We start from the raw sequence: 55157 nt of genomic DNA, 5'->3' as shown, positions 1-55157 counted from the left end.
ATGGAGCGAGCGGCTTTGCCTACTTTGGCCAAGACCAAAGTAGGCCGCCGTAAGGGCGGAAAGGTGAATAAGCGTCGACATAGCAAATGAATGCGCATACAACTATCAAAACAATCACCCCAAACTCAAGAACGAAAAACCGTGACACACTAACCCATCTCCCCCAGCAAGGCCCCACCCACCATGTTCCACCGCCTGGCCGCCGACACCCTGGTCCTGTTCCACCTCTCGTTCATCCTGCTCGTCCTGTTCGGCGGCCTGCTGGTGCTCTGGCGCCGCCGCGCCCTGCTGATCCACCTCCCCGCCCTAGCCTGGGGCCTGGCCGTGGAAGGCCTGCACCTGGAATGCCCCCTGACCGACTGGGAAAACCACCTGCGTAAAGCCGCCGGCGACGCCGGCTACCACGGCGGTTTCGTCGAACACTACATCTGGCCCGTGATCTACCCCGCCGGCCTGACCCCACAGATCCAGCTGTGGCTGGGCACCATCGTGCTGGCGCTCAACCTCGGCATCTACACCTATGTGCTCTGGCGCCTAACGCGTGGCCACCACAAATAGCCGCGGGAACGGCAACAACACCCGGCCGTCGCTGGCCGCCGGGTAGTCATGCTGCATGGCCTGCAGATACAACTGCAGAAAATCCGCCTGCTCCTGCTCATCCAGCCGCGCCAGGTAAGGCCGCAACGCAGAGCCCTTGAACCACTCCACCACCGCCTCGGCGCCACCGATCAAGGGGTGGTGATAGGTGGTGCGCCACACATCCACCCGCGCGCACAAAGGGCTGAGCAAATCGTAGTAGAAACCCGCGTTGTGCCGCGGCGGCAGGCTGAAGTCAGCGAACCTGTCGGCCCAAGGCCCCTGGCTGGCAATCTCGCGCAAGCGGCGATGGGCCGGCTCGTCGAGGTTGTCCGGCGTCTGCACCGCCAGGCTCGCACCCTCGTTCAACTGCCGCACCAGATGCGGATAGAGGCTGGCATGGTCCGGCACCCACTGCAGCGAAGCGTTGGCGAGAATCAGGTCCTGGGGCACCTGGGCCGCCCAGCCGGCGATCTCGCCAATCTCGCAACGCACCCGTGGAATGCTCAAGCGTGGCCGCTGCCGGGCCTTGTCGACCATGTCCGGATCGCTGTCCAGGGCGACGACCTGCGCATCGGGGCAACGTTGCAGCAACACTTCGGTGGAGTTGCCCGGACCGCAGCCAAGGTCGGTGGCGTGGCGCACCGGGCGCGTCGGCACGGCGGCAAGCAGGTCACGTACGGCGCGGGTGCGTTCGTCTTCGAACAGCGAATACTGGGTGGCGGACCAGGACATGGGACGACTCCTTGTAGGGCAATTGCGTGCAGCATAAGCCATGTCGGCACCGCACAACGTAGGGATGATCCGATTGGCGAAAACGAAAACGGCCGGCCCCTTGACGGAGACCGGCCGTTGCGCGAGGCGCTACCGTATTCAGTGACGCTTGGCGGTACGCATCTGGTGCACCACGCCCATGGCCACCACGATGGCTGCGGCGATGCCGGTGGAGATCACCAGGATCTGGTAGTCCGGCATGAAAGCCATGGTCACCAGCGCCGCCACGATGAACACGATCACCAGGTAGGTCAGCCACGGGAACAGCCACATCTTCAAGCGCACTTCCTTGCCCTCGGCCACCAGCTTGCGACGCATGCGCAGCTGCGAGAAGGCGATCACCAGGTACACCAGCAAGGCGATCATGCCGGTGGTGTTCATCAGGGTTTCCAATACGTCCTTCGGGCGCAGGGTGTCGCTGAAGTTGATCAGCGCGCAGAACACCGCCACCAGGCACGAGCCGATGATCGCGTTCACCGGTACGCCAGTGCCGGTACGGGTGAACTTGAACAGGCGCGGCGCATCGCCACGCTGGGCCAGGGAGAACAGCATGCGCGAGGCGGTGTAGTGGCCGGAGATCAGGCAGCTGCTCACCGAGGTCAGCACCACGAAGTTCATCAGCACTTCGGCATAGGGCACACCCAGCAGTTCCAGGGTGCGACGGTAGGCGCCATAACCGGAGACGCCCAGGTGCGGGTCGTTCCACGGCACCAGGCAGACGATCAGGAAGATCGAGCCGACATAGAACAGGCACACCCGCCAGACCACCGAGTTGGTCGCCTTGACGATCTGGGTGGCCGGGTCCTTCGCTTCAGAGGCGGCGATGGTGACGATCTCGGCGCCGAGGAAGGCGAACATCACCCCCAGCAAGGCGCCGATTACCGTGGTGATGCCGTTGGGCATGAAGCCTTCGGCGGTCAGGTGGCTGATGCCGCGTACCTCGCCGAACTGCCAGACGTTCATCACCGCGGCGGTGCACACCACCAGGAAGCAGACGATCGCCACCACCTTGATCAGCGCGAACCAGAACTCGAACTCGCCGTAGTGCTTGACGTTGAAGAAGTTGACGGTGATCAGCAGCAGGGTCGTGGCCAGCACGAACACGTTGACGCTCACGTCGGGGAAGAAGCCGTGCAGGATCTTGCCCGCCACGTAGGCCTCCCAGGCCATGAGGATCACCCAGTACCACCAGTACAGCCAACCGATGGTGAAACCGGCCCAGCGGCCGATGGCGCGGTCGGCGTAGGTGGAGAACGAGCCGGTGTCCGGCGAGGAAGTCGCCATTTCACCCAGCATGCGCATGATCAGCACCACCAGGATGCCGCCGGCCAGGTAAGCCAGGACAGCGGCCGGGCCGGCGCTGTGGATCACGCTGCCGGAACCGACGAACAAGGCGCCGCCGATCACCCCGGCGATGGACATCATCGTCAGGTGGCGCGACTTGAGCGAGGCACTGAGCTTGCTCTCGTGCCCATCCTTCGCGGTGGTGGATGTGGATGTAGCGTCCATCAGTTATTTACCCCGTGCTTCTTTTTATCCAAGGAAAAACTGTGAAACCCCGATGGTTATCGGTCTCACCTGTACATCAGTGCTACTGCGGGCAGGGAGGTGTGCGCGAGCACACGCAGGCCATCCGTGGCGGCCTGCTTACGCGGCCAGAGGCGACCCTCTGGACGAACTGAACCATGCTGGGAACGGACGAGCAGCGTCCGGCCACGCGGGAAGAAGGTGCGAGGCGGACCTCGACGGTAAAGCAGCGATGTTGTGATTATTCATGGCGCTGTCATGTGCTGTGTTGGCTATATCTGACACGTAATGTAAAAATGTCGAACACATTGAGCCATGCACAGCGGCATGAAAAACGCACTGCACTGTACAGGCCGCCGATGCAATACACCCGCTGTGCCCCGCAGGCGCCTGGCGTCGCGCACACCTGAAGGCCCCCGAATGCTCCAGCTACACCCGGACTCCTCCACCCCGCTGGTCAACCAGATCATCGACGGCTTGCGCGCGCTGATCGACGACCAGACCCTCAAGCCCGGGGCGAAGGTCCCGTCGATCCGGGCGTTCGCCTCGACCTACTCGGTGAGCACCTTCACCGTGGTCGAGGCCTACGACCGCCTGGTGGCCCAGGGGTTGCTGGTGAGCAAGGGCAATGCGGGCTTCTTCGTCAATCGTGCGGCGAACGAGCTGCTGGACAAGCACAGCGTCGAGGCCGATACCAGCCGCCCCACCTTCAACTCGGAGTGGTACCTGCAGCAGATCTTCGAGATCCGCCAGCTGCCGTTCAAACCGGGTTGTGGCTGGCTGCCCAACGATTGGATGTACGAGGAAGGCTTGCGCCGCGGCCTGCGCCAGGTCGCCGGTAGCCCGCTGGAGCTGTCCGGCTACGGCGACCCCATGGGCCTGCCGGAATTGCGCGCATTGACTGCGCAGAACCTGCAGCAGGAACTGTCGATCGTCGCCAACCCGGCGCAACTCATGCTCACCCACGGTGCCAGCCAGGCCCTGGACCTGGCCGTGCGCACCTTGGTGCGCCCCGGCGACGTGGTGCTGGTGGACGACCCCGGCTACCCCAACCTGATGAGCATCCTGCGCACCCAGGGCGCCACCCTGGTGGGCGTGCCGCGCACCCCGGCCGGCTATGACCTCGACCAGCTCGAGCGCCTGCTGGCCCACCACCGCCCCACGACCTTCTTCACCCAGCCACACCTGCACAGCCCGACCTGCTCGCGCACCCCGCTGGCGCAGCTGCACCGCCTACTGCAGTTGGCCAGCCAGCATGGCTTCCGCCTGGTGGAGAACAACCTCTACGCCGACATGATCGCCGACCCGCTGCCCTGCCTGGCGAGCCTCGACCACCTGCAGCAGGTGGTGTACGTGGGCAGCTATTCGAAAAGCATCTCGCCCAACGTGCGCGTCGGCTACCTGCTGGCCAACCCCGAGCTGACCCAGCAACTGCTGCACCTGAAGATGCGCTCGGGCCTGACCACCTCGCAGGTGATGGAGCGCGTGGTGTACGCCGCGATCATCGACGGCCGCTGGCGCAAGCACCTCAAGCGCCTGCGCCAGCGCCTGGCCGAGGCGCACCAGGAAGTGGGCCGGCACCTGCATCGGCTGGGTTTCGAGCTGTTCATCGAGTCGGACGAAGGGATGTACATCTGGACCCGGCATCCGGCCATCCCCGACAGCGCCGCCCTGCTCGACGATGCGCTGGAGAAAGGCATCATGCTCGGGCCCGGGCAGTTGTTCATGGTCGATGCCAAGGCCACTGGGTGGATGCGCTTCAACGTGGCGTTCAGTACCGACCCGGCGATGTGGGAGTTGCTGGAGAAGGTGTTGGTGAAGCATGTGCGCCGGGGCGGCGTGTAGGGCCAACGCAGAACCTGCCCGAGCACGTGGGGAGGCCGGATTTGGGCGGCGGGATGTTAAAAACTAGCGGGTTTGCTCCTCGAACACAGGCACAATCGTTACCAAGCCACTACCATGCCCCGAGCGCCGCCTTACCCATCGCTTCCTCGACTGTAACCTGCCGCCCCCCCATCGCAACATAGACCAAGAACTGTCGATCAGTGGCACCGTCTTCCGCCTGGACTTCACCGGACCGATCGTGAACCAGCCGCTTAAGCGCATGCACTTAAATATCGCATCAGCAAAGAAAATTAGACAACTGATAATTCTGTCAGTAGAAGCGAACTGCCAAAGCACCGTAGACTTTTCAATCATAAATCGCTGATAAAGACGGAAATGTATGCTCCTTACACCGCCGGTAAACATTGGTCCTTCGCTGCTGACCTTAGGGAGGGGTAAAACATGCCCAAATGGAGAGCACTGATCGCGGCGGACCTGAGCAAATCTTCCTTGGCGATGCTGCAACCCAATGGCTGGAGCGGTACCACCTATACCCCGTATGGCGACGCGCCCAAATCTTCATTGGGGCAAGTGAAGTTCAAAGGCGAGCGACTGGAGCGAGCGACTGGACACTACCTGCTCGGTAATGGTTACCGAGCATTCACCCCCTTCTTGCAACGCTTCAACAGCCCGGACAGCCTGAGCCCCTTTGAAGATGGAGGGCTCAACACCTACGTATTCGCCTTGAATGATCCAATCAACCGCGTTGACCCAACCGGTCATGTCAGTGGCAAACCCTTGCTGCATCTCGACGGAGTAATTGCAATTGCCAATCGTACATGGAGAGGGAAGCGCCTGACGCTGCAAGCCCATGGGCTAGAGGGGGTAGTTAAAGTAAAGGAACAAATACTAAGCGCAGAACAGTTCTATAACTATCTAAATTTGCGAGGTATCGCCCTAGATTCCTACAGTAAAATTCATCTTGTCATCTGCCATTCCGCATCCAGCAGTACACTGCCACACGCCTCATTCGCCCAACAGCTCGCAGACTATAGCCAAACATCTATCACGGCTTATGATGGCCAACCAACCTATGTAACAACCTACTCGCCAAACAGCGAAGAAATGTCTTTAAAAGTACTTAAAACAGATACCCGCGATAGATACCGAAAAACCCATGATATGAAAAATGAAGGCCGATTTTCCTATGAGCCCCGTAATTTCAAACCCTCGACAGCAGCTCACCAAGTTCGCCAATCTTAGTATCGCCAGACAGGCCAGACCTAGCGCCAGCTACCGCTTCACATCGACATTTACGAGACACTCAGTGTGGTGATAAAGTATGGAATCCTCAGGACGTAATGCTGTTCCTGATCGCCAACAATCGCAGTAACTAACGCCCTCGGATTGGCAGGCTCTACACCTTTGGCGACTGGCCACATATCGGTGACATTTAAGGCTTATGAAGTTATTGATGGCATGTATGACCGAGGTGGTCAGCCGAAGCAAGCAGGGTTTCATAACCGACTCCGAACTGACCCAACCTTGGAGCGCGTGCTGTACGCTCCACGGACACTTAATCACTAGCTCCGCCCCCACAATCGAGGAAGCGGGCTTGCCCCTCGACAGGCTTAACGCCAATCGCGCTCTTCGCCGAAGAATGCCCGAGCATTCGCCTCCAGGCTCTCCAGGTGGTACCCGCCCTCCTGCACGATCAGACACGGCAAACGCAACCCACGAATCTGTTCACCCAGCCGGGCGAACCCTTCGGTAGTCACCGCCACCTTGCTCTGCGGGTCCAGCTCGTAGATATCGAAGCCCAGCGAAAGCACCAGCACCTCGGCGCCGAAGTCCTTCACCGCTTGCAACGCAACCTCCAACTGAGCCATGAACTCCGCTTCACTCGCCCCGTGGGCCATCGGCAGGTTGAGATTGCAGCCCTCTCCTGCTCCGCTGCCGCGCTCGTCGGCAAAGCCCGCTACTCCAGGATAGAAATTGATCGGGTCGCCATGCACCGAGACGTACAGCACGTCGTCCCGCTCGTAGAAAATCTCCTGGATGCCCTGCCCATGGTGCATGTCGGTATCCAGGATCGCCACGCGCTGGTAGCGGCCGCGCAACACCTGGGCCGCGACGGCGGCGTTGTTGAGGTAGCAGAAGCCACCGGCGGCATCGTGCCGGGCATGGTGCCCCGGCGGACGGCACAGGGCATAGGCGGCGGGTTCGCCGTCAAGGATGGCCTGGGCCGCGGCGACGGCGCTCTGTGCCGACCAGTAGGCGGAGCGCCAGGTATGCTCACCCACCGGGCAACTGCCATCGGCCAGGTAACGTCCGGCCTGCGCAAGAATGCCGCGCAGGGCGTTGGGTTCGCGAACGAAGATGTTGGACATCACCTCGTCGCCCCAGTCCTCGGGCACCTCCTTCCAGCGCGCATGAGCTTCTTCGAGGAACGCCAGGTAGGCTTCGCCATGCACCGCCTTGAGCGGAGCCAGGCCGGCATCTTCGGGCTTGCGGATTTCGAAGCCAAGGTCCTTGGCGGCCTGCAGCAGGCGCTGGGCGCGCTCGGGGACTTCCTGCGGGGTGCGCATGGCGCCGCGCGAATAGTAGCTGCGCGGGTGGTGTAGCAATTGTTCCGGGTGGAAATAGCAGCGCATCAGGCTTCTCCTTCGACAACCTGGCCGGCACGGGCCAGCACGGCGTTGAGCAATACATCGGCGCCCTGGCGGGCATCCTCGGGCAGCACATCCTCGGCCTCGTTGTGGCTCAGCCCACCGACGCAGGGGATGAACACCATCGCCGTGGGGCAGTAGCGCGCCAGCAGGATCGCGTCATGGCCGGCGCCGCTGACGATGGACTGCTGGCTGTAGCCCAGGCCATCCACCGCCTGCTGCACGGCCGCCACGCAGTCGGCGTCGAACGGGGTGGCCGGGCTGACCCAGTGGCGCTCGATGCGCACCGCCAGGCCACGCTGGCTGGCGATGGCCTGCAACTGCAGGCTGATATCGCGCTCCATGGCGTCGATGGCCTCGTCGCGGTGATGGCGCAGGTCGAGGGTGAAGCGCACCAGGCCGGGAATGGTGTTGCGCGACGACTTGGCGATGCTCAGCTCACCCACCGTGGTCAGGCCCTTGGGGGCGAAGTCGCTGGCCAGTTGTTCGATGGCCTGGATCATCCGTGCCACGCCGTACAAGGCGTCCTTGCGCAGCTTCATCGGCGTGGTGCCGGCATGCGCGGCCATGCCCTCGACGGTGACATCGAGCCAGCGGATCGCCTGGCCGCCGCTGACCACACCGATGCTCCTGGCGTTGTCCTCGAGGATCGGGCCCTGCTCGATATGCGCCTCGAAATAGGCGTCAACCTTGCCGCCCAGCGGGCGTTGGCCGGCATAACCGGTGCGCGCCAGTTCATCGGCGACGCTGATGCCGTCGGCATCGCGGATCGCCAGGGCCTGGGCCAGCGGCAAAGTGCCGGTGAACACCGCCGAGCCGAACATGGCCGGGGTGAAGCGGGCGCCCTCCTCGTTGGTCCATACCGCGATCTCCAGCGGCTTGCGGGTACGGATACCCAGGTCGTTCAGGCGGCGCACCACTTCCAAACCGGCCAGCACGCCATAGACGCCATCGAAACGCCCGCCCTCGGGCTGGGTGTCCAGGTGGCTGCCCATCATCACCGGCGCGGCATGCGGGTCGCTGCCCTCACGGCGGGCGAACAGGTTGCCAATGGCATCCACGCTCAGGCTCAGACCTGCCTCGCGGCACCAGCGGCCGAACAGTTCACGCCCGGCCTTGTCCTCGTCGCTCAGGGCCAGGCGGCAGCTGCCGCCACGGGCGGTGGCGCCGATTTCGGCCATGGCCATCAGGCTCGCCCACAGGCGATCGCCATTGCTTTTCAACATTGCGGATACTCCAGATTCAGGCCAGCTCGAGCTGCCGGCCAAGGGCGTAGCGGCGCGCCAGCGCCAGCACGCAGACCAGGGAAGTGCAGGCGATCAGGCTGTAGAAGACCGCCATCGGCCACCATTAGCCGCTGAAACTGTGGGCCAGCCAGGTACCGATCAGCGGGGTCAGGCCACCGGCGATGGCGCCGCACACCTGATAGGCCAGGGAGATGGCGGTGTAGCGCACGCGGGTGGCGAACATGCCGCTGACGTAGCCTGCGATCACTGCATAGAACGACGCCATGCACGCCGCCGCCAGGGCGATGCCGAGCACGATCAGCGGGCCTTCGCCGCTGCTCACCAGCACGAACATCGGGTACGGCGAGGCCATCGCCAGCAGCGCCATCAGGGCCAGGAAGCGCGTGGCACCAAGCCGCTCCGACAGCCACGCCGCCAACGGCTGCACGCAGAACTGGATGATCGCCACGAAGAACAGGCATTCGAGGATCAGCGAACGCTCCAGGTGCAACTGCTGGGTGGTGTAGCTGATCATGAAGGTATTGGTGAAATAGACCCCGGCGATGCCCAGGGTGTTGGCGCCTATGCACAGCAGCAACGGCCGCCAGGCGCTGCGCAGCACTTCCAGCACCGGTGCCTGCTCCTTGCGCCGGGTCTGTTCGGCCTGCTCACGGCTGGCGAGGAACTCGGGCGACTCGTTGACCCCCAGGCGGATTGCCAGGCCCACCAGCAGCAACAGCGCGCTGGCCAGGAACGGCAGGCGCCAGCCCCAGCTCATCAGGTCGTCTTCCGGCAGGCGGGTGACCGCGCTGAAAGCCAGTAGCGACAGGATCAGGCCTGCCGGGCTACCCAGCTGGGCGAACGAGGCGAAGAAGTTGCGCCGGCCCTTGGGCGCATGCTCCCCGGCCATCAGCACCGCCCCTCCCCACTCGCCACCGACGGCTATGCCCTGGACCACGCGCAACAGGACCAGCAGAACCGGCGCGCTGGCGCCGATCTGCGCGTAGGTCGGCAGCAGGCCGATGGCGACGGTGACCACGCCCATCATCAGCAAGGTGATGATCAGCGATTTCTTGCGCCCGATACGGTCGCCGATATGGCCGAAGAAGATGCCGCCCAAGGGCCGGGCGAAGAAGCCCACGGCAAAGGTGCCGAAGGCAGCCATGGTGCTGAACAGGCTGTTGTCGGAGGGGAAGAACAAGGCACCGAACACCAGCGCGGCGGCGGTGGCGTAGATGTAGAAGTCGTACCACTCGATCATGGTGCCGATGAACGCGGCGGCGGCGGCACGGCGCGGTTGGGGCGAAGCGGCGGGCTTCATGGGGTGGCTCCTTTGGTTGTTTTTCTGGCAGGAGTGGTTCGGGTCACGGTGGCGCTCTGGCGGCGCCTGGGTCGGGCTCCGCGAAGAGGCCCCCACTGCTGGAGATCATTCATCGCGGGCGCCTATAATTCAATTTTCTATTTATTATTCGAACTATTAACCACGCTTATCATCGAGCCCGACAATGCCCGACCGCCTGCTCAACGACCGCCTCGACTGGAACCTGCTGCGCACCTTCCGCGTCATCGGCCAGGAACTGTCGATCAGCCGCGCCGCCGCCCGCCTGCACCTCACCCAGCCCGCCGTGAGCCAGGCGCTCAAGCGCCTCGAGGAGCAACTCGGGCGCCAGCTCATCGCCCGCCGTGGGCCGCGCTTCGTGCTGACGGAGGTGGGCGAGCAGCTGTTCCAGCTGGCCGGCGAGGTGTACGGGCAGATGTCACAGATCGGCGGCCTGCTGGAGCAGCCGGCGGACGAACTGGTGGGCAAGGTGCGCCTGTTGATGATCAGCCGTATCGTCAACGAACGCTTCGACGACTTCCTCGCCGACTTCCACCGCCAGCACCCTCGGGTTGAGCTGGAGATCGACGTGATGCGCAGTTCCGACATCGTCGCAGCCCTGCAGGAAAAAACCGCCACCGCCGGCCTCAGCCTCAACCGCCGACCCCAGCCACGGCTGGAGCAGCGGTTGTTCCTGCGCCAGCGCTACGCGTTCTTCTGCGGCAAGCACCACGCGCTGTTCGGCCAGATGGAAGGCGACCTGCAGCGGGAGAATTTTGTCAGTTTCACCAGCGACCAGATCGGCGGCATGCTCTCGCCGCTGACCATCTTCCGCGACCAGCAGGGCTTCGCCGGGCGTATCGTCGCCTCGTCGCCGAGCCTGGAAGAAGTGCGCCGCCTGGTGATCGCCGGCTTCGGCATCGGCTGCCTGCCCGAGCATGTGGTGGCGCCGGATGTGGACGCAGGGTTGTTGTGGAAACTGCCGCCGCAGGAGGGCATTGCCGACGTCGACATCCACCTGTTGTGGAACAGGGACCAACGCATGAGCCGAGCGGAAAGCCTGTTCATAGAGGCCTTGCTGTCGGCCGCAACGGCGGTGATCTAGCGGGCAACCCTGTAGGCGGACAGCGGTCGAGCGTCAGGCCTGCCCAAGTTCGCGGTGATCGCCTACAGGCTCTGCGGTACCCCGGCCACCCGTGCCCGCCCCCACCAGGCATACGCAAGCGCCAGCCACCCCAGCCCCAGCGCGGCGAACATCGCCACCACCACCTGGCTGTAACGCGCCAGCAACGCCGGGAACCCCGTCACTTCGCGAACCACTTGGATATCGGCGCTGCCGTCGGCATCGCGAATACTGATTCCTGCCTGGCGAATCTGTGAATAATCGGCGTCGAAGTACACCCACACCTTGCTCTCGCTCACCCCGTCGATGGCCGGCAGGTCGATGCTGCTGGTCGGGGTCGGCACCAGCGTGTCGTTGCCGGCCGCATCGCGCACCTGCACCAGCCCCTTGGCCGGCAGACGTATGTGCACGGCCTTGAGCGGTACTCGGGCGGGGTTGGACAACTCGATCAGCAAGCCGGTGCGGTGGTCCACAAGACCTGCTTCGAAGGGCCTGGCGAACAGTTGCAGGTAGGGGGCCTGGGCCAGATCCACCAACTTGTCGATCTGCGGATGGCTGAGTGTGCCGGCGCTGATTGCGCTGATCTGCGTGTGAAGCCGCTCATACTTGAGCAGGTCGTTGGCCTCGCTGATGCGTTCGCTGAATTGGCCCGGGTAGGTGAGATGGGCGTATGTCAGGCGCGCCTGCAGCCGGTCGTCCTCACGCAACGTCACATAGAGCGTGGCGGCGACGGCGACCAGGACCAGCAGGCCCACCATGGATTTACCGACTTTTTCCCAACTCACCTTGAGGTTCCTTAGTTTGGCGGGTGACGAGAGGCAATGGCTGGCAAGGGTGCCAAGAACAGGGGATTCGGGCAAGGGGCACTGCTGACGGCCCGCCAGCCACCGCGCCGCCAGCCTCAGCCGGGCCGCCCACCACCAACCGCAGGCTTGGCGATGACAGCGCCCAGGCCCATGAGGTAAAGCAGACCCCTTGCCCGGCCGCTTGGGCGGGAAATGGGGCACATTCCCCACCCAGCCCTGGGTGCCTTCCCCCAGGTTTGCGGCAACTGCCTCAGCAGGCCTTTTTCGCGACCTTGCAACATCTTGAAACACGTGGCGTTTGGCCATTTTTCGCTTGGCACAGCCGTTGCTGGCCCCCTCTACAGGGCACATCGCCACTCACTCAAAGTGGCAATAGATGCCAGCCTTTACAACACGGGGCATACGGTAATGAAGAATTCAACTGCAACATCGACCCAGGTGTTCAGGTTGTCCGCCATCACGGCGCTGCTGCTCAGCCTGGGGCTGGCCAACGTGTTCGCCGGGTCGCTCGACGACGTGAGCCAACCGCCGCCCACCGATCCGTCCGCCTTCAGTGACCCAGCCGCCGATCCGCTGGCCCAGGCGGCGGCGCTGGAGACCTTGAAGAGCATGCCGGAAGCCAACGAGGGCTCGCTCGAATTGACCGACGGGGTCTACGGCACCCGCGCCACGGTGACCAGCAACAATGCCCTGCCCCCCGCGCAGCAGACTTCCCGCAACTATCCCACGAACGGCAAACCCAGCCCCTTGTTCGGCGCCGAGCCCTTCACCCAGCAGTTGCTGCTGTTCGAAGAATTCGGCCCGGAGAAACTCGACCCGGCCACTGCGCCCTACACCCTCACCTTCCCGCCCCCCGTAATCGGTGCCGCGCCCGCGCAGGATCCGGATTATGTGGCGCGCAGCAGCCCCAACGGCAACGCCCTGGAGGCCTTCCTCACCCAGCCAGGGCTGACACCGTTCCCGTCACAGTACGCCAACGTGCTCGACCGCAACCCGTGGAAGGCGCAGATCGAGATGTTCCTCAACCGCACCGGGGTCGGCTCGCCCGCCGAAGGCCGACCGCCAGGAAAGGGCTGGTCGCACCAGCGCTGGAACGAGTTCTACCCCCAGGCCGCGTTCAAGACCGCCCAGGCCGGGGCGCGCATCAACCAGGGCCTGCGCGACCGCAAGCAGTTGCACAACTATGCCAAGGGCGAGTTCGCCCCGGGCGGGCTGTACTACCAGACCTCCGACATCCCCACCACCCTCGGCACCACCAAGGGCATCGATACCCGCTTCCACCCGAAGATGCCCCTGCAGGGCCACAAGGCACTGTGGACCTTCGACGGCACATTCCCGGTCAAGCTGCTGATGGTGCGCTATGGCCAGCCGGTGCTGATGCGCCACTACAACGCCCTGCCGATCGACCCCTCGGCCAACAACGGTTTCGGCCTGCACACCATCTCCACCCACGAGCACAACGGCCATTCGCCGGCCGAGAGCGACGGCTTCGCCAACGCCTACTTCTTCCCCGGCCAGTACTATGACTACCGCTGGCCGATCCAGCTGGCCGGCTACGACACCATCAACACCCGCGCCCAGGACCCGCGCGCCGCCTTCCCCTGCGCGCCGGGCGAAACCCTGTACGTCAACGATGCCTCCCCAGGCCTCAAGACCTGCGAGAAAGGCAGCATCAAGATCCGCGGCGACTGGCGCGAGACCATGAGCACCCACTGGTTCCACGACCACATGCTCGATTTCACCGCGCAGAACGTCTACAAGGGCAACGCGGTGATGATGAACTACTACTCGGCCATCGACCGTGGCAACGAGGCCCTGGAGGATGGCGTCAACCTGCGTTTCCCCAGCGGCGCGGCGATGCCGTGGGGCAACCGTGACTACGACGTCAACCTGGTGATCGCCGACAAGGCCTGGGACGCCAACGGCCAGTTGTGGTTCAACCCGTTCAACACCGACGGCTTCCTCGGCGACCAGATCCTGGTCAACTGGCAGTACCAGCCCAAGCTCAAGGTGCGCGCGCGCAGCTATCGCTTCCGCATTCTCAACGGCTCGGTGTCGCGCTACTTCAAGTTCGCCGTGGTCCGTGAAATCGCCGGCAACGCTGGCGAGTTCAAAGGCCCGAGCGGCTCCAACGTCTCCTATGCCCGCGTGCCGTTCCACATGATCGCCAACGACGGCAATATCATGGAACACGCGGTGCCGTTCGACGGCACCCTCGACCTCAACGGCGACGGCAACTTGCAGGACAACAACGCCATCCTGCCGCTGCAGGGCATCGCCGAGCGCTACGACATCATCATCAATTTCGCCAAGAACGGGATCAAGGTCGGCGACAAGCTGTACTTCGTCAACCTCATGGAACACGACACCGGCAAAGGTCCGAAACAGGCCATCGCCTTGGCCGACGTGCTGTCGCAAAAATACAAGGCAGTGATCAAGCAGACCAGCAAGGGCCCGGAATGGGATGGCGGCGACCCGGTGGTCGGCAAGTTCATGCAACTGATCGTGCAGCCCTACACCGGCCAGGACCTGAGCATGGACCCGAGCCTTTATGAACCGGCCAAGCCCGGCAAGGCTGCCGGCCTGGTGATGATTCCCCTGCCGATCGACCGCAATAGCGCCAGCGACCAGGTCAAGATCAAGGCCGCCCGCCACCGAGAGTTCATCTTCGGCCGCTCCGACGGCACCGACAGCGCGCCCTGGACCATCAAGACCGACGGTGGCTTCGGCTACAGCATGGACCCACGCCGCATCGGCGCCGCTCCGCAACTGGCCAACGAGGCCACCGACGGCGGTTTCAGCGGCGACGGCACCCTGGAAGTGTGGAAGATCAAGAACGGCGGCAATGGCTGGAGCCACCCGGTGCACGTGCATTTCGAGGAAGGAGTGGTCCTCAGCCGTGACGGCAAGGCCCCGCCGGAGTGGGAAAAATGGGCGCGCAAGGATGTTTATCGCATCGGCCCGGACACAGACTCCTCCGAGGAAGTCGAGATGGCCATCCGCTTCCGCGAGTTCGCCGGCACCTACATGGAACACTGCCACAACACCCAGCACGAAGACACCTCGATGCTGCTGCGCTGGGACCTGGAGCACCCCGGCCAGTTCCAGATGATGCCAACGCCGCTGCCTGGTTGGGATGGCGTGGAATACGTCAATTCCGCCGCCCTGCCGACCTTCCGCACCTCGAGCAGTGGCTCGGGCAACGACAGCAACAAGCCGCCGGTGGCGGTCAACGACAGCGCCGCGACCATGGCCGGCAAGCCGATCGTGCTCAACGTGCTGGCCAACGACACCGACCCCGACGGCAACGTGCCGCTGAGCGTCAGCAGCCTGGCCCAGCCCGACTCCGGCCAGGGCACGGTCGCCAGCAACGGCACCCAGGTCACCTACACCCCACCGGCCACCGTGGCCACGGGATTCACCGCCAGCTTCACCTACGCCGTACGCGACGCCAAGGGCCTCGAGTCGCTGGCCCCGGCTACGGTAAACATCGCGGTTTCGCCCGCAGTGCCAATGGACGAGATCCAGGTCAGCAGCGCTTCGGTGCAGTTGCGCAGCAACAACCGCTGGACCTGGGAGGTTTCGGGCACCACCTCGGTGGCCGCCGGCAACAGCATCCGGGTGACCAGCAACACCACCAGCGGGCCGCTCGACCTGGGCCTGGCGACGTTGAGCGCCAGCGGTTCCGGGGCGCGCTGGAAATTGTCGGTGACCACCACCGGCAGCGGCCCGGTCTCGCCACCGGCGGTAACGGTCAAATCGGCGCTGGGGCAGAGTGCGACGGTACCTTTGAGCATCAAGTGAAAGAAGGCCGGGGGCGCGCTGCGCCCCTTTCGCCGCGGTTCGTCGCCACGACAAGCCGGCTCCCACAGGTATTGCGCATGCCTTGTGATCGGCGCTGTAAATGTGGGAGCTGGCTTGCCAGCGATGGCCTGCATCGCAGGCCCCATCAGATATCCAAGAGGGTAAGACCATGCCCCACACCTGGCGTCTGCTGCTCCCCCTGCTGATCATCCTCAGCCTGCCTTGCGCCCTGCCCCCGACCAGCGCCAGCGCTGACCCCGACACCCCCTGGGGCGCCAATTACTTCCCCAACATCCCCCTGCTCACCCAGGACGGCCAACAGGTGCGCTTCTTCGACGACCTGATCAAGGACAAGGTGGTGGCCATCAACTTCATCTTCACCGGCTGCGGCGACTCCTGCCCGGTGGAAACCGCGCGCCTGCGCCAGGTACAGAAGCTGCTGGGCGAGCGTGTCGGCCAGGACATCTTCATCTACTCGATCAGCATCGACCCCTATAACGACACCCCTGCCACCCTCAAACGCTACGCCGAGAAATTCGCTATCGGCCCGGGCTGGACACTCCTCACCGGCGAGGCCGCCGACATCGAACAACTGCGACGCAGCCTGGGCCTGTACATCGAGGGCCTGGAGAATGGCCGCAGCAAGGACCACAACCTCAGCCTGATCATCGGCAACCAGGCCACCGGCCGCTGGATGAAGGCCTCGCCCTTCGAAAGCCCGTACATCCTCGCCGACCGCCTGGCCAACAGCCTGCACAACTGGAAAACCGCCAGCGCCCAACACCGCGACTACACCCAGGCCCCCGACATCCGCCCGCCCAGCACAGGCGAGCAACTGTTCAGGACCCGCTGCTCGTCGTGCCACACCCTGGGAGACGCCGAGCCTGGAGCCACCCATGGCATCGGCCCGGACCTGCTCGGGGTGACCCGGCAGCGTGAAGAGGCTTGGCTCAAGCGCTGGCTGATGGAGCCCGACCAGATGCTCGCGGAGAAAGACCCCTTGGCGATGCTGCTGTTCGCGCAGTACAACCAACTGGCGATGCCCAACATGCGATTGGGGGAAACAGAAGTGGCGGCGCTGATCGGCTACCTCGAAGAGGAAACGACACGCTTGCAGCGCCCCGCTCAGTGACCACCGACCTTAGCGTAAAGCCACTACCAATATCATATGGCTACCAATACACGCTAAGCTTGCGGCCAGCCTGAGCATCCGCGCAAGCAGGCGGGACGCCTGTTCATTGCTGCGGATGCCTTCAAGCGCTGAAACTACCGCCACTCACTTTGAACCACCATCGCTTGGCGCAAAGCCAAACAAATCGCTGACAAGGATGTTGATGAACTCTTCAAGCATCGTGCGTTATTGGCACGCCGTCGAGCTCCTGCAGCCGCAGGCCGCCCCGAAGAAAAAGAAGCGTAACAAGGATTACGAACCATTCTTCCAGGACCTGCCGATCACCGCCCGCTCGCTCCCCTGGTCAGCGACGAACGTGCTGGGTCGACAGCGGCTGCCAAACAAGCGGGTCTGGAGTCACACGCTTTACGCCCATCTCTACGACAGCCTGCACGTCGCTCGCCGACTCGAAGCGCTGTACGGTGCGGATCAAGGCTACAAAGAGCCGCAAACCAGAGAGTCGGCTCTGTTCTCGCTGAAATTCGACGAGTTGGGGCAGATGGTCGTCGACAGCTTCGTACTGTCCAGCGAAGCATGGTTCCTTGGCTGCGCTATCCACAAGCGAGACTGGACATCGGGCTTCGAAGACACGCAGAACGCTTTGCGCGAGGACAGCAAGCGCCTGCTCGGTGGCGTGGTGAGCTCTGACGCCCTGGAAGAAATGACCTGGCAGGTTCGCCATCATCTCGGGCTGGACGAGTTCTTCGGTGCCCAGAACCGTCAGCATCGCTTCCGCTCCCAGCCGGTCGATCCGAAGCAACCCGAGCAGGAAGACGATCCCCTTAACAGTTTCCTGCTCGACGACCTGGTCAAGGTAGCTAGCGCACTTGATCAGGGCCACGTCAGCCCGCCACTGGCACGTTACCTGACAGAGCAACACAGCGAACCGCGCTTGCATCTGGATAGCCGCGATGCCGACCTGCCCTTGATTCGATGCCTGGCCCCCGCTCGCTATCCCAAGGGTTGCTGGCCGGCAGACCGCCATCTGGGCTTGGTTCACTCACAACAAGTGGCGATCAACAGCCTGCTCGAGACCCTGGGAGACAGTCATGGGCTGATGGGGATCAATGGCCCGCCTGGCACTGGCAAGACCACTCTGTTGCGAGACCTGATCGCAGCAGTCGTCACCGAACGAGCGGACGTACTGGCGTCATTCGAAAAAGCCTCCGACGCCTTCCTGCAGGATGGCCGAGAGGTAGCCAGCGACGGAGGCACCGGCCGAACGACCTACGCGCTGCATCCAGACCTGCTGGGGTTCGAAATCGTCGTCGCCTCCTCGAACAATGGCGCCGTCGAGAACATCACGCTCGAGCTGCCACAGCAGGACAAGATCGATGCCTCCTGGCTGCCGCAAGCCGCGTATTTCAGCGAACTGGGAGGGCTAGTCAGCGGCCAGCCAGCCTGGGGGCTGGTCTCCGCCGCGCTGGGCAGCAAGGCCAAGCGCAAGCAGTTCGTGGAACGTCTTCTTGATGGCAGGCGCCCTGCAAAAACGTCGAAGGCGGGGCTCCCCGTCGAAGCCGCAGAGCTTGAGGACGACAACGACGACATGGATGGCCTCGGCGCTTCGAGCGCACCTGCACCACAGCCCCCCTCTCCCGAGCTGCCTCCTGTGCAGGGCATGACAGCCTGGTTGAACGAGCGCATACCGCGCAGCAAGGCACTGACGACCACCGAAAAAGCCAGGGTCTGGCAGAGCGCTATTGCCCGCTATCGCCAGGCTACTCAGGCGGAGCAGGCTGCTCGCGCCCAGCTCGACAGGTTACTCACACAAATCGATGCCGTAGTCGCTGCCCGCCAGCAGGTCAAACAGGCTGAACAGGCTCGCCAGACTCACGTCGAAGCGCTTCGCTCGCTTTCCGATCGGCAACGCGAAGTCGAAAGCAGCACGCTACAACCGGCCCGTGAACAATTGCGCCAGGCGCTGCAGGCGATTACCGCACACAGTGCAGAAAAACCCGGCCTATTGGCCAGCCTGCTGAGTTTCTGGGGTGCCCGTCGAGCCTGGGCCGCACGACAGCGGCTACTGGACAGCGGCCACGCCCTGGCACGCGAAGCATTCGCCAGTGCCGAGCGCCAGGTCCAAGAGCTGTGCGCACGCCGAGACGCAGCGGCTCAACAACTGGCGCAGGACGAACAAGCCATCGCCCAAGCCATAGATCTGGCTACCACGCAGATCGAAACTACCCGCAGCCTTGCCCTTGCTGGCGAGGCCAGGCACTTGCTGACTTGGCTTGAGCGTGGCGAACTCGATCGCAGCGCCAGCACCGAACTGCGCGAACCCTGGATGCTTGACGGCTGGCGGCAGGCTAGGGCCAACGTGTTCATCGAAGCGCTGGCGCTGCACCGCACTTTCTACGAACTCGAGCCCACTCGCCTGAAGGCCAACCTCGATTTCATTACCAGCGTGATCTGCAACGGCCATTTCGCCGGGATGTCACCGAACGCCCTGCGCTGCGCTTGGGCATCGCTGTTCATGCTGGTACCGGTACTGAGCAGCACTTTTGCTTCCTTCGCGCGTTCGTTCGGCAGCTTCGGCTGCGGCGAGATCGGCTGGTTGCTGGTGGATGAAGCCGGGCAGGCCACGCCACAGGCAACGGTCGGCGCCTTGTGGCGCTCACGCAGGGCGGTACTGGTTGGCGACCCCTTGCAGCTCAAGCCTATCGTCACTGTTTCCGACGCGGTCCTTGAATACATGCGCAACAAGTATCAGGTGAACGCGCACTGGCTGCCCAATCGCTACAGCGCCCAAGGCCTGGCCGACCTCGGCACGTCTTGGGGACGCATGGCCGGCCCCAGGGCTGGAAAGCGCTGGATAGGCCTACCTCTGGTGGTGCACCGCCGCTGTGACAAACCTATGTTTGATCTGGCCAACCTCATCGCCTACGACAATGCCATGGTATACGGCACGCTTACCCCTAGCCCAGACAAGGAAACGCCCGCCAGCCTGCCCACGGGGTGGATTCATGTGGCCGGCCCTTCAAGTGGCAATTGGGTAGAGAATGAAGGCATTGCGCTCGAACGCCTGCTTGCCAAGCTCGATGTCGACGGTGTGAAGCGCTCTGATATCGCCGTGATCACGCCATTCCAGGACGTGCGCAACCAGCTCAAGGGCCGCCTTCCAGAGAAGATGGTGCACGGCACGATCCACACCATGCAAGGCAAGGAGGCCGCCGTCGTCATCCTCGTGCTTGGCGGCAACAGCGAGCAACGCGGTGCACGCGACTGGGCCGTTGAACAGCCAAACCTGCTCAACGTGGCGGCTACCCGCGCCAAACGCCGGCTTTATGTGATTGGCGACTACCACGATTGGTCTACACGCCTGCACTTGCGGGATGTCATGCATTGGCTGCCACTGCTCAACAGACAGCCGGTAACGATCAACGCGCCCGCCTGACAACCGCTGACAGCGGTCTCGGGAGGCTCGCCCCTTGACCGCCGTGTCGCCATGACTCCATGCTCGTCCGCTTCCACCCCACGCTCAAGGAATGACCGCATGAAGCTGGAAACACTCGCCATCCACGCGGGCTTCACCCCCGACCCGACCACCAAGGCGGTGGCCGTGCCGATCTACCAGACCACCTCGTTCGCCTTCGACGACACCCAGCACGGGGCCGACCTGTTCGACCTCAAGGTGGCCGGGAACATCTACTCGCGCATCATGAACCCCACCAACGATGTGCTCGAACAGCGCATGGCCGCCCTTGAAGGCGGGGTGGGTGCGCTTGCGGTGGCCTCGGGCATGGCCGCCATCACCTACGCCATCCAGACCGTGGCAGAAGCCGGCGACAACATCGTCTCGGTGGCCAAGCTGTACGGCGGTACCTACAACCTGCTGGCGCACACCCTGCCGCGCCAGGGCATCACCACCCGCTTCGCCGCCCACGACGACATCGCCGCCCTCGAGGCACTGATTGATGATCGCACCAAGGCGGTGTTCTGCGAGTCCATCGGCAACCCTGCCGGCAACATCGTCGATATTGCCGCGCTGGCGGAGGCCGCCCACCGCCACGGCGTGCCGCTTATCGTCGACAACACCGTGGCCACGCCTATCCTCTGCCGCCCGTTCGAACACGGCGCCGATATCGTCGTGCACTCGCTGACCAAGTACATCGGCGGCCACGGCACCAGCATCGGCGGCATCGTCATCGACTCGGGCAAATTCCCCTGGGCCGATCACAAGCAACGTTTCGCCCTGCTCAATACCCCCGACCCGTCCTACCACGGCGTCACCTACACCGAAGCTTTCGGCCCTGCCGCCTTCATCGGCCGCTGCCGCGTGGTGCCGCTGCGCAACACCGGCGCCGCGCTGTCGCCGTTCAATGCCTTCCTGATCCTGCAAGGCCTGGAGACCCTGGCCCTGCGCATGGAGCGCCATACCGAGAATGCGTTCAAGGTTGCCCGCTTCCTGCAGGAACACGACCAGGTGGCCTGGGTGAAGTACGCAGGCCTGCCGGACCACCCCGAACATGCCCTGGCCCAGCGCTATACCAGTGGCAAACCGGCGTCGATCCTCTCGTTCGGCATCAAGGGTGGCCAAGCGGCCGGGGCCCGCTTCATCGATGCGCTGCAATTGGTGGTGCGCCTGGTGAATATCGGCGACGCCAAGTCGCTGGCCTGCCATCCTGCCTCCACCACCCACCGCCAGTTGAACGATGAAGAGCTGGAAAAAGCCGGCGTACCACGGGACATGGTGCGCCTGTCGATAGGTATCGAGCACAGCGACGACATCATCGCCGACCTTGCCCAGGCCCTGGAGGCCAGCCGCGGCTGATCCACCCGCGCCCCACCCAATGCCGACGGCGGGCGCCCCCTTGCAGAACCGGAACCGCGCGCAATGACCCTCTTCTACCTGAAACTCCTCGTCACCCCGCTGCTGATGTGGGCCATCTCCCTCGCCTCAAGGCGCTGGGGCGGCCTGCTCGGTGGTTTGCTGTCCGGCCTGCCAATCACCTCGGCGCTGGTGATGACCTTTCTGTGCCTGGAGCAAGGCACGGCCTTCGCCCTGGGCGCGGTGCCGGGTGCGCTGGGTGGACTGGCGGCCGTGCAGGCCACCTACACCTTCTACCTGTTCGCCACGCGCAAGCTCGGCATCGCTGCGGCGGTATCGCTGGCGATCCTGTTCTATGGCCTGGCGGCCTATGCCTTCACCCACTGGGGCGGGTTGTACCTGTCGGTCGGCGTGGCGCTGCTGCTGATCGGCGTGCTGATCCGCGCCAGCGGCCGCGAGCCCAGGCCCGATACGCTTGCCCGGCCTCGGCACCGTTATTGGGAGATCCCCTTGCGCATGGTGTCCGCCACCGCGCTGCTGATGCTCACCACCAGCCTGGCCAGTTGGCTGGGGCCGGCGACCAGCGGGATGCTGGCGCCGATCCCGGTGATTGCCTGGCCGTTGGTGGTGTTCGCCCATGTCCAGGGCGGCCGCGCCGGGATGGCGGCGATGGTGCGGGGCAATGCGATTGGGGCGGTGGGGGTGATTGCGTTTTATCTGGCGATGGCGGGGTTGCTCGAACATACGGGCGTCGCCATTACCATGCTGGTTGCGATGGCGACCGCCGTTGGCCTCACCGTCGCCCTGGCAGCACTGTTGAAAGGGCGTGCCTAGCTGCCGAAATCGACGGCACATCGGTATCGCCGACATTGCTACCCCCGCAAGGGGAACACACGGAGAGACACCATGGATCTGGATCAGGCACGCACCCTGCTTGCCGAGGCTGAACGGCATCGCCAGCCGGCGTATGAGCCAAGCATTTTTGCCCTCGGAGGGCGCGGTTACTACGAAAACCCCACCACTGACCTGCTCGCATTCTTTCTCGACCCCAACCAGGTCCATGGTTTTGGTGATTGCTTCCTCGGCGCCCTGCTAGGCTGCATCTGCAAAGAGTCACCTCCCGAGCCGACCCTGCGCCTGCCTCCGCAACGTGAAGTGACCACCACCAATGGCAAGCGCATCGACCTGCTGCTGCAAGGTGAGGACTGGCTGCTGATTCTCGAGAACAAGATCTTCCACGCTCAGGTCAACCCGTTCGCCGATTACGAACTCTATGCCGAAACATTGGTGGGTGGCCGCGACAAGCGCGTGTTGTTCGCGGTGCTGTCACCGTCGGGCAGCAACGTCGCCGATGGTTGGACAGGGCTCAGCTATGCCGACCTGCTCGGCGCCCTGCGCAGAGCACTGTCGCAAAACGTCGAGCACAGCCGGCTGAACAAATGGCGTGTGCTGGCAGACGAGTTCCTGCTGCATCTGGAAAACATCACCGTGGAGCGTGACATGAACCCTGAGAGCATTGATTTCATCTTCGATCACCTGCCGCAGATCAATGCCCTGAACAAGCTGCGTGACCAGGCACTCGAGGCGCTGGATAGCAAGATCATCGCCCACTTGCAGGCCGAGATCGACGGCTTCGAAACCTACACCCGCCGGCAACCCTGGGCGGACGGACCGGCGCTGCGTTACGCCTGCAACGACTGGGTCGAGTGGTCGGATGTGGTGCTCTACCTGGATGGCAGCCAGGCGCCACTGCGACCGACCATCCGCGTGTACCTGATCAATGTCGACACACGTCAGATGGAGTTCGGTCGCCATCTGTTCGTGGATACCACAAGACAGCCGTGGACCGAAGGCCGGCGCGTGATCGGTTTTGAATGGAAGTTGGAAAGCTTCGACGAACGCGTGGTAATCGACACGGTCCTGGAGAAAATGCGGCTGTTGATGCAATTCGAAGCCGAAATGCGCTGACATCAAGCCACAATGGGCAGGCGCCCCGCACTTTCGCAAGCGCGGGGCAGTGTGGTTTTCAGCGTTTCTTGCTGGCCGACACCCGGGGCCGTGCATCGACATAGACAATATCGGATGCCCTTTCGCCCTTGGCAGATTGCAACGAGCGGACCCGCTCAAGCTTTCCACCCAGTTCCCCAACATCCACCAGCACGAAAATCCCATGCTCGGTGTTTTCCGAATCCTTGTAGCGCTCCAACTGACACTCATAACCATGCACCACACTGGTGTTGGTCGACAGCTTGAACTCGACCACGACCTTGTCGTGCCAGCCGGCAGAGATCTTGAAATCAACCGGCCCACTTCCGCCGTCCGACTCAGGCGAAATATCCAGGCCGTACGCACGGCAAAAGCTAACGGCACTGCTGAAGAACAGATTTTGCACACTGCTTTCTGGCTTGGGCTTGTCTCGGTCCCAAAGCTCCTTCCACAATCCATGCGCTTCAATCTGCGTCTTGAATACTTCAAGAATTTCATGCACCACATCATTCATGGTCCGTACACAGGGGGCGTTCTGGAACTGCCGGACGACCGCCGAGTGCGTCCGCCGTTGCTCGCTGCCAAGCCGCTGCCAGAAATCCGGATCACTCAAGTCATCTGCGAGTTGATCGATGCGACCAAGGACTGCAAGTTTCAGTTCATCCATGCGCTGGAGGAGATCTTCGCAAGACGATGACCTACCGATTCTCTGCAAATAATCCAGGATCTGGTCAGGCTGCGGGCTTATGCCGGCCTCCATGAGCAAAGCAATAGCTCGCGTTTGCACCTCATGCCCGGCCTCCCGTTCGAACCTGCGGGAGAGACACACATCCCACAGATCTCGCCTCATCCCCTGGGAAAAGCCAGAGAGGATATCGACATCGGGCGGGACAATCACATACTCCAGACAGTAATCGATGGGGAACCTGCTGCGCAGGCTGGTGATCATCTTGATCAACCCAAGACCTATGCGGGCATCAGGTAGAAAGGCCGGTTTTTTTTCGCTGATCATCTCGAAGAGATCCGCAACTGGCTCAGCAGTGCGCAGCATATGGACATGAAAGTCGCAGGGGATATCCCAGAGCTCGTTGCCCAGCGAGAAACCGCGATCATCTATCTTGCAATAGGGGGTAAGTGTGCAGACCTCACCTGACTCGAACAGATAGACTCGAAACCCTTTGCTTTTGTAGATATAGGACCTTCTGCCACCTGCCGCCGCCGTAAGGCCATCGAACAGCAGGACCGCCTTGGAGGAATGAAACTCTTCCATTGAACGAGTACGGGGGGAGTCCAGCCCACATTGTTCGATTGGAATTACTTCAACTGCCATACGCTCAGGCAACGCCTCGAACAGCTCGCGCTGATCGAGTACGCAGGACAGTACATCGCGGGTAACGCCAACAAAGTCGACTTGCTCCCCCCAACACTCCCTGACCGCTGCCACCAACAGCGTTTCCAGCACGTCCATAACCTTCCTCATCAAAATCGCATGCCTTGGCAGGCTTCTGGCAACAAATAATGCCAAAACGATACCACGCCACCGTAGTGCCTAGGCCAACGACAGCTATGTCGAGATCACCATCGCCTGGGTTCCCCGCACACCTCGTTGTAACCGCGCCGGGACCACGTTGAAAATTCGATGATGGCAAACTGGCATTCCGCCAAACCTCGACAATACTGGCTCGTCACATGGATTCCTTGCCCACAACAACAAAAGGGAATTTGCGATGAGCCAGCCCCAACCCTTGGACGTCGCCATCATCGGCGGCGGTGTCTCCGGTACCTACAGCGCCTGGCGCCTGCAACAGGCCCACGGCGACAGCCTGCGTATCCAGTTGTTCGAATATGGCGACCGCATCGGCGGGCGGCTGTTCAGCGTCAAGCTGCCCGGCCTGCCCAACGTGGTCGCCGAGGTGGGCGGCATGCGGTACATGCCCGGCGCCGACGGCCATGTCATGGTCGACACCCTGGTGCAGCACCTGGGCCTGCCGAGCAAGGACTTCCCCATGGGCAACGAACTGCCCAAAGACGCGCCCATCGGCGCCCAGGACAACCTGTTCTACCTGCGCGGCCAGCGCTTCCGTTTCCGCGATTTCGTCGAGGCGCCGCACAAGATTCCCTACGACCTGGGCTGGACCGAGCGCGGCTACAACCCCGAAGACCTCCAGGTCAACGTGATGAACAGCATCTATCCCGGGTTCGACAAGCTGAGCCTGGCCGAGCAGATGCAGGTACAGGTATTCGGCAAGCCGATCTGGCGCTACGGTTTCTGGGACCTGCTCTACCGCGTGCTGAGCAACGAGGGCTACCAGTTCATGAAGGACGCCGGCGGCTACGAGGCCAACGTCGCCAACGCCAGCGCCGTGACCCAGCTGCCCGCCACCGAATACAGCGACGCCACCGTGTTCCGCACGCTCAAGGATGGCTTCCAGAGCCTGCCGCTGACCCTGGCCCAGCGCTTCAGCGAACAGGCCGGCGGCCTGGTGCCCGCCGACCAGCGCATCCAGATGAACCGCCGCCTGGCCGCCCTGAGCTACAGCGATGACACCGAGTACCCCTACCGCCTGCACCTGCGCCACACCGAGACCGTCAACGGCAAGACCCACGACCTCGAAGGCGAGGACATCGTCCACGCCCGCCAGGTGATCCTCGCCCTGCCGCGCCGCGCGCTGGAGCTGATCGACTCGCCGCTGTTCGACGACCCGTGGCTCAAGGACAACCTCGGCTCGGTGCTGGTGCAGTCGGCGTTCAAGCTGTTCCTGGCCTATGAGCAACCCTGGTGGCGCAACCTGGGCCTGGTGGCCGGGCGTTCGGTCACCGACCTGCCGATCCGCCAGTGCTACTACATGGGCACCGAGTGCGATCAGGCCGGTGGCGAAAACACCTTCAACTCGCTGCTGATGGCCTCCTACAACGACATCGGCACCGTGCCGTTCTGGAAAGGACTCGAAGACGGCCCCGAATTCACCGGCTACACCCCGCGCAGCCTCGAAGGGCGCATCGCCAATGACGCGGTGGTGCCGCGCACGCAGTTCCAGATCAGCGACGAGATGGTGCGCATCGCCCAGCGCCAGGTCACCCAGCTGCACGCCCAGGTCGAGCTGCCGGCCCCCTACAGTGCCGTGTACCACGCCTGGGACGCCGACCCCTACGGTGGCGGCTGGCACGAGTGGAAGGCCAACTACCGCCTGGACCTGATCATCCAGAAGATGCGCCACCCGGTTAAGGACCAGCAGGTGTTCATCGTCGGCGAGGCGTATTCCTATGGCCAGGGTTGGGTCGAGGGCGCGCTGACCACCGCCGAGTCCGCCTTGCAGGAGTTCTTCGAACTGCCGCGCCCCAACTGGCTGCCAGCCAACTACCAGCTGCTGCCGACCCCGGCACCGGAAGAGATCGACTACGCCACCCCGCCCATGCCCAGCCAGGCGCCGCAGGTGCTCGAAGCCATCACCCAGGCCATCTGCGCGGGGGTCAAGCCATGAGCACTTTTACCGTGGCCGACTACCTGCTGACCCGGCTCAAGGAGCTGGGCCTGGACAAGGTATTCCAGGTGCCGGGCGATTACTGTTCCAGGTTCATGAGCGCGCTGGACGCCTTCGACGGCATCGATGCCGTGGGCGAAATCTACGAGATGGGCGCCGCCTACAGCGCTGACGGCTACGCCCGGGTGCACGGCCTGGGCGCGGTGTCGCTGCAGTACGGGGTGGGCACTTTCAGCGCGGTTAACGCCATCGCCGGGGCCTACGTGGAGCGCAACCCGGTGGTGGTGATCTCCGCCAGCCCCTCCACCAGCGACCGCCTCAAGGCCAATGCCCAGAACGTGTTGTTCCACCACTCCACCGGCAACTTCGAGGCCGACCGCAACGTGCTGGAGCAGGTGACCGTGGCCTGCGAGATCCTGTCCGATCCGCACCGCGCGCCGTGGCAGATCGACAACGCGCTGATCGCGGCGCTCACCCACCGCCAGCCCATCTACCTGGAGGCCTATCAGGACATCTGGGGCGCCGAGGTCAGTCGCCCCCACGGCCAATTGACCCCCGCCCCGCGCCCGTCCAACCCCCAGGCTTTGCAAAGCCTGGTCGAGGCCAGCGTGCAACGCCTGGCCACAGCGCGCCAGCCGCTGGTGCTGCTGGGGGTGGAGATCATTCGCTACGGTTTGCAGGACGCCGTGCAACGCCTGATCGACAGTTGCGGCCTGCCCTTCTCCACCACCCTCGACGCCAAGACCGTGCTCGACGAAAGCCAGGCGCCATTCATCGGCACCTATGCCGGCCCCGCCTCCCGCCCGGAAACCTCGGCCCGGGTGGATGCCTGCGACTGCATCCTGGCCATTGGCGTGATCTTCACCGACGACTACCTGGACCTGCTCAAGGCCCGCTATGGCGAAATCGTCCAGGTCAACTGCGAACTGGCCCGCGCCGGCGCCGACTACTACCCCAACGTGCGCCTGCCCGACTATGTCGAGGCCCTGCTCAAGGCCCTGAAGGTGGATACTCAGTTCCCCCGCCCTGGCACCGCCCTGGCCGCCTCGCGCCCGCTGCTGGGCAGCGGCGCGGTGCCCAGCGCGCTGAGTTATGCGAGCTTTTTCGACAGCCTGGTGAATTTCGCCCACGAGCATCGCCTGTGGCAGACCAGCACGCTGATCCTCGGTGAAAGCTCGTCGCTGTATGTGGCCAGCAACATCAACGGCATGCCCCGCGGCAGTTTCATCTCCGATGCCATCTGGGGCTCGCTCGGCCACGAGACCGGCTGCGCCCTTGGCGTGGCGCTGGGCAGCGGCCGGCGCCCGGTGGTAGTGGCCGGCGATGGCGGGTTCATGATGGTCAGCCAGTCGCTGGCAGCACTGGCGCGCAACAAGGTCAATGCGGTGGTGTTCGTGATGAGCAACCAGGTGTATGCGATCGAGCAGGCCTTCGTCGACCCTGATGCGTTCACGCCAGAAGGTGAATTCGCGCCGTTCGACACCTTGCCCGCGCTGGACTATACAGCGCTGGCCTGCGGCTATGGCGCGCTGGGGTATCGGGTGGAAACGGTGGACGAGCTGGAACGCTTGCTGCCGCAGTTGCTGATGGTTGTGCAGCGGCCAGTACTGGTGGAGGTGAAGATTGCCGAGAAAGACTTTGCCGAGCAGATCAAACGGTTAGCCGGGCTGAGTTGATTGCACGGTTGATCGCCACACCTGCCGCCAAACAGTTAGCCGCTTTCGACTGCTCGAAAGCGGCTATTGCGCTGACAGCGCGGCTCAACTGTCGCCCTTCCCCTCGCTCACCGGCAGCTGCCCATCAATCATCGCCTTGGCGATCCCGCTGAGGTAATACGTTGCCCGCATAAGCGTCTGCGCCTCTTTCGGCTTGCTCAACGCCTGCTGCGTGAGCGCGGTGATGCAGCCCAGAATGATCGACGTTTCCTGCAACACCTCGGCCGTCGGCAACCCCGGTACAGCCTGCACCCAGTCGCGTACCGACCGACGCCGGGTACGGCCAACCAGGCTAACGATGTTCAGTACGTCTTTGCCCTTTGCTTGTTCGTCCTTGTCCATGACCCCACCCCCGAAAAAATGAAAGAGCCCGCCGCGTTTCATCGTCTGGCGCCAACGGGCCAAACCGCGCGATCCTTGCACGGTGCTCTGCCCAAAGGCCCGGCCAACCCCGAACGGCGAAACACGACGAGCAGGGCGAGACTAAAGGGCCTACCCACTCGCTACAACGGCCCGACAGGTGGAAAAGCTACCTTTAGGAAATGGACTACACGAACAGCGGAAGAATGGCTGTAGGACCTACAAAATCCGCCTTGAACAAGCACCCGCATGGGACGGTCGCAGCGCATACGCCTTCAGCTTTCTGCTCTGCCCTGCTCCGCCACTTCAGGCTAGGATGTCACCTCGCCCCGCCAGGCCCAGCCACTGCCATGCCCAGAACAAGCAAAGTCACCGACCCGTCCTACGAACTGATGGACGACCATGAAGGCGCCTCGCTGATCTACCGCCAGCATGGCTTCCCCAGCCCGCTGGTGCGCTGGCATTTCCACAAGGAATACGAGCTGCACCTGATCGTCGCCAGCGCCGGCAAGGTGTTCATCGGCGACTACATCGGCAACTTCGCTCCCGACACCCTGTTCCTCACCGGCCCCAACCTGCCGCACAACTGGATCAGCCAGGTCGGCCCCGACGAAGTGGTGGGCAAGCGCGACATGCTGGTCAACTTCACCGACGAGGTACTCGAGGATGGCAGCCAGGTGTTCGCCGAGCTCACCCAGCTGGCCCCGCTGCTGGCCCGGGCGCGCTATGGCATCGAGTTCCGCGACCCGGCACTGATAAACGAGAGCCGCCAGCTGCTGCAACGTATCGCCGACAGCCGCGGCATGACCCGCCTGGGATACTTTTTTATCCTCATGGAACAGCTCGCCGCCTGCGATGACTACCAACTGCTGTCCACCGTCACCTCTTCGCAACTGGCAGACGAACACAATGTCGAGCGTATCAACCGGGCGGTGGACTACATCTTCCAGCACTACGCCCAGGACCTGAGCCAGAACGAGGTGGCCGAGCACCTGGGCATGACGCCGACCTACTTCTCGCGGTTCGTCAAGCAGGCCGCCGGGCGCGGCTTCGTCGAGTTCGTCAACCGGCTGCGGGTGAGCAAATCGTGCGAGCTGCTGGCCAAGGGCGAACTGCCGGTGACCGAGGTGTGCTTCGAATCGGGCTTCAGCAACTTGTCGAACTTCAACCGGCGCTTTCTGCAACTCAAGGGCATGACCCCTTCGGACTACCGCAGCCTGGTGACCCAGCGCCTGACCGAGCAGAACCGCGGCTGAGCCTTGGGGCTGCTTTGCAGCCCATCGCCGGCAAGCCGGCTCCCATCCCGACCGCAGCGCCTTCAAGCCAGCGCCATCCCCGTGGGAGCCGGCTTGTCGGCGATGGGGCGCGCAGCGGCCCCTGTTCAAGCACTGCAAAAAAGTATCAGCCAAGGTGCAGGCAAGGCTTTGTCGGCATCGCCGTGCACGGGTGTAATCAGCGCCGAGCGATACAAAAACAATAAGGGAGTTCACTGATGAACGACTCGATCAAGGCCTGCCTGGCCGCCGCCTGCCTCAGCCTGCCGCTGCATGCCCAGGCCGCCGACACCCTGACCATCGCCACGGTCAACAACAACGACATGATCCGCATGCAGCGCCTGGCCAAGGTGTTCGAGCAGCAGCACCCGGACATCCAGCTCAAGTGGGTGGTACTCGAAGAGAACGTGCTGCGCCAGCGCCTGACCACCGATATCGCCACCCAGGGCGGCCAGTTCGACGTGCTGACCATCGGCATGTACGAAGCCGCGCTGTGGGGTGCCAAGGGCTGGCTGGCGCCGATGACCGACCTGCCCGCCGACTACAACCTCGACGACGTGTTCCCCTCGGTACGCAACGGCCTGTCGGCCAATGGCACGCTGTACGCCCTGCCCTTCTATGCCGAAGCCTCGATCACCTACTACCGCAAGGACCTGTTCGAGCAAGCCGGGCTGAGCATGCCCGAGCAACCCACCTGGACCCAGCTCGGCGAGTTCGCCGCCAAGCTCAACCAACCCGATCAGGGGCAGTACGGCATCTGCCTGCGCGGCAAGGCCGGCTGGGGCGAGAACATGGCGCTGATCGGCACCGTGGCCAATGCCTTCGGCGCACGCTGGTTCGATGAGCAATGGAAACCCGAGTTCAGCGGCAGCGAGTGGAAGAACGCCCTGAATTTCTATGTGAACACCCTCAAGCAATACGGCCCGCCCGGCGCCTCCAGCAACGGTTTCAACGAAAACCTCGCGCTGTTCAACAGCGGCAAGTGCGCGATGTGGGTCGACGCCAGCGTCGCCGGCTCGTTCGTCACCGACAAGACCCAGAGCAAGGTCGCCGACCAGGTCGGCTTCACCTTCGCGCCCAAGGAAGTCACCGACAAGGGCGCCACCTGGCTGTATTCCTGGGCACTGGCGATCCCCACCAGTTCCAAATCCAAGGACGCCGCCAGGACGTTCGCCACCTGGGCCACCTCCGAGGCCTACGGCAAGCTGGTGGCCGAGAAAGAAGGCGTGGCCAACGTGCCGCCCGGCACCCGCGCCTCGACCTACAACGACGCGTACCTGGCCGCCGCGCCATTCGCCAAGGTCACCCTCGAATCGCTCAAGCGCGTCGACCCCAACCACCCCACCCTCAAGCCCGTGCCCTACGTGGGCATCCAGCTGGTGACCATCCCCGAGTTCCAGGCCATCGGCACCCAGGTCGGCAAACTGTTCGCCGCCGCGCTGACCGGGCAGATGAAAGTGGACCAGGTGCTGGCCTCGGCCCAGCAGTCCACCGAACGCGAGATGAAGCGCGCCGGTTACCCCAAGTAGCCCGCAGCGTCCCCCGACCGCGCCGAACCCCGGCGCGGTGACCGCCCCTTTTTGCTGCACACGGAGTCGCCATGAACACATCGGCCCTCGACACCCCGAGCCTCGCCACCGCACGCCCCGGCAAACGCCGCGTCGGCCCCGGCTGGTTCCTGGTCAGCCCTTCGGTGGCGCTGCTGCTGTTGTGGATGATCGTGCCCCTGGGCATGACCCTGTATTTCTCGCTGATCCGCTACAACCTGCTGTACCCGGGCGAAAACCAGTTCGTGGGCCTGGAGAACTTCGCCTTCTTCGTCACCGACGCCGGCTTCATGCCCGGCGCCCTGAATACCCTGACCCTGGTCGGCAGCGTGCTGGCGATCAGCGTGGTGCTCGGCGTGCTCATTGCCGCGCTGCTGGAGGCCGGCGAGTTCTGGGGCCGCGGCGTGGTGCGGGTGCTGCTGATCTCGCCGTTCTTCATCATGCCCACGGTCAGCGCGCTGCTGTGGAAGAACCTGATCTTCCACCCGGTGTCGGGCATCCTCGCCGCCGTGTGGCGCCTGTTTGGCGCGCAACCGGTGGACTGGCTGGCGCACTACCCGCTGCTGTCGATCATCCTGATCGTCTCCTGGCAGTGGCTACCGTTCGCCATCCTGATCCTGATGACCTCCATGCAGTCGCAGGATCTGGAACAGAAGGAAGCCGCGCGCCTGGATGGCGCAGGCCCCTTGGCGATCTTCTGGCACCTGACCCTGCCGCACCTGGCGCGGCCCATCGCCGTGGTGGTGATGATCGAGACCATCTTCCTGCTGTCGGTATTCGCCGAAATCTTCACCACCACCAGCGGCGGCCCCGGATACGAGTCCACCAACCTCGCCTACCTGATCTACAACCAGGCGCTGCTGCAGTTCGACGTCGGCATGGCCTCGGCCGGTGGCCTGATCGCCGTGCTGATCGCCAATATCGCCGCCATCGTGCTGGTCCGCATGATCGGCAAGAACCTCACCGCGCGCAGCTGAGGAGCCCGCCATGCTGACACTCAAGCAAACCCGCACCCTGAAGAACGCCCTGCTCGGCCTGCTGTGCTGGGCCATCGCCCTGGTGATCTTCTTCCCGATTTTCTGGATGCTGCTGACCAGCTTCAAGACCGAGCTGGATGCCTTCGCCACGCCGCCGCAGTTCATCTTCGCGCCGACGCTGGAGAACTACCTGCACATCAACGAGCGCAGCGACTACTTCGCCTACGCCTGGAACTCGGTACTGATCTCGTTCTCGGCGACCCTGCTGTGCATGCTTATCGCCGTGCCGGCCGCCTACTCGATGGCCTTTTTTGAAACCCGCCACACCAAGCGCACGCTGCTGTGGATGCTGTCGACCAAGATGTTGCCGCCGGTGGGCGTCTTGATGCCGATCTACCTGCTGGCCAAGCAGTTTGGCCTGCTCGATTCGCGCCTGGCGCTGGTCATCGTCTACACCCTGATCAACCTGCCGATCGTGGTGTGGATGGTGTACACCTACTTCAAGGACATCCCCGTGGACATCCTTGAAGCTGCGCGCCTGGATGGCGCCGGCACCTGGCAGGAGATCGTCCGCGTGCTGCTGCCGATCGCCCGCGGCGGGCTGGCCTCGACCCTGCTGCTGTCGTTGATCCTGTGCTGGAACGAGGCGTTCTGGTCGCTCAACCTGACCTCGTCCGCCGCCGCCCCGCTGACCGCGCTGGTGGCCTCCTACTCGAGCCCCGAAGGGCTGTTCTGGGCCAAGCTCTCGGCCGTCTCGACTCTGGCCTGCGCGCCGATCCTGATCTTTGGCTGGATCAGCCAGAAGCAGCTGGTGCGCGGGCTCTCCTTCGGTGCCGTGAAATGACCTGGCTTCGCAATTCCCTTGTGGGAGCTGGCTTGCCAGCGATGGGCCGCAAAGCGGCCCCTTTGCAAGCCAGTGATCCCCACAGACCCTCATTCAATCAACCGGCCACCACAGAGGTGACTAGCCATGGCTGACCTGAAAATCCGCAACCTGCACAAAGGCTTCGATGGCCACGCCATCATCAAGGGCATCGACCTGGACGTGCGCGACCGCGAGTTCGTGGTGTTCGTCGGCCCCTCCGGCTGCGGCAAGTCCACCCTGCTGCGCCTGATCGCCGGCCTCGAGGAGGTCAGCAGCGGCAGCATCACCCTCGACGGCGCCGACATCACCGACACCGCCCCGGCCAAGCGCGACCTGGCCATGGTGTTCCAGACCTACGCCCTGTACCCGCACATGACCGTGCGCAAGAACCTGTCGTTCGCCCTGGACCTGGCCGGCGTCGCCAAGCACGAGGTCACCGCCAAGGTCGACAACGCCGCGCGCATCCTCGAGCTGCAACCGCTGCTCGAACGCAAGCCGCGCCAGCTCTCCGGCGGCCAGCGCCAGCGGGTGGCGATCGGCCGCGCCATCGTGCGCAACCCGAAGATCTTCCTGTTCGACGAGCCGCTGTCCAACCTCGACGCCGCCCTGCGCGTGCAGATGCGCCTGGAGCTGGCGCGTCTGCACCAGGAGCTGGCCGCGACGATGATCTACGTGACCCACGACCAGGTCGAGGCCATGACCCTGGCCGACAAGGTGGTGGTGCTCAACGGCGGGCGCGTCGAGCAAGTGGGCTCGCCGCTGGAGCTGTACCACCATCCGGCCAACCTGTTTGTCGCAGGGTTTCTCGGCACGCCGAAGATGGGCTTCCTGCGTGGCCACCTGAGCCGGAACCAGGGCAACCAGTGCGAGGTGGCCCTCGAATGTGGTGCGCGCATCGCCCTGCCGCTGTGCGCGGGCGAGCTGCACACCGGCAGCCAGGTGACCCTGGGGATCAGGCCCGAGCACCTGAGCATCAGCCCGGTGTGCCAGGGTGCGCCGGGGTCGCTGCAGGTGACCGCCGATGTCAGCGAGCGGCTGGGCAGCGACAGCTATTGCCATGTGCGCGCCGCGTCCGGCGAGATGCTCACCGTGCGCGTGCGCGGGGACTTTGCGCCAACCTTCGGCGAGGCCCTGGAGCTGACCTTCGACCCCACCCACTGCCACCTGTTCGACAGCAACGGCCAAGCCCTCGACAAGCGCCTGCAGCAGGCGGCCTAAGGACCTTCAGGATGAAACTCAACCAACACAACCTCCCCCGCCTGGCGGTCGCCCGCCCCAGCTACGACCCAAGCCAATTGCGCCAGGGCATCGTGCACATCGGCGTCGGCGGCTTCCACCGCGCCCACCAGGCCGCCTACACCGACGCCCTGATGAACCTGGGCGAAGGCCTCGACTGGGCCATCTGCGGCGCCGGCCTGCGCCGCGAAGACCGCGCCATGCGCGATGCCCTGGCCGCGCAAGACCACCTCTACACCCTGTTCGAACTGGGCGACCAACCCGACACCCAGGTCCGCGTGATAGCCGCGATCAACGGCATGCTGCTGGCCGAGGACGGCGCCGAAGCGCTGCTGGCCAAGCTTGCCGAACCCAACATCCGCATCGTCTCGCTGACCATCACTGAAGGCGGCTACTGCATCGACGACAGCACCGGTGAATTCCGCGCCGACCTGCCGCAGATCCAGCACGACCTGGCCAACCCGCAAGCCCCGCAGAGCGTGTTCGGCTTCCTCTGCGAAGCCCTGCGCCGCCGCCGCGAGGCCGGCATCGGCCCCTTCACGGTGATGTCCTGCGACAACCTCCCGCACAACGGCGACGTCGCCCGCAAGGCCCTGCTGGCCTTCGCCCACCTGCAGAACCACGACCTGGCCCGCTGGATCGACGGCCACGTCAGCTTCCCCAATGCCATGGTCGACCGCATCACCCCGATGACCAGCCCCACCCACCGCCAGCAGTTGCTCGAGCGCCACGGCGTCGACGATGCCTGGCCGGTGGTGTGCGAGCCGTTTTTGCAATGGGTGGTGGAAGACAAGTTCGTCGCCGGCCGCCCGGCCTGGGAGCAGGTCGGCGTGCAGTTCACCGACGACGTCACGCCCTATGAAGAAATGAAGATCAAGCTGCTCAATGGCAGCCACCTGGCCCTCACCTACCTGGGCTTTCTGCAAGGCTACCGCTTCGTCCACGAAACCCTCGCCGACCCGCTACTGCGTCGCTACATGCGCACCTTCATGGACCAGGACGTGACCCCGCAACTGGCCCCGGTACCGGGCATCGACCTGACGCGCTACAAGCACAGCCTCACCGAACGCTTCGCCAACCGCGCCATCGCCGACCAGCTGGAGCGCGTGTGCTCCGACGGCTCGTCGAAATTCCCCAAGTTCATCGTGCCCACCGCCAACCGCCTGATCGCCGACGGCAAGCCCCTGGAGCGCGTGGCCCTGGTGGTGGCCGCCTGGGCCCTGTACCTGCGCGGCGAAGACGAGCGCGGCACCCGCTACAGCATCCCCGACCCCCGCGCCGCCGACTGCCAGGCCCGGGTGGCGCAGCGCGACGGCCTGGCTGCCCGGGTGCTCGGCGACGAGGCGATCTTCGGCACGGCGATCCCCGCGTCCAAAGCCTTCGTCAGCGCCTTCGAGCGCCTGTACGACAGCTTGCGCGAAGTCGGCGTGAGTGAAACCCTGCGCCAGGTCCTCGGCGACTGACACGGAGGCTTTCGAAATGGACGGACTGTTCCTCGGCATCGACTGCGGCACCCAGGGCACCAAGGCCCTGGTGCTGGACGCCGGCAGCGGCCAGGTGCTGGGCCTGGGCAGTGCCGCCCATGCGCCGCCCCAAGGTCGCGATGGCCGGCGCGAGCAGGATCCGGCCGACTGGCTGCAAGCCCTGCGCACGGCGGTGTCCGCTGCGTTGCACGATGCCGGTGTGGATGGCCAGGCCATTCGCGCACTGGCGGTGTCCGGCCAGCAACACGGCCTGGTGCTGCTCGACGCCCAAGGCCAGGTGCTGCGCCCGGCCAAGCTCTGGTGCGACACCGAAAGCGCGCCTGAGAACGCGGAGTTGCTCGATGCACTCGGCGGCGCCCAGGGCTCGCTTGAACGCCTCGGGCTGGTGATCGCGCCGGGCTATACGGTGTCCAAGTTGCTGTGGACCAAGCGCCAACATCCCGAACTGTTCGCCCGCCTCGCCCATATCCTGCTGCCCCACGACTACCTGAATTACTGGCTGACCGGTCGCGCCTGCACTGAGCCCGGCGACGCCTCCGGCACCGGCTACTACGATGTGCGCCGCCGCGCCTGGGCGACTGATGTGCTTCAGCACATCGAGCCCGGCGAGCGTCTTTTGGCTGCGCTGCCTGAGCTAGTCGAATCCGGCGATTGCATCGGCACCCTGCGCGCGCAGGCCGCCACTGCCCTCGGCCTGAGCCCACAGACTTTGGTAGCCACTGGCGGCGGCGACAACATGCTCGGCGCCATCGGCACCGGTAATATCGCCCCCGGCATGATCACCCTGAGCCTCGGCACCTCCGGCACCTTGGCCGCCCATGCCGACCAGCCCCACGTCGGCGCCCAGGGCGAAGTTGCGACCTTCTGCACCTCCAGCGGCGGCTGGCTGCCATTGATCTGCACCATGAACCTCACCAGCGCCTGCGCCCTGGTGCGCGACCTGCTGGAACTCAACCTCGACCGTTTCACCGAGCTCGCCACCCAAGCCCCGATCGGCGCCGACGGCCTGCTGATGCTGCCCTTCTTCGACGGCGAGCGCGTGCCCGCGCTGCCCGAAGCCAGCGCCAGCCTGCACGGCATGACCAGCGCCAACCTGACCCGCGCCAACCTCTGCCGCGCCGTGCTCGAAGGCACCTGCTTCAGCCTGCGCTACGGCCTCGACCTGCTGCTTGCCAGCGGCCTGCAAGGCAGCGAAATCCGCCTGGTCGGCGGCGCGGCGAAAAGCCCGCTTTGGCGCCAGATACTGGCCGACCTGCTCGGCCTGCCGGTGGTATGCCCCCAACAGACCGAAGCCGCCGCCCTGGGCGCCGCGATCCAGGCCGCCTGGAGCCTCGGCCGCCAGCTGGGCCAGGGCGACAGCCTCGAAGCCCTGTGCGAACGCTGCGTCGCCCTCGACGAAAGCACCCGAACCCTGCCCCGCCCGGCGCAACAGGCCGAGTACGAGGTCGCCTATCAACGCTATCGGGAGCAACTGCCTGCACGCTGAGTGCGGGTATCCTTCCCTTGTCTATCGTTCTGGAGAACTGCATGTATCTGGTGTGTGGCGAGGCCCTGTTCGATGTGTTCAGCCTGGAAAACAGCAGCCGCAGCAGCGAGCTGGGGTTTACCGCGATTGCCGGCGGGTCGCCGTTCAACGTGGCCGTCGGCCTGCGCCGGCTGGGCGTGGAATCAGCGTTGTTCGGCGGGTTGTCCAGCGACTACCTCGGTGCCCGGCTGCGCCGGGTACTGGAAGAGGAACGGGTGGACTGCCGCTATGTGGTAACCAGCGGTGCACCGACCACCTTGGCCATGGTCGGGCTGGATGCCAATGGCTCGGCGCAGTATCAGTTTCGCGGTGAAGGGTGTGCGGATCGGCAGGTGATGCTGGAGCATCTGCCGGTGCTGGATGAGCGTGTGCGGGGGTTGCATGTGGGCTCGTACACCCTGGTGGTGCAGCCCGTGGCCGATACGCTGATGGCGCTGGTGAAGCGCGAGCGGGACCGGCGCTTGATCAGCCTTGATCCGAATGTGCGGCTTAATCCGCTGCCGGATGTGGCGCTGTGGCGGCGGCAGGTGGAGGCGTTTGCCGGGCATGCGCATGTGATCAAGGCCAGTGAGGAAGACATCGCCTTGCTCTACCCAGGCCGGGAGCCTCGTGACGTGGCCCGTGGCTGGCTCAACGAGCGCTGCCGACTGGTTTTCATCACCCATGGAGCAGATGGAGCCAGCGTGCATTGCGCACATGGCTCATGGCAGCGCCCAGCAGATACCTCGTTGCCAGTAAGCGACACCGTCGGCGCCGGTGACACCTTCCAAGCCGCCGTGCTCGCCTACCTCGCACGCCTCGGAGCAAACAGCCCAGCCGGTGTGGCGAAGCTCCCCCACAAAACTATCGATGCAATCCTCGCCTTCGCAATCCATGCCGCAGCGATCACCTGCTCCCGAACAGGCCCGAACCTGCCCTTTGAGCATGAACTACCACCGACATCCTGAGAATCATCCATGGGCTGGGAAGCTTTCATAAAACGGTTCCCACTCTCATCATTTTTCCCATACCACCCATCAAAATCCTGACTGAATGTATGCAAATGTAAAAAAATATGATGGCACTATGCCTCGTTAGCCGGCAAAATCCACACGTTCCCAACGGATTTGAAGGACCGGTTCCAATGACATGGCCAGTCATTCTGAAACTCGACAGCGCAGCCTATTCGCTCAGCGTGGTGCAACGAACCGCTTACGCCTTGGCTGACACAGTCGCGATTCAGATCGGCATTGAAGCTGACCAGATCAGCCTCACTGCCTACCCTGCTAAAACGAAAGTCATGCTGTCTCAGGAGCAGGCACATTCGCTGATTCTCCAGCATTTAAATGACTTTACCCTACGTGATCACATCAACCGTGAGACAGCTGGGTTGCGTGAGGTATTGGCTCGGGCAGCGTTTGCTGGATGCGGAGTTTCGCGGTGACACTGATTGCGACCGACGCTAACGGCTACCGTCTGCTGCCCTTTCGCTTCATGCGCCTGGACACCGCAAATGACCGCGACATTTTGCTCACCTCCGATACCGGCGAGTATCTGCACGTGGACGACGCGCAGTTGCGGGCCCTCAGTTACTTCGACATAGAAGCAGGCACACCTTTTTACAAGGACCTGCTAGCTCGCCATTTCATCTACGAACCGACACGCCACGATCCTTTTCCCGAAATGGCGGCGCAATATCGCAGCCGCAAGGACTTTCTTTTCCAGGGCCCAGCCCTGCACTTGTTCGTTGTAACGCTACGCTGCAACCACACCTGCCAGTATTGCCAAGTTTCGCGCGCACCGCTGGGTGGCTCGGGCCATGACCTATCGGAAGCGGATGCACTCGCTGCCGTTGATCGCTTGTTCGAATCGAACGCTCCCGCCCTGACGGTAGAGTTCCAGGGCGGCGAGCCACTTCTGGCCTTCGAACGTGTACGCCAGATTGTCGAATGGGTAGCTGCACGAAACCTGGTCGAGCAACGGGATATTCAGTTCGTCATAACCACAACGCTGCACCACCTGACGGACGAAATACTCGACTTCGCAAAACAGCACAGCATCCAGTTCTCGACTTCCCTCGATGGACCGGCGCCCTTGCACAATGCCAACCGCCCGACGCCTTCACGGGACTCTTACGAGCGCACCGTGGAAGGCATCAAACGGGTCCGCGAGCATCTTGGACACGACGCAGTCTCCGCGCTGACAACGTTGACCTCTCGAAGCCTTGAACAGCCTGAAGCTATCATCGACGAGTATGTAAAGCAGGGCTTTTCCAGCATTTCACTTCGACCGCTCAGCCCTTACGGGTTTGCCTCCAAGAGTGCACATCGCCTTGACTATCCGATTGAGCAGTACCTGACCTTCTACACGAAGGCTCTGACCTATCTGCTGAAGATCAACCAGCAAGGGACCTACCTGTCGGAAAGCTACACCAGCTTGCTGCTGAAAAATATCCTGACGCCCTTCTCATCCGGCTATGTCGACCTGCGCTCCCCCGCCGGCGCGGGTACAGCGGCGCTGGTCTACAACTATGACGGTTACGTCTACCCGTCGGACGAGGCTCGGATGCTGCTGGAGATGGGCGAAGACGGTTTAAGGTTGGGCACAGTCCAGCAACCCTTGTCAGAACTTTTGGCCTCACCCGTTATGGAGGCGCTACTTGCCAGTGGCGTCGCGGAGGCATTGCCGGGCTGTTCGGATTGCGCATTGGTTCCCTACTGCGGGGCAGACCCGGTCGAACATTATGCCCGCCAAGGTGATCCGATCGGACATCGGTTGTTCAGCAGTTTCTGCAAGAAGAACATGGGGCTGTTAAAGCACTTGTTCGCCTTGCTTCGCGACGGAGATGACAACGTTCAAAGGGTACTGCTGTCCTGGTTGAACAGGCGCTCATATAGCGATGCTTCCTTCCCAGGCTACAGGGGCTAAGGACGATGTTGCGCAAAGATACCCACTTCGAAATTCAACACCTGAATGAACCAAAGCTGCTCAAGGTCATCACCTTGGATGAGTTCATTGAGCAAGGTGTCGCAGTTTGCGCCGGTGCCGCGCAATTCAATGATTTGCTGCTCTGGCTACCCAACAAAGATCTTGAGCGAAATCCACATCTGGTTTCATTGCCAGTGGGCGGCTTCCTGACCCCAGAGTCACTCGCTAGCCCCTTCGACAACGGCAGGCTGCACCTGCATTCCCCCAAAGATCCGGATGTCGTTCAACCTGGCGATGTCATTGCCATTACCCCTGGCAATGCATTGGTAAGAGTGCTCTATCGACGCGGATCAGACAGTAACCTGCTGTTCATGACGGATCGTTGCAACAGCCTCTGCCTGATGTGCTCACAACCGCCTAAAGATATTGATGACCGTTGGCATATCGAGGAAAACCTTCGACTGATCGACCTGATGGATGCAGGCGAGGAAAACCTGGGGATCAGCGGCGGAGAGCCCACACTTTATCGTGATGGCCTGCTTGAGATTCTGGCCAAGTGCAAAACCGTTTTGCCGCAGAAGTCCATACATGTGCTGAGCAATGGACGGCTGTTCAAAGATTCGAGCTGGATCGCAGCCCTCGCGGCCCTAGGCCACCCACAGTTGAGTTGGGGCATCCCGCTGTATGCCGACAACGCAGTCGACCATGACCATGTAGTTCAGTCCCCGGGCGCCTTCAGCGAAACCGTGCAAGGTCTCTACAACCTCGCACGCGCTAACCAGATCATTGAAATACGTGTGGTGCTCAGTCGCCTGACCACACCACGCTTGCCTGAACTAGCCCATTACGTGTTCAGGAACCTCCCATTCGTGCGGCACGTTGCGTTGATGGGTATCGAAAGCACTGGTCTGGCCAGAAAGCACTACGAGGAGTTGTGGATTGACCCGCTGGATCATCAAGAGGCATTGAGCCAAACCGCATATTTCCTCTTCAACCGCGGGATGCCGGTTTCGATCTACAACCTGCCCCTGTGTGTGATCCCACCCCACCTCTCACGATTCGCCCGCCAGAGCATCTCCGACTGGAAAAACCTGTTCATCGATACCTGTCAGCAATGCGCTGCCGTCAAACATTGCTCAGGGTTCTTCAAATCCCACACTGACCGCTGGCAGAGCCGCGGCGTACGACAACTATCGACCGAGGCCTTTAGCGCCTATGCAAGGAGTGCACAGTGAAATTGCTCGACCGCTGGAAAATCCTGATCAGTGGCATCACCTTGTTGCCTATGGCTGGTACCACATTGGCACAGGCGGGCCATACACCGCTCGCCGATGCGAACTGGCAACCGAACGACAAGCTGCAGCCCCCCGTCTTTGCCGATACGCTGAATGCCGCAGACGCAGTGAACATTTATGCGGCACATCGCTCGCACAGCTCACATCGATCCCATAGCTCCCACAGCTCCCATTACAGCGGGTCCGGTGGCTATAGCGCGCCTCGCTACTACAGCCCGCCCGCAACCAGCACACGGAGTTTCAGTGCGCCGAGTACCTCACACAGTACTTCAGGTAGCAATAGCCTTTATCAGTCGTCCGGCACTGCTCCCGGAGCGAGCCCGGGTTCGTCAAAGACCCGCGCGACCAACGAACAGAAAAGCAACCTGGTCAAGCGCGTACAGACTGCACTTATGGTTCGCCAGTACTATCAAGGAACAATTGATGGGGTCATGGGCAAGGCTACTCGTGGCGCGTTAATGGCCTTCCAAATGGATAGTGCCCTGACCGTGAATGGCAGGATGGATACACCCACTCTCAATTCACTGGGGATCAAGATTCCATAAAGGCCAGGCTCACCTGACAACCCCGAGCGGGATTACCTTTTCCCCAGCAATTCAGACACAAAGCTGCTCGATCATCGCCGCGTTATTGTCACGCGCCGATAAAGTTTGGCCACGAGCCTTGAACGGACATGGACGTCAAGGTCATGGTCAAGCAACTCCAGACCGTGGTTCATCCAGGAGGCTTTGTGTCACCGAGGCTACAAAATTAAAGAGCCGAAGGCACGTTCCGCGAAGGGCAATCGACACCATCGAAATCATCGTGGGAGAGGGCTTGCCCCGCGATGCGGGCGACACGCGGTACGACACCTGTTACACCCCTAATTGCAGCTGCAGGACCGCCGTGGATCGTTACACGGGTAAGTCCAAAGGATGATGTCATTCGGACATCATGCCACGCTAATCTAGGAAGACGACCAGCGAACAACAATGAAGGACGCCATGCAGCACATTACCCAAGTCGATAACACTCTTTGGGCACTGATCAGCCGCTTGCAGGGCACGGAGCTGCGAACGCCCTCCAACGCCAGCAACACCCGTTTCAGAATCGCGGCGGTCAACAACGACCACGTAAGGGTGATAACCGGCACGAACAACAGCTCGATCACCCTGACCCGTGCGGCCTTCCAGCAAACGCTGGATTACCTGGCCAGCAACCGACACTTCGGGGAAGCACACGCAGTGGAGATTCGCTCCAATCTAGCGCCAGAAAACGCCGGCCCGCTTTGCCACGCCGCTCGGCGCCAACCCGACGGCCGTCCAGGCACCGTCGTCATCACCTACATCCTGCCGATACTGGAGCACTGCCAGGCTGTCGCCATTCAGCGCGACGCCAGGCCGACCAGCACCTGGCTGGTGCCTTGAGCCCACCCCACCTTGTACGGGGGCACCAGTTCCCATTACCCGATACACCGTTAAAAAGGTAAGGACACACGATGACAACCTCAGGAATCGATTGCGACGACGACTTGTTCACCAGCCTCATCAGCGCCACGCCCGAGGAAGTGGACATTCTGGTGGACATCATCACCGACTTCTCCCGGGGCCGCGCCGGCCTGGATGCAGACATCAAGAAGCAGCTGGTACAGGCCAAGCACAGCTCGCGACCGGCGGGCTACACCGAGCAGCAGCTCGACCTGCTGGGCCATGAGCTGCAGCAGTTCGGCGGGCATTCGGCAATGAACCTGGCCCGTCGCCTGTTGAAGAAATCGGCGGTGCCCTACGCCGAGATCGTCAACGACGTGTACCAAAAGCTCAACGGCAGCGGCGCAACCAGCGTGGCGGACAAGGAACGCCAGATCGCCCTGGCGCTGTTCGGTGCCGGCTGGCGGGAGCTACCGGCCAGCGAGCGTTTCGAGCGGGCCACCAGCACCAAGGTGCTGACCGGGCTATTCAAACTCGACGAGGCGCTGCCCAAAGGGGCCGCCAGCATGATTGGCCTCTCCGCCTCGCGCAGCGCGGCACTGTTCACCATGGCGGCGACCACCGGATTGCGCCTGAACCCCTTCGGCGCTGCCTTCACGGCCGGCGTGGGCCTGCACAGCAGCGTGGCTGAAGCCTACCGCGTGACCGTGCCCTTCGTTGCCCAGATGGGCTGGATCCGCCTGCGCCGGGAAGCACCAGCCACGCCCCCGGCCACACGCCCCGACACCCAGCCAGTGGCCACCGCTTCCCAGACCACGGCCGATCTGGTGGTCCAGGACGGCCAGGGCGGCACATTGCTCAAGCTCAACGTCGTGCAACGCCCGCCCGCAGGTACCCATCGCTCACTGCCAACCGATCAGATCAGTGCGCTCAACCCGCTGCTGGCCAATGTGCCCGGCCTGGCCGCCATGGGCGAGCTGGCCAGCGGCAACTACGTGGTGTGCAGCCTGCCGTTCGAGACACTGACAAAAAACGCCAACGGCGACGGTAGCGTCCGGGCCTTCGTGCGTACCGGCGGCAAGATCAGTGAACAGGCCAGCCTGTCGCTCCCTGAAGACCTGCAGAACGTGCTGCTTAGTGGCGCGGTGTGGAACGCAGTGTCCTCGGCGGTGGGCCAGAAGCACTTGCATGACATCAACGAGAAGCTGGGCGCCATAAAGCGTCAGTTGGACGACGTGCTGCGCGAGCTAGATGAAGCGCAATGGCAAGAACTGACTGGACTGTTCGAATACACCCAAGGCGTGCTCGATCACTATCCGCACGACGGCATCGACGGCACGGCCCGCCAGACACTGGAAAATCAGCATAGCCAGATCACCTCCCTGGCCCAGTACTTCAATCGCAAGATGGACGAAGAGCTGAAGCACGCCCAGGATGTGGAGGCTGACAAACTGTTCGGCGTGGACAGCACCCGCCAGGCATTGCAGGAAAGTCTGAGGAAGATGGAGGGTTGGGTCAGCGGTTACCTGCAAACCGCACAGCTGCAGGTGGTCAGTTGTGCCTTGCGCTACCTGGCCGAGCCACTGCAACGCTATCGCGCCCAGGCGGCCAAGGCTCTCGAAAGTCTCGGCCAACTGGAGGAAATCGGTAACCAGAGCCGCAGCATCTACAACTCGCAGATGGAACTGACCAGCTCACGCATGTTCAGCCTCGACGCCTCGCTGCAACAAAGCTTCACGGCACAACTGGACGGCCTGACCAGCGCCTTGGCCCAAGGCCCGCGGGACACCCAGCAACTGCAGCAGTCGTTGTTCGATCAAGGGGAGCGTCAGATACTGCTGCGTTATGAGAACGGACAGATCGCTGAAGCCCAACTGCTGGAACGGGCGGTCTGAAGACAACCAACGTAGGCGTAAGCGAAACGAAGGATGACATAGGCAGGGCCGGGGGCGCGAGTGCAGAAGTTGTCTGCTGACGATCACGCTCTCAACCTTCGAACAGCACGGTGCGCTTGCGATTCGCTTGTGCCCGTGCCCGAAGATCAGCCATGCGACTCAGCAACGATGCAGGGATGGGCTGGAGAAGTTCCGGGCTCTCGGTCATGTCCGTGTGCACAAGCTCAAGAATGGTTTCTTGGGCCTCCTGTGCTTCGCGTTTGATGTCTAAAAGAGCCACGCTCACCTTTGATTCGGACATGTTTTGCTCCTTCATCCGGACCATGCGACGACTGCCGCATGTGCGATCTGACCAAGGGAATGTACAGCAGAATTACTCGAGAGAAATGAAGGGCAAGCCCACCGTTGCATGGTTTCAGAACGGGACTACATACCCATTGCCGTTCGATCAACACAGGCGCTTGCTCTACACCGCACCTGAGCACCGCAGGCCTTTGGCCATTAGCACAAGTGCCCTAATCGACCCTCCTCCCTTATGCCTCGTATAGTCCCCCTTGGATTACAAAAAACCGGGAAAGGACGCCATGGGTTACAAACTTCCACCCCTCTGCCAGTGGCTGGCCATCCTGGCCCTAGCCTGCAGCACCCCGGCCCTGGCCGAACAAGCCGCAGGCGACTACTGGATCATCTACGGCAAAGGGGAACGCTTGCACAACGAGGTCTACGTCGCCGATGCCGCCGGCATCCTGCAAAAGCCCGGTGGCGTGCAATCGGCCCAGGTCATGCAGCTATTCGAAGACCCGGCCTTCCCGACCCTCGTCGCCTACGAGGTGCAGGCTAAGTGCAAACAGCGCCAGATCCGCCTGGACAGTGCCCGGGCGATACGTCGCTTCGACGGCGCCGTGCGCGATGTGAAAACCAACGCCAAAGACTGGGTCGCACCAAAGGACTACTGGTTGCAGCGCACCTTCGCGTTCGTCTGCGCCCCCGACAACCGCGCGCGCAACCAGATGCTGTCGATCGGCAAGATGCCGGCGGCGAAGATGGTCGCCACCATCCAGGCCATGTTCATCCAGTTGATCGGCGTGCAGGCCAACAGCCAGGCGGTGCAGGAGCTGGACGACATGCTTGCGAACACCCCACGATGAGCACGCGCCATCTGCTGATCCTTGGCCTGTTGCTGCCGACGTTGGCCGGCTGCATCCCGACCCTGCCGGAGCTGATGGCGGGCAACCAATGGCAAGGCCGCGACGCCAAGCAGGCCATCGACTTCTTCGGCCCACCCATGCGCATGGAGCCGTTGCCCAACGGCGCTGGGGTGCAGTTGGGCTGGTACCGCGATACCACCTATGTGCAAAAGGAAGTGGTCGGCAGCACCGCCGAGATGCAAGGCAACGTGATGGTCCATACCAACTACTGGGACGACGTGGCCCATCCTGGCGGCTGCACGATCCTGATGTCGGTGGACAAGGCGCGGCAGATTAACGACTTTTCCACCAAGGGCCGCTGTAACGGTGTGAACCTGGCGCCATAGCGGCTTGGCGAAACGTGGGGACAGACCCTTGGTGCTGACTTGTGGAAGCAGGCCTGTGGGAACGGGCTCGTTGGGAGGCACAGCGCGACTACGCAGCATTGATGGCGTTGTATTCGCATTCCATCCACGCTGGATGCTTGGACAGGCTAGATAAGCGGATTAGCCGAAGACGGCTTGCTGCCAATGATCCTCTGAAACGATGGCTATTGCTGCTCCGGCTTCACGAAGTTCTACAGCCTTGAGAATTTTCGTTCCATATGACGCATGGCGCCACTGCTCGTTGCCTATGCTGCCAACGATTAGATAGTCCACCTTCTTGCTAACCGCACCGCCAAGAATTCCACCTCGATCAGTAACTAGCTCCTGGCAGTCCTTGCGCGGGCCGAAGGCCATGATCCCTGTGAAAACGAAGTTTTTGCCTTCAAAGCAAAGCGAGGGCGGAGGCGCGCAGAAAGGTAGGTCAGTGGGCCGTGAGACGACTGGGGAACAAGTAGCGGACGAGGTCACTTGAGGGGAAACCCCACCGAGTCTCTTGAGCATACCCAGCAGGTCGGCGGACTCCTCTGCATCAAGCTTGCCGTCAGCCAGCATGCTGCTCAGTCGACGGTAGAGAAGGTTTATCACCGGGTCGTCTATATGAGCTAGGTTTCGCTCGATCCAGTCTTTGAGAAATACGGCCTCTTCCTGGGTGACCACATTATCAGCCACGAGCCCGGCCGCTAGGCCCGCCAAAGCGTCGGCACTGCGCCTGTCGATTCTTTCGGCATTGAAGTATCGGCTTGCTGCGAACTCGTTATGAAGATCTGTCATTGATAGGGCTCCATGCTCATTAGGCAGAAGGCACAACGCTACTACGGCACGCCCCAGGCCGCGTACTGGCTTTCCATCCAGCTCAGACAATTGGTCTCACTGATCGACGCGATCACGTTGCTGATCGCGCCATTGAGCCTGATCGTAGCTTGGCTCTCTAAAGTGAACGAAACTGGAAGTCGTGGCGACTGGCTCGGCCTAATCTCAAAAGCGTAGAGAAAGTGCGGTCAGCAGGCCTGTGGGAGCTGATTTGCCCCACGATAGCGCCCGCCGAGGCAACCAAGCTCCCAGCCAGATACCCACCCCCTACTCAGCCTCCGCCCAACCATCAACCCATGATTCACATCTTGGGCTAACGCCTTGGCCATACCACTGAAGTATGCACCGCCGCCAGCAGCGTAGGCAGATGATCAATCTTCATCATCGCCAGGCCACTGATCTTGTGCACCGCACGCATCAGCACGGTCGCCTGTTCCATCGCATGGTCCACCGGATGCCCTGCCACCACGCGGAACAGCGGATCTTGCACACCCACCTTCCCGTCTTCGCCTCACTTAGTACAGACAGTGCGACCGGCGTGGTGATGCTCAACCATTAAACGATTGGTGCGATGCTTACCTACGCAACCCAGGCGGCATTATCACCTGTTCGCGGTACGGTACAGACCTACCATTCGCGCACGAACGCTGAAACACGCCTCATCCCGCCCTCGTAATAACTGGTGTCTCGAGTGAGTTTTATCGACTCGTCGACTTATGCGGAGCCACAAAGTTTAGTGAATTGACTTCAGCTTGCAGGTCGTTACAGGTAAGCGGCATCGAAGGTGTTGAGTTGTGAAAAATCAGATTTAGCCCCTTCCTTGTAGTCCATTTCCCAAAGATACTCTCTCCGCTGATTTTCCGTTGCACGCGCCTATCCCTTTGCTAACGTAAATAGGCGCAGACCTTGGTAAGAATTACTAAAGCTTTTGGCCGATTATTGCCCTACGCGAAAGACAACTATGGTTCGATATTGGCCATCCGAGATAAGTGGCTACCCTAAGCTGAAGGCAGCTAGTGCTAAAGGGCAGACGCTCTTGAAAGTGAATGCGTCGCGACCTCTATTCGAACTTGTGCATTTCAAAATAAACACACTCCAATAACTCACTCGCAACATGCATACAATAGTATGCATGTCAGAATCCATTAGGCTAATGATGCTAACCCCTGAACTTCATGAATGAACCGCACAAAATGATGTAGTAATTCATGGTCATCCTCCGAAATCCCATCCGGATCAAAGTGCATAACATCGTTGCGAACAACACGAACCTTGTCGAGCTCCTTAGTAAATATTGCTCGATCAACCTTAAGTCCGGTCTTTCTCCACAATTCGGGTGATTCGAAAAGCCTTATATACTCACCAAACGTGAGGTCCGCTACTGACTCGATGGTTCGGCCTCTGTCTGAAGGATTAACCACACCGGATAGCTCTTCCTTCGTAAACTTCCCATCAATCAGCTTTCTAATATGGTTTTCAATTTCCGAAAGAAGCAAGAAAGGCTCGGATAGTTGTTGAAACTGAAGACTAAGATCTGTCGTCGTAATGATACCACTAATGCGTCTATCTGATGCTCGTACAAGTACGTAGGAATGCTCAACAATCCGAGGAATTGCAGAGAAAATCGATTCAGAAGCATTAATTTCTTTATGCTCCTTCATGTAATCACGCACCAATACTGATTCAGATTGAGTAAGTGCTAGCTTGGGGGCGATACTTTCCCAACTAATGACACCTTTCACATCTCTTTCGTTTGTCATCACTGGAAGTTGGGAGTAGTCGTGTCGCAACATCAATGTAACCGCTTGCGTCAGGGATTCATCCGGCTTAACAGTTATAAGCGTGGTATTGGCTGCTGGAAGACGACTGACTCGATATGCTGGCTCAGAGACGGCACCAAAAATAAACTCTGGAGTAACAATGGTGTCCGGCTCGACAATCGCTATTGGATCGACCAGCTCGGCATCTTCTCCAGACTCATTAACAGAGGGGGCATGTGGCGTCACGTCCAAAGGATTATTTAGCGCAAAACTAACCCAAGCATCGATAGGAACAGTTTCGAAATCCGGAATTGTTTTAACACCTAGTTCATTAAGGGTTTTCCGGATTTTGCTTGAAACTATCCACCCCCTGCGTGCCGCACCTGCCAAACGTAGAAGATCTCTTACCCTGATCTGGGTCGTAGCCTCGCCCGCAGTGAGATCAGCAACTATCGGTCGTAGAATTTCTGTAAGCGTAGGTATGCCCATTGTTAACTCCAAATCAAAATTTAGCTACACTTACCAGTTTGAAGTTAAAATTTTTCTGTGTTGGCGGATTGGTGCATATGAATGATCGACGCACACGTTCGTAAAAGCGCGTCCGATGAGTCGCTTATCCATAGACTGCCAATTATCCATACTGGAAGCAACTTTCCACACTCTCACAGGCGGCAACTGTAGATGGTTTGTAGCGGTTAGTGACAGGCCGCTATCGACCCATAGCCGCCCTTCGTGGAGTGCATCTAAAAGCCGATAGCCGTAGGACATATCCATAGCACTGTAAAATCGTGATGACAGTTAGACAAAGAAAACTTAGCTGATAACGTCAGGACCTGCATCCATCTTAGGCTGATCAACTCTGCCGAGATACATGGGCTGCTCGGAGCCAGCAAATTGTGGCAACCACTCTTTGTCTGTTTTATCCTCGATCGCATACTGATAGCTAGTGGTTGAGAAGATCACCTGCGCATTATTTCGTATAGCGACAGCCTTTAGTGCCTTGATGTAAGCGTCCAAATCTTCCCAGTGAATTTCCTGCTGTCGAGGGGTGTCAAATACCAGAACTCTGAACGGAGAGAGTGGATCGTTGGTGCATAGTTCAAATAGAGCTGCATGGAATGCCAGCACTGTTCGAGCTTTAGAGCTGCCCTTGATGATTCCAAGCTTTTCAGTTCCCAGTATGGGTTTGAGATCCGAGTCTATTCGAATGTCCCTTGAAATATTCTTTGAGTTTAGGACGTCAAGCCATTCTGCCATTTTTTGACCTAGCTCTATTCTAAACTGAAGAATATCTGACGACTGTTCACGCGATGCCTGAAGTGAGTCCTCCAGCGTTAGAGCCATGTCTCTTTTTCTCAATAATTCAGCATGAATACTTTTCTGCCGCTCGGACTTTTCTAACTTATTTTTTTCAAGCCCCAACTCGAATATTTCCGACGAAATCCTGCTAATAGCCTCAATAAATATCTCGATACCTGCTTCTCTTTCTGCCATCCCCCTTTGCTGAGCCAGTTGCGCGACCTGCGATTCAATAAACTTCTTTTCGGTGGATAAAGCTTCCACTTTCTGTATATTTGAGGCAGTTGAAATTTCAAGATCCTTTATTTGATCTTTCAGATAAAGCAAGCTTTTCCCGTAAGAATCTGTACTCACCATAAATATGCCACACGAGGGCGAGGTGCATATATCTGAGAACGAAATGAAGGCACGTTTTGCCTCCTCATTCAGATTGAGTGTCTCAATCTCACTCTGTATTTCTTCACGTATTTGGGTTGCACTAGAGATTTTTGATTCGATGGCAATCTCTTCTGCCTGAAGCTCCCGATGCCGCTTCTTTAACCCCCCAACAAAATGATCCAAACTAGAAAGCGAATCGCTTTTTATATCCTTTGACTTTTTGAGATCATCAAGACGCGACTTCAGTTCTGCTATAAGCCTATCAATTTCTTCAATTTTTCGAGGCGGCGATGGAAGATCCTGCGCAATGCGATCCAGCAATTTCCCGCTATCAACAATAACTGCATCCAAATAGTCTAAATCTTTTTTTACCTCAATCGCTTTCTTCTTTTTGTCATATGAATTCTGCGGAGGAAAGTTAGTTGCCAGCCTGACCATCTCTGAAAATTGATTTGTTATAAAACCTGGGCGAGGAGGCATGTAGTATTCAGAGTAGCCCTGATCTTGATCCAAATAGAAAAGTGGTAGTAACGCGGAAAAATAAGGGATGATTGGTGTATTGCCGTTTGTTACAAGTCGATCACCTCTAAGCTTGAGAGCTTTAAGCATAAAAATTGAAAAGTCGACCTCATTGTAAAAACGATTTTCGGTTGCGCCATCAACTCTCACAGTCAGATCGAAAACGTCACCTATCATCCGTTCTAAGGTAAATTGCTTCCCCGTGAGAAGCAATTTCAATCGTGCCATTTTGCAGTTACGAACTATGTCGTCTCTAAATTGAACATGTAGTCCGAGGCAAAACATCATTGCTTGGATCAACGGAGTCTTGCCACTACCATTTTTCGCGTAAAGTTGAGTTATGGCTGCACCAAACTCAAGCTCACCTGAACGCCACCCATGGGGGGCATTCGGAACAATCTCAAGTGATTCAAATTTCATTTAGCTTAACCTCAACGGCCCGCTCTTTACAGATATTGCGATAGGCACGCTTAATTTTAAGCAACGCAATACATAGCCTACTGTCTTCTTTCAGAACATTATCAATCAACTTTTTCCCAATCTCCGTCGCTTCAATCCGAGAAGAACTTTTATCGATTATGATAAAGCCGGTATTTTCCAAAAATGTAAATGCCTTAACGGTGCGAATTCTGAGGTTTGCAGACCAACCCAGTTCTTGAATCGACCCCTTGAAACCAGCGAGGCTTTTCTCAAAGCAAACCCCTACTAGCATTCCAATCTCGTCATACTTAGGCTTGGCTCTAGATCGCGCGAGAAGGATGATGGTCAACGCAATGAGCGGCGTGTGGAATAAACTTTCGTTGCCCAACACGTCCTGCCGCCCCTTTGGGCTGCTTTCGGTCAATAGTGCAAGGGACTCAGTCTTGGCGGTAGAGACAGCCTCACGAAAGTTCATTGTGCCTCCCCTTTCACCAATTCGGATAGCACTGATCCGAAAGTAAGCTCTTCGGTGATGTCTGATCGTCCAAGGTCTTTAGAGATTTGTAGCGTCAAACTTGAAATTTCATCGGTTACTGAGTTCATGTCAATTTGACCGATAGCCATCTTCTTTGCCACAGTTATAATTTTGCTCTGTGCGATGGCTAAACGAAACTCTAAGAGTGCATGCCTATTGATTCTGTACCATGCTTCCCAGTTACATTTAAAGCCTGCAAATGTGTCCACTGTCTCATCTGAAAAACCAGAACGTTTGAGCATTCTCTGCAGGATGGATACCGACTTTATAGCTCGATCATCTCCACCTGCCTTAAGAACGTAATAGGCAGATCGAGATATACAGAGAATATCTAATATATCATCTAAATTGACGCTCGCCTTCTCATCCAACTCTTTCTCAGTAATTCTACCGGAAAGCGGAACCGCAGACTTATCTTCAATTAACGACAATAATTGGATGATTATCTTTTTAACCTCAAGAGGATTCAAGTTGATTTCACTATACTTGAATATCTGACTTGAAACTTGAGAAATGAAAACATCATCTTCTTCGTTGAGAATTTGCTTCCTAGGTGCCAGCACTAAGTGCGACAAGAAGACCATTACATCGACATCACTTTTTGTGGAGAGAGAGGGTATAAGCTTCTTAACCTCGTCAATTAGACTTGAAGTATTTTTGGTTGGTCTTGCTTTATCTCTAACTTCCTGACAGATCTGTTCGACTTCGTCATCAAAATTTACGTTCGTAAATAATTCAATTGAGCTACAAGCCTCACCAAATTCCTCCACGTGAAGTAGTAACTTTCCCGCGAAGCTGCCCGCCAAGTCATGCACCGGACTATTTTTCGGTTTTTTCTTCAGACCGAAAATTTCAAGTATGTTGTACTGATGGTTTAGCTTACTTTTTGTTTTTACCTGAACAAACCGATACTTGGCTCTTGAATTAATAATATACTTTACCACATAGTCTTCGTGCACATCGCAGTAAACTCTATCAATTTCTCCATTTTCTAATAGCGCCAAACTTTCCAAACTGGCTGCTTTAAACTGTGCTCGGAAGCGATCAATCGTATCCCGACCATTTTGTTCCCTAGGGCAGACCTCATGAAGTTTCATATTAATTTTTTGATCTAGAGTATGATAGCCCTAGAGAGGGCCGGGCTTTTAGGTAGGATGCAGAGTCAATCGTTGCGACAATTTGGTGACTAATGTAATTAAATACGCTGCGGATGGCGAAAACGCCATTTTTTGATTTAAAGCTGGATGCGAGTACATCGACGACTTTCGTTGCAACAAAAATTTCGCTTGCAACGCAGCTTATCGTGGCGGGTTCGAAGTATTTTCGTACAAGTTGAGAGTGCCATCTCGGTGGCGCACTTTTATTGCTTCGGATAATACTATCCATGCTGCGTTCCCTTGCTGCTTCTCGCCCGTGAGAGATTCCTATTCTGAACTGCTGAATAGTGGCCTGAGGCCACCCACAAAGCAAGTCAGTTTTTCATATTTACTCTTCCAAAATTTCACCCTGGGACGAATGAATCACCTACGGTCTTATCAATAGCGTTGAACGGCAGTTTTTGGCCTTTAGCTGCCCGTAGCGAGTGGACGCTATGGGTCGAAAGCGGCCATCCGAAACTCACCATTTGCAGATCATTTGGGTGCGAGAATCTACCCCCCCTAGAGGTAAAGGGCCCTGAGCAGCCCTCCGTCATGGATTTCGATGTGCTAAGCAGCCCACGAAATCTAATCAGCATCTCGGTGGTGCAAAAAGTGGGGTAAATTTCTATCAGCGGCAAAAACGAAGACATAAAAAAATCCAGTCACCGCTAAGTGACTGGATTTTTTGGAGTATTTTGGTCGGGACGGAGTGATTCGAACACTCGACCCCTTGCACCCCATGCATGCCAAGCCACCGTAACGGCATGATACCACAGGATTTTCCGCCAGGCGCTCGCTGCAACGAAGGCCAACGAAGGCGGACAGCTACGAACAAAGTCACTTCGAAAGTCACTGGCCCATGCCAGCCCGCCCACGGCGTTCTGCCGAGTCACCCTTCCTTTATATGGCTACTTTTCCCCAGCCCGAAGCACCCGGCACCCACTCGGGTGATCTGGCTCGTATTCGGCAAAAATTCCCATGGCCCAAGCCTCCTCGTGCTCGAGTAGCGCCCACGTCCTGGCCGCCTCGGCAAGCTCCAGCATGTCGGACAGCACGCTGGCATCGACTTCCTTTCGCCGGCTGGCGGCATAGGCCATTTCATTGAGCACCGCGGCGCGCCCGTCCGGATCGGTGACAAGGGCGGGGCCGTCGTACAGCTCGTCGAGCCACGGCCTCGGAATGCC

Annotated in this window: 43 protein-coding genes and 1 pseudogene; 28 read left to right on the top strand and 16 right to left on the bottom strand. The window is 60.8% G+C overall.

Going from position 1 to position 55157, the window contains the following annotated elements; genetic code table 11:
- Nucleotides 1-183: 183 nt before the first annotated feature.
- Nucleotides 184-558: a DUF2784 domain-containing protein gene (locus OH705_RS25105; protein ID WP_023631697.1), complete on the top strand. Its 375-nt coding sequence runs from the start codon at nt 184-186 to the stop codon at nt 556-558.
- On the opposite strand, the gene tam is transcribed toward OH705_RS25105, so the two are convergent.
- Both tam and OH705_RS25095 read right to left on the bottom strand, forming a co-directional pair.
- Entirely contained in the window at nt 535-1311 is a 777-nt protein-coding gene (gene tam, locus OH705_RS25100; protein ID WP_023631698.1) for a trans-aconitate 2-methyltransferase, read from the bottom strand. The genes OH705_RS25105 and tam overlap by 24 nt on opposite strands.
- Nucleotides 1312-1449: 138 nt before the next feature.
- Nucleotides 1450-2859 (bottom strand): amino acid permease, encoded by a 1410-nt coding sequence (locus OH705_RS25095; protein ID WP_094010372.1) that lies wholly within the window; start codon nt 2857-2859, stop codon nt 1450-1452.
- Nucleotides 2860-3297: 438 nt separating this feature from the next.
- Between OH705_RS25095 and OH705_RS25090 the strand changes: the two genes are divergently transcribed.
- Both OH705_RS25090 and OH705_RS25085 read left to right on the top strand, forming a co-directional pair.
- Nucleotides 3298-4722, top strand: coding sequence for a PLP-dependent aminotransferase family protein (locus OH705_RS25090; RefSeq protein WP_094010373.1), 1425 nt, complete (start codon nt 3298-3300; stop codon nt 4720-4722).
- 441 nt (nt 4723-5163) lie between these two features.
- Entirely contained in the window at nt 5164-5964 is an 801-nt protein-coding gene (locus OH705_RS25085) for an RHS repeat-associated core domain-containing protein (RefSeq protein ID WP_267303219.1), read from the top strand.
- Nucleotides 5965-6332: 368 nt separating this feature from the next.
- On the opposite strand, the gene OH705_RS25080 is transcribed toward OH705_RS25085, so the two are convergent.
- The 3 genes and pseudogenes from OH705_RS25080 to OH705_RS25070 all read right to left on the bottom strand — a co-directional run bounded on the left by OH705_RS25080 (nt 6333) and on the right by OH705_RS25070 (nt 9917).
- The gene (locus tag OH705_RS25080; RefSeq protein ID WP_267303218.1) at nt 6333-7355 is read right to left on the bottom strand and encodes a histone deacetylase family protein; all 1023 of its coding nucleotides are present in this window, start codon (nt 7353-7355) and stop codon (nt 6333-6335) included.
- Complete coding sequence (locus tag OH705_RS25075; RefSeq protein WP_267303217.1) at nt 7355-8596, bottom strand: Zn-dependent hydrolase; 1242 nt, start codon at nt 8594-8596, stop codon at nt 7355-7357. Before OH705_RS25075 ends, OH705_RS25080 begins: the two co-directional genes overlap by 1 nt.
- A gap of 16 nt (nt 8597-8612) precedes the next feature.
- Nucleotides 8613-9917: pseudogene (locus tag OH705_RS25070) on the bottom strand (MFS transporter).
- A gap of 184 nt (nt 9918-10101) precedes the next feature.
- On the opposite strand from OH705_RS25070, the gene OH705_RS25065 reads away from it, so the two are divergent.
- Nucleotides 10102-11019 (top strand): LysR family transcriptional regulator, encoded by a 918-nt coding sequence (locus tag OH705_RS25065; RefSeq protein ID WP_023629914.1) that lies wholly within the window; start codon nt 10102-10104, stop codon nt 11017-11019.
- Between the two features lie 62 nt (nt 11020-11081).
- Here the strand turns inward: OH705_RS25065 and OH705_RS25060 are convergent, their stop codons facing one another.
- A complete protein-coding gene (locus OH705_RS25060; protein ID WP_038705869.1) occupies nt 11082-11822 on the bottom strand; it encodes a hypothetical protein in 741 nt (246 codons plus the stop codon).
- Between the two features lie 429 nt (nt 11823-12251).
- On the opposite strand from OH705_RS25060, the gene OH705_RS25055 reads away from it, so the two are divergent.
- The 6 genes from OH705_RS25055 (at nt 12252) to OH705_RS25030 (ending at nt 23554) form a co-directional block, all read left to right on the top strand.
- Nucleotides 12252-15647: an Ig-like domain-containing protein gene (locus tag OH705_RS25055; RefSeq protein ID WP_267303216.1), complete on the top strand. Its 3396-nt coding sequence runs from the start codon at nt 12252-12254 to the stop codon at nt 15645-15647.
- Between the two features lie 169 nt (nt 15648-15816).
- The gene (locus OH705_RS25050) at nt 15817-16779 is read left to right on the top strand and encodes an SCO family protein (protein ID WP_267303215.1); all 963 of its coding nucleotides are present in this window, start codon (nt 15817-15819) and stop codon (nt 16777-16779) included.
- A 202-nt stretch (nt 16780-16981) separates the two neighbouring features.
- On the top strand, nt 16982-20212 hold the full coding sequence (locus tag OH705_RS25045) for a DEAD/DEAH box helicase (RefSeq protein ID WP_267303214.1): 3231 nt from the start codon (nt 16982-16984) through the stop codon (nt 20210-20212).
- A 99-nt stretch (nt 20213-20311) separates the two neighbouring features.
- Entirely contained in the window at nt 20312-21589 is a 1278-nt protein-coding gene (locus tag OH705_RS25040; RefSeq protein WP_267303213.1) for a bifunctional O-acetylhomoserine aminocarboxypropyltransferase/cysteine synthase, read from the top strand.
- A 63-nt stretch (nt 21590-21652) separates the two neighbouring features.
- Nucleotides 21653-22420: a hypothetical protein gene (locus OH705_RS25035; RefSeq protein ID WP_094010380.1), complete on the top strand. Its 768-nt coding sequence runs from the start codon at nt 21653-21655 to the stop codon at nt 22418-22420.
- A gap of 72 nt (nt 22421-22492) precedes the next feature.
- The gene (locus OH705_RS25030; protein ID WP_267303212.1) at nt 22493-23554 is read left to right on the top strand and encodes a PD-(D/E)XK nuclease family protein; all 1062 of its coding nucleotides are present in this window, start codon (nt 22493-22495) and stop codon (nt 23552-23554) included.
- A gap of 58 nt (nt 23555-23612) precedes the next feature.
- Here OH705_RS25030 and OH705_RS25025 read toward each other — a convergent pair whose 3' ends face one another.
- On the bottom strand, nt 23613-25040 hold the full coding sequence (locus tag OH705_RS25025; protein ID WP_267303211.1) for a hypothetical protein: 1428 nt from the start codon (nt 25038-25040) through the stop codon (nt 23613-23615).
- 259 nt (nt 25041-25299) lie between these two features.
- On the opposite strand from OH705_RS25025, the gene OH705_RS25020 reads away from it, so the two are divergent.
- Together OH705_RS25020 and OH705_RS25015 are read left to right on the top strand one after the other, a co-directional pair.
- Nucleotides 25300-27054: a flavin monoamine oxidase family protein gene (locus OH705_RS25020; protein ID WP_267303210.1), complete on the top strand. Its 1755-nt coding sequence runs from the start codon at nt 25300-25302 to the stop codon at nt 27052-27054.
- Complete coding sequence (locus tag OH705_RS25015) at nt 27051-28730, top strand: alpha-keto acid decarboxylase family protein (RefSeq protein ID WP_094010384.1); 1680 nt, start codon at nt 27051-27053, stop codon at nt 28728-28730. Before OH705_RS25020 ends, OH705_RS25015 begins: the two co-directional genes overlap by 4 nt.
- An 84-nt stretch (nt 28731-28814) precedes the next feature.
- On the opposite strand, the gene OH705_RS25010 is transcribed toward OH705_RS25015, so the two are convergent.
- The gene (locus tag OH705_RS25010; protein WP_181425919.1) at nt 28815-29111 is read right to left on the bottom strand and encodes a DUF3077 domain-containing protein; all 297 of its coding nucleotides are present in this window, start codon (nt 29109-29111) and stop codon (nt 28815-28817) included.
- A 368-nt stretch (nt 29112-29479) separates the two neighbouring features.
- Between OH705_RS25010 and OH705_RS25005 the strand changes: the two genes are divergently transcribed.
- From OH705_RS25005 to OH705_RS24940, 14 genes are all read left to right on the top strand, one after another.
- Nucleotides 29480-30385 (top strand): AraC family transcriptional regulator, encoded by a 906-nt coding sequence (locus OH705_RS25005; protein ID WP_267303209.1) that lies wholly within the window; start codon nt 29480-29482, stop codon nt 30383-30385.
- 236 nt (nt 30386-30621) lie between these two features.
- Nucleotides 30622-31932, top strand: coding sequence for an ABC transporter substrate-binding protein (locus tag OH705_RS25000; protein ID WP_046856054.1), 1311 nt, complete (start codon nt 30622-30624; stop codon nt 31930-31932).
- A 71-nt stretch (nt 31933-32003) separates the two neighbouring features.
- On the top strand, nt 32004-32927 hold the full coding sequence (locus tag OH705_RS24995; protein WP_267303208.1) for a carbohydrate ABC transporter permease: 924 nt from the start codon (nt 32004-32006) through the stop codon (nt 32925-32927).
- Between the two features lie 10 nt (nt 32928-32937).
- The gene (locus OH705_RS24990; RefSeq protein WP_046856056.1) at nt 32938-33771 is read left to right on the top strand and encodes a carbohydrate ABC transporter permease; all 834 of its coding nucleotides are present in this window, start codon (nt 32938-32940) and stop codon (nt 33769-33771) included.
- A gap of 126 nt (nt 33772-33897) precedes the next feature.
- A complete protein-coding gene (locus OH705_RS24985; protein ID WP_094010389.1) occupies nt 33898-35010 on the top strand; it encodes an ABC transporter ATP-binding protein in 1113 nt (370 codons plus the stop codon).
- 11 nt (nt 35011-35021) lie between these two features.
- The gene (locus OH705_RS24980; protein WP_267303207.1) at nt 35022-36491 is read left to right on the top strand and encodes a mannitol dehydrogenase family protein; all 1470 of its coding nucleotides are present in this window, start codon (nt 35022-35024) and stop codon (nt 36489-36491) included.
- A gap of 16 nt (nt 36492-36507) precedes the next feature.
- Nucleotides 36508-37998, top strand: coding sequence for a xylulokinase (gene xylB / locus OH705_RS24975; RefSeq protein ID WP_267303206.1), 1491 nt, complete (start codon nt 36508-36510; stop codon nt 37996-37998).
- A 41-nt stretch (nt 37999-38039) separates the two neighbouring features.
- Complete coding sequence (locus OH705_RS24970) at nt 38040-38984, top strand: carbohydrate kinase family protein (protein ID WP_267303220.1); 945 nt, start codon at nt 38040-38042, stop codon at nt 38982-38984.
- A 176-nt stretch (nt 38985-39160) separates the two neighbouring features.
- Nucleotides 39161-39460 carry a His-Xaa-Ser system protein HxsD gene (hxsD, locus tag OH705_RS24965; RefSeq protein ID WP_267303205.1) on the top strand — a complete coding sequence of 100 codons (300 nt, stop codon included), beginning with the start codon at nt 39161-39163 and terminating at the stop codon, nt 39458-39460.
- A complete protein-coding gene (gene hxsB, locus OH705_RS24960; RefSeq protein WP_110605682.1) occupies nt 39457-40944 on the top strand; it encodes a His-Xaa-Ser system radical SAM maturase HxsB in 1488 nt (495 codons plus the stop codon). The genes hxsD and hxsB overlap by 4 nt, the downstream gene beginning before the upstream one ends.
- A gap of 5 nt (nt 40945-40949) precedes the next feature.
- The gene (gene hxsC, locus OH705_RS24955) at nt 40950-42179 is read left to right on the top strand and encodes a His-Xaa-Ser system radical SAM maturase HxsC (RefSeq protein ID WP_267303204.1); all 1230 of its coding nucleotides are present in this window, start codon (nt 40950-40952) and stop codon (nt 42177-42179) included.
- On the top strand, nt 42176-42784 hold the full coding sequence (gene hxsA, locus OH705_RS24950) for a His-Xaa-Ser repeat protein HxsA (RefSeq protein ID WP_110605684.1): 609 nt from the start codon (nt 42176-42178) through the stop codon (nt 42782-42784). The genes hxsC and hxsA overlap by 4 nt, the downstream gene beginning before the upstream one ends.
- A gap of 438 nt (nt 42785-43222) precedes the next feature.
- Nucleotides 43223-43645, top strand: a complete 423-nt coding sequence (locus OH705_RS24945; protein WP_110605685.1) for a hypothetical protein — start codon at nt 43223-43225, stop codon at nt 43643-43645.
- A 71-nt stretch (nt 43646-43716) separates the two neighbouring features.
- The gene (locus OH705_RS24940; protein WP_267303203.1) at nt 43717-45540 is read left to right on the top strand and encodes a hypothetical protein; all 1824 of its coding nucleotides are present in this window, start codon (nt 43717-43719) and stop codon (nt 45538-45540) included.
- A gap of 91 nt (nt 45541-45631) precedes the next feature.
- On the opposite strand, the gene OH705_RS24935 is transcribed toward OH705_RS24940, so the two are convergent.
- Complete coding sequence (locus tag OH705_RS24935) at nt 45632-45841, bottom strand: hypothetical protein (protein ID WP_267303202.1); 210 nt, start codon at nt 45839-45841, stop codon at nt 45632-45634.
- A gap of 283 nt (nt 45842-46124) precedes the next feature.
- Here OH705_RS24935 and OH705_RS24930 point away from each other — a divergent pair, with 283 nt between their 5' ends.
- Nucleotides 46125-46688, top strand: coding sequence for a hypothetical protein (locus OH705_RS24930; protein WP_110605688.1), 564 nt, complete (start codon nt 46125-46127; stop codon nt 46686-46688).
- Nucleotides 46685-47074, top strand: a complete 390-nt coding sequence (locus OH705_RS24925; protein WP_267303201.1) for a hypothetical protein — start codon at nt 46685-46687, stop codon at nt 47072-47074. Before OH705_RS24930 ends, OH705_RS24925 begins: the two co-directional genes overlap by 4 nt.
- A gap of 159 nt (nt 47075-47233) precedes the next feature.
- On the opposite strand, the gene OH705_RS24920 is transcribed toward OH705_RS24925, so the two are convergent.
- The 7 genes from OH705_RS24920 to OH705_RS24890 form a co-directional block, all read right to left on the bottom strand.
- Nucleotides 47234-47884: a BRCT domain-containing protein gene (locus OH705_RS24920; protein WP_267303200.1), complete on the bottom strand. Its 651-nt coding sequence runs from the start codon at nt 47882-47884 to the stop codon at nt 47234-47236.
- A gap of 352 nt (nt 47885-48236) precedes the next feature.
- Nucleotides 48237-48413, bottom strand: a complete 177-nt coding sequence (locus OH705_RS24915) for a DUF3077 domain-containing protein (protein ID WP_267303199.1) — start codon at nt 48411-48413, stop codon at nt 48237-48239.
- Nucleotides 48414-49068: 655 nt separating this feature from the next.
- Nucleotides 49069-50172 (bottom strand): HPP family protein, encoded by a 1104-nt coding sequence (locus OH705_RS24910; protein WP_267303198.1) that lies wholly within the window; start codon nt 50170-50172, stop codon nt 49069-49071.
- A gap of 324 nt (nt 50173-50496) precedes the next feature.
- Nucleotides 50497-52299 (bottom strand): AAA family ATPase, encoded by a 1803-nt coding sequence (locus OH705_RS24905; protein ID WP_267303197.1) that lies wholly within the window; start codon nt 52297-52299, stop codon nt 50497-50499.
- Nucleotides 52289-52774, bottom strand: coding sequence for a hypothetical protein (locus OH705_RS24900; RefSeq protein ID WP_267303196.1), 486 nt, complete (start codon nt 52772-52774; stop codon nt 52289-52291). The genes OH705_RS24905 and OH705_RS24900 overlap by 11 nt, the downstream gene beginning before the upstream one ends.
- The gene (locus OH705_RS24895; RefSeq protein ID WP_267303195.1) at nt 52771-53931 is read right to left on the bottom strand and encodes a dsDNA nuclease domain-containing protein; all 1161 of its coding nucleotides are present in this window, start codon (nt 53929-53931) and stop codon (nt 52771-52773) included. The genes OH705_RS24900 and OH705_RS24895 overlap by 4 nt, the downstream gene beginning before the upstream one ends.
- Nucleotides 53932-54881: 950 nt before the next feature.
- A partial coding sequence (locus OH705_RS24890; RefSeq protein ID WP_267303194.1) for a hypothetical protein occupies nt 54882-55157 on the bottom strand: 276 nt, incomplete at its 5' end.

Origin of the sequence: Pseudomonas sp. BJa3 (assembly GCF_026343815.1) — a bacterium.
Classification (GTDB): domain Bacteria; phylum Pseudomonadota; class Gammaproteobacteria; order Pseudomonadales; family Pseudomonadaceae; genus Aquipseudomonas; species Aquipseudomonas soli.
Note: the sequence above shows the minus strand (reverse complement) of the source record. Positions and strands in the feature narration are given on the sequence as shown.

Bases quoted from the DNA above. Each gene is read 5' to 3' on its own strand.
- OH705_RS25105 (WP_023631697.1), top strand. From the start codon at position 184: ATGTTCCACCGCCTGGCCGCCGACACCCTGGTCCTGTTCCACCTCTCG.
- tam (WP_023631698.1), bottom strand. From the start codon at position 1,311: ATGTCCTGGTCCGCCACCCAGTATTCGCTGTTCGAAGACGAACGCACC.
- OH705_RS25095 (WP_094010372.1), bottom strand. From the start codon at position 2,859: ATGGACGCTACATCCACATCCACCACCGCGAAGGATGGGCACGAGAGC.
- OH705_RS25090 (WP_094010373.1), top strand. From the start codon at position 3,298: ATGCTCCAGCTACACCCGGACTCCTCCACCCCGCTGGTCAACCAGATC.
- OH705_RS25085 (WP_267303219.1), top strand. From the start codon at position 5,164: ATGCCCAAATGGAGAGCACTGATCGCGGCGGACCTGAGCAAATCTTCC.
- OH705_RS25080 (WP_267303218.1), bottom strand. From the start codon at position 7,355: ATGCGCTGCTATTTCCACCCGGAACAATTGCTACACCACCCGCGCAGC.
- OH705_RS25075 (WP_267303217.1), bottom strand. From the start codon at position 8,596: ATGTTGAAAAGCAATGGCGATCGCCTGTGGGCGAGCCTGATGGCCATG.
- OH705_RS25065 (WP_023629914.1), top strand. From the start codon at position 10,102: ATGCCCGACCGCCTGCTCAACGACCGCCTCGACTGGAACCTGCTGCGC.
- OH705_RS25055 (WP_267303216.1), top strand. From the start codon at position 12,252: ATGAAGAATTCAACTGCAACATCGACCCAGGTGTTCAGGTTGTCCGCC.
- OH705_RS25050 (WP_267303215.1), top strand. From the start codon at position 15,817: ATGCCCCACACCTGGCGTCTGCTGCTCCCCCTGCTGATCATCCTCAGC.
- OH705_RS25045 (WP_267303214.1), top strand. From the start codon at position 16,982: ATGAACTCTTCAAGCATCGTGCGTTATTGGCACGCCGTCGAGCTCCTG.
- OH705_RS25040 (WP_267303213.1), top strand. From the start codon at position 20,312: ATGAAGCTGGAAACACTCGCCATCCACGCGGGCTTCACCCCCGACCCG.
- OH705_RS25035 (WP_094010380.1), top strand. From the start codon at position 21,653: ATGACCCTCTTCTACCTGAAACTCCTCGTCACCCCGCTGCTGATGTGG.
- OH705_RS25030 (WP_267303212.1), top strand. From the start codon at position 22,493: ATGGATCTGGATCAGGCACGCACCCTGCTTGCCGAGGCTGAACGGCAT.
- OH705_RS25025 (WP_267303211.1), bottom strand. From the start codon at position 25,040: ATGGACGTGCTGGAAACGCTGTTGGTGGCAGCGGTCAGGGAGTGTTGG.
- OH705_RS25020 (WP_267303210.1), top strand. From the start codon at position 25,300: ATGAGCCAGCCCCAACCCTTGGACGTCGCCATCATCGGCGGCGGTGTC.
- OH705_RS25015 (WP_094010384.1), top strand. From the start codon at position 27,051: ATGAGCACTTTTACCGTGGCCGACTACCTGCTGACCCGGCTCAAGGAG.
- OH705_RS25010 (WP_181425919.1), bottom strand. From the start codon at position 29,111: ATGGACAAGGACGAACAAGCAAAGGGCAAAGACGTACTGAACATCGTT.
- OH705_RS25005 (WP_267303209.1), top strand. From the start codon at position 29,480: ATGCCCAGAACAAGCAAAGTCACCGACCCGTCCTACGAACTGATGGAC.
- OH705_RS25000 (WP_046856054.1), top strand. From the start codon at position 30,622: ATGAACGACTCGATCAAGGCCTGCCTGGCCGCCGCCTGCCTCAGCCTG.
- OH705_RS24995 (WP_267303208.1), top strand. From the start codon at position 32,004: ATGAACACATCGGCCCTCGACACCCCGAGCCTCGCCACCGCACGCCCC.
- OH705_RS24990 (WP_046856056.1), top strand. From the start codon at position 32,938: ATGCTGACACTCAAGCAAACCCGCACCCTGAAGAACGCCCTGCTCGGC.
- OH705_RS24985 (WP_094010389.1), top strand. From the start codon at position 33,898: ATGGCTGACCTGAAAATCCGCAACCTGCACAAAGGCTTCGATGGCCAC.
- OH705_RS24980 (WP_267303207.1), top strand. From the start codon at position 35,022: ATGAAACTCAACCAACACAACCTCCCCCGCCTGGCGGTCGCCCGCCCC.
- xylB (WP_267303206.1), top strand. From the start codon at position 36,508: ATGGACGGACTGTTCCTCGGCATCGACTGCGGCACCCAGGGCACCAAG.
- OH705_RS24970 (WP_267303220.1), top strand. From the start codon at position 38,040: ATGTATCTGGTGTGTGGCGAGGCCCTGTTCGATGTGTTCAGCCTGGAA.
- hxsD (WP_267303205.1), top strand. From the start codon at position 39,161: ATGACATGGCCAGTCATTCTGAAACTCGACAGCGCAGCCTATTCGCTC.
- hxsC (WP_267303204.1), top strand. From the start codon at position 40,950: ATGTTGCGCAAAGATACCCACTTCGAAATTCAACACCTGAATGAACCA.
- OH705_RS24945 (WP_110605685.1), top strand. From the start codon at position 43,223: ATGCAGCACATTACCCAAGTCGATAACACTCTTTGGGCACTGATCAGC.
- OH705_RS24940 (WP_267303203.1), top strand. From the start codon at position 43,717: ATGACAACCTCAGGAATCGATTGCGACGACGACTTGTTCACCAGCCTC.
- OH705_RS24935 (WP_267303202.1), bottom strand. From the start codon at position 45,841: ATGTCCGAATCAAAGGTGAGCGTGGCTCTTTTAGACATCAAACGCGAA.
- OH705_RS24930 (WP_110605688.1), top strand. From the start codon at position 46,125: ATGGGTTACAAACTTCCACCCCTCTGCCAGTGGCTGGCCATCCTGGCC.
- OH705_RS24925 (WP_267303201.1), top strand. From the start codon at position 46,685: ATGAGCACGCGCCATCTGCTGATCCTTGGCCTGTTGCTGCCGACGTTG.
- OH705_RS24920 (WP_267303200.1), bottom strand. From the start codon at position 47,884: ATGACAGATCTTCATAACGAGTTCGCAGCAAGCCGATACTTCAATGCC.
- OH705_RS24910 (WP_267303198.1), bottom strand. From the start codon at position 50,172: ATGGGCATACCTACGCTTACAGAAATTCTACGACCGATAGTTGCTGAT.
- OH705_RS24905 (WP_267303197.1), bottom strand. From the start codon at position 52,299: ATGAAATTTGAATCACTTGAGATTGTTCCGAATGCCCCCCATGGGTGG.
- OH705_RS24900 (WP_267303196.1), bottom strand. From the start codon at position 52,774: ATGAACTTTCGTGAGGCTGTCTCTACCGCCAAGACTGAGTCCCTTGCA.
- OH705_RS24895 (WP_267303195.1), bottom strand. From the start codon at position 53,931: ATGAAACTTCATGAGGTCTGCCCTAGGGAACAAAATGGTCGGGATACG.